The sequence below is a fragment of the Flavobacterium sp. GT3R68 genome (assembly GCF_007109225.1).
Classification (GTDB): domain Bacteria; phylum Bacteroidota; class Bacteroidia; order Flavobacteriales; family Flavobacteriaceae; genus Flavobacterium.
Genome location: NZ_VJZK01000002.1, coordinates 402,550 through 460,220 on the forward strand (window position 1 = coordinate 402,550; position 57,671 = coordinate 460,220).

Consider the following 57,671-nt stretch of genomic DNA (forward strand, 5'->3'; position numbering starts at 1 on the left):
AAACTTTCTCCTGCAAATTTTAATTTTTTAGTAATCTGAACATCCGCATCACTTGGTTTCAGTGCCCCTGACGGATGATTGTGACACAAAATTACCGCTGTCGCTGTCATTTCCAAAGCCGTTTTAAAGACTAATCGTACATCGACTAAAGTTCCCGTGATTCCACCTTTGCTCAGTTGTGATTTTGAGATGACCTTATTGGAATTATTCAAATACACTATCCAAAATTCCTCATGCGATAGTTCGCCGATGATAGGCTGCATCATTTCAAAAATGGATTTGCTGGACGTTATTTTATCCAATTCTACCGCCTCTTCTCCCCTTCTCCTTCGCGCCAGTTCCATTGCTGAAACAATTGAAATGGCTTTGGCCGGACCAATCCCTTTGAAGCCAACCAACTGTTGGATTGATAATTTTCCGATGGCATTCAGATTGTTGTTGACACTCGCAAGAATCCGTTTGCTTAATTCCACCGCGCTTTCATTACGACTGCCGGAACCTATCAGAATGGCTATCAGTTCGGCGTCACTGAGCGATGCTTTTCCTTTGAGCATCAGTTTTTCTCTGGGCTTGTCATCCTCTGCCCAATACTTAATTGAAAATGAATTGTTTTCTTCCATGGCGTGTACTTAGATATATTTTCTGTCGTTATTAAATAAAAATCTAAAATAATGAAAGCATTTTACTTAACCTCGATTTTGCTGTTGTTTCTGAATTTTTCAAGCGACAGTACTTTCTATCAAAAATTATCGAATGCCGCAATAACAATTACTAAGGACCATGTGATTTATGATCCCAGTTATGTTGCCATGAAATATCCAAACGGCGATGTTCCAAAAGACAGAGGAGTTTGTACTGATGTAATTATACGCTCCTATCGGAAATTAGGCATTGACCTGCAGAAGGAAGTTCACGAAGACATGAAAGGACACTTTGCCCAGTATCCGAATATGAAAAAATGGGGATTAAGGAAAACGGACACCAATATTGATCATCGGCGAGTACCAAACCTGGAAGTATTTTTTAGCAGAAAAGGAAAAAAATTAATCGTAACAACTAATCCTGACGATTATAAAACCGGCGAAATGGTGACCTGGATGATCACTATCAAATTGCCTCACATTGGAATTATCACACATAAAAAATCACCGGACGGGAAACGACCGATGATTGTTCATAATGTGGGAGGCGGACAAGTTCTGGAAGATTGCTTGTTCGCTTATAAAATTGTTGGGCATTATAAATATGGAGAAAAAATACCTAATTAAGAATTAGCTTTTTTACCTCATCAAAATTCAATCCGCCATAATTTCCGGAACTCATCAAGAGTAAAGCAGAATTATCCAAATCGCGGTTAAACAGATAATCCTTGAAATCTTTTGGATTCGTATAAATAATCAAATCGTCACGCTTGAAAGATTGCGAAATCTGTTCATAAGTCACTTCCTCTAATTGCTTGATTTTTACGGCATCGGGCGAATAGAAAACCACGGCAACATCGGCAAATTCGAGAGCTCCTTCATATTCCTTTAAGAATTCGGCATTCAGGCTACTGTAAGTGTGCAACTCCAGACACGCAACTAAAGTCCTCGTCGGATATTGTTCTTTTACGGCTTTGGTGGTGGCCGCTACTTTACTTGGTGAATGCGCAAAATCTTTGTAAGCCACTTTTGTTTTGCTTTCGGCTATTTTTTCTAATCTTTTCGAAGCACCTTTAAAACTGGCGATTGCTTCATAGAAATCGGCTTCATCCACGCCCATGTTCTGGCAAATCCATTTGGCTCCGGCGAGATTATTCAGGTTATGCGCTCCAAAGACCTCAATTGGCATATCCCCTTCCGGAGTTTCCAATAAGGTTATCCCGTTATCAACCGAATATTTTGGTGTATGGTAGGCTAATTTTCGGATTGGATTCGTAGCCGCTTCCGCCACTCGTTTTACTTCCGGATCTTCTTCATTATAAACAAGGATTCCTCCGTTGGTAATCATTTGGATAAAAATCTCAAATTGATCCACATAATTCTCATAAGTTGGAAACACGTTAATATGATCCCAGGCAATTCCGGAAATCAAAGCGATGTTGGGTTGGTATAAATGGAATTTAGGACGTCGGTCCATCGGTGATGACAGATACTCATCTCCTTCCAGGACAATAAAATCATTTTCTTCCGTCAGATGTACCATCGTGTCGAAACCTTCGAGCTGTGCTCCCACCATATAATCAACTTGAATGTTGTGGAAATGCATCACATGAAGAATCATCGAAGTGATGGTGGTCTTTCCATGAGAACCGCCAATTACGACGCGTGTTTTATTTTTGGATTGTTCGTATAAAAATTCAGGGTAAGAATATATTTTCAGGCCCAATTCCTGTGCTTTCAACAGCTCGGGATTATCCGCTTTGGCATGCATACCAAGAATAATCGCTTGAAGATCTGATGTGATTTTTTCAGGAAACCAACCAAGTTCCTGAGGCATCAGGCCTTTCTTTTCCAATCGGGATTTGGATGGTTCAAAAATAGCGTCGTCACTTCCGGAAACTTGATATCCTTTATTGTGTAATGCCAAGGCTAAATTGTGCATGGCGCTTCCGCCGATGGCTATAAAATGGGTACGCATTTTTATGATTTTTTCTTTTGATACAAATCTAATATTTGTTTTGCTTTTTCGGGCGAATTCATTTTGTTTTTATACAAGTCGGCCAACTTTTGATAGGTTACTTTGGACTGCCCAATTTCAATGGCTTTTAGGTAATGCTTTTCTGCGTCTTTATATCGTTTATGATATTCAGATATGTATCCTCTGGTGAGATAGCCGTCTACGGGAGAAATCTTCATCAATTCATCCGAATATTTCTGTGCTTTTACTTCACTTCCGCCTACGATTCCAGGTAATTCCGTGTAAACAATTACTAGAGCCCAGCGTGCATCAACATGTTTGGGATCTAATTTTACAGCGGTTTCAAAAGCGGTTTTGATATCATCGACCATGCTTAAAGCTTTGAGTTTGTTTCCGCTTCTCGCTTTCATACCTAATGATTTACCGTACTTGAATTGATAATTCGCTTTTTTGGGGAATTGGTTCTTCAATTTCTTAAAATAGGCAATAGCCTCATCCCATTGTTTGTTATGGATTGCAATATCTCCTAAATATTCAATAGTCTGGGTATGGTTTGGATTTTCCTGTAAATAGATTTCCAATTGAGGTTTAGCCAACACATATTTTCCCTGATCGAAAAGCTTTTTGATCGCTTCGAAATCGGATTGGGACCAAAGATGAAATGGTGCCAAAAGCAAAACGTACAAGAGGAGTTTCACCTTCATTTACCAAAAATAAAGAAATGAAAGCAATAATGCTCTATTTTAAACAAAAAAACCGCTCCTTTCGGAACGGTTTCAGTTTTTAATACGTTGTGAATTACTTCACCAATGTCATTTCATCAACGATATGTTTAGCGCCTGAGAAGTTCTCAATCACCCATAACACATAACGAATATCCACATTGATTGTTCTTTGTAATTTAGAATCAAAGATTACGTCACCAGCCATAGCTTCAATGTTTCCGTCGAATGCCAAACCGATTAGTTCTCCTTTTCCGTTCAATACCGGTGAACCAGAGTTGCCACCAGTAATATCGTTATCAGTAAGGAAATTTACGTGCATTGAACCATCTTTGTCTATAAAACGACCATAGTCTTTTCCTTTGTTCATATCAATCAAACGAACCGGTAAATCAAATTCCTCATCTCCCTTTTTATATTTCTTAACCATACCGTCCATAGTCGTATAGTTATTCACTTTTGCATCATTACGCTTATCTGCAGGCAGCGAACGAACTTTACCATACGTTAAACGCAACGTTGAATTAGCATCCGGGTATTTAATAGTTCCGATTTTTGATTCGCGCAATCCTTCCACCAACAAACGGAATGAAGATCCGTAATCATTCTGTGCTTTTGCAATTTCATCCGATTTTGAACCCAAATGTGTAATCATGTCGTTAGACAATTGTACCAATGGGTCATTGGTAATCATCGTTTCACTTGGCAATTCCAAAAATGCTTTGAATCTCTCCGGAGAAGTTAAAATACTTAAATCGAAAGCAGCGTTTACAAATTTAGTGTAATCGTAATTGTTTTCTTTTCCAATTTTTTCAACCATTGGAGCAATTGCATATCCTTTTGATTTGGTAGCATACAAGTTCAATTCGGCAGCCATAATATCTTTCTCAGCAGCAATATGAACCTCTTTGAAGAATTCGTCAGCCGTCTCAACTAATTTTGGATACATTTCTTTACGCTTCGCAACATCTGCTTTGGCGTAATTTTCCAATTGTTTCCCTAAAGTTCTTCCGATAGTTCCATAAGAAGAAGCTCTGAACAATAACTGAAGGTAGTTGTCATGACGCGCTTTTTCGTTGGTCAAGGAGTAGAATTTATTGATATTGGCAATTACATTACCATATTTCGCTTTATTTTCTTTTTTGTTGGCCCATTTGTTGAATTTGGTTTCCTGAACAGCTTTTGATTTTGCGGTACCAAATTTAGTCAATGCATCAATCATTCCCTGACGGTTTTTCCAGTAATTGGCAACACCTGCATATTTAGAAGCATAGACAAGGTTCAGTGCTTCACTTTTATCCATGTATACTTTCATTTTGTCCATTCCTACTTTTGAACCTTCAACGAAAGCGGGATATGCAAATTTCACGTTTTGCTCAATTCCACCTGCTGGCATCCAACGGTTAGTTCTTCCAGGATATCCTAAAATCATTGCAAAATCACCTTCTTTTACTCCGCTTAAATTAACCGGTAAGTAATGTTTTGGTTTTAAAGGAACGTTATTCTGAGAATAATCAGATGGATTTCCGTTAGCATCTGCATAGATACGGAACATAGAAAAATCCGCTGTGTGACGTGGCCATTCCCAGTTGTCAGTATCTCCACCGAATTTACCCAGACTTTCGGGAGGCGTACCTACCAAACGAACGTCTTTGTAATCCTGGTAAACAAAATAGTAATATTCATTTCCCTGGAAGAAAGGACGCACTGATACGGTATATTTTCCACCTTCGTTGTTTTCCTTTTCGATTAACGCAATTTCTTGGTTAACCGCCTTTTCTCTTTCTGCTTCCGTCATTTTATCATTTACTTTTGATAAAATACGTTTAGAGACATCATCCATACGAACAAAGAAACGAACATATAAACTTGAAGGTTTCATTTCAGCCTTTCTGTTTTCTGCCCAATACCCGTCTTTCAGATAATTTTTTTCTGCAGAAGACAATTCAGCGATAGCGTCATATCCACAGTGGTGGTTTGTTAAAACCAATCCGTCTTTTGAAATTACTTCGGCAGTACAACCACCATTAAACTGAACAATTGCATCTTTCAAAGAGTGATGATTGATACTGTAAATTTCTTCGGCTGTCAGTTGCAAGCCCATTTTTTGCATATCGCGGTGATTCAAACGCTCGATGAACATTAAAAACCACATTCCTTCGTCGGCTTTTACGCTTGTTGGAATAAGCATAATACCCACGATTAGGGACAAAAGTAATTTTTTCATAATTTGATACTGTTTTTAGTGCTGCGAATATACTTTTTTTTGTAGTTGGCTGAAAATTATAGGTTGTAAATATTTAACCTTAAGAAAATTTTAACTTTCAGGAATAAAAAAACCTTTCAAAAGAAAGGTTTTTATAAAAGATATAATCTTTATTATTCGATTATGATTTTCTTAGTTGTAACAGTATTGTCTGCTTTTACAGTAACAAAATAGATTCCTGCGGCAGTCTCATTTAAATTAAATTTTTCGCTTAAATTACTGTTATTTGTAAATTCATTTTCAAAAACTATTCTACCAGTTTGATCGCAAACTTTAACGGAATAATTACTTACTAAATCAGCAAATTGGATTGTAAAGCTTCCCTTATTCGGGTTTGGATAAATAGCGAATTTACTTAATGATGCCGTATTAGTACTAAGTAAAGTATTAGGTTTGAATTCAGCTATTATGGAATTGATATAAGCAAGAGCTCTTGTGGCTTGTCCTTGTGTAAACATATACATGCACGGATCATCCACATAGTCCATATAATTCATGGTTAATGATTTTAATGAAGCACAAGCATTTACCGAGCCTGCTGCTGGGCAACCATACGATTCATTAGTAACCCTTGGAGTATCGCAAATCTTGTCGCCTTGTGTTGTACAGCTGGTGCCCGCTGGACTGCAACTACCTCCAAATGTATGATCTAAGTTAAAAAAGTGCCCTAATTCATGCGTTACTGTTCTTCCTAAATTGAACGGTGCTTGTGGCTGATATCCAGTACAGCCGCTGCCTGTCCCAAAGCAAAACGTGTTCATTACAACAGTTTGACCTGCTGCTGGGGAACCTGCCAGTGGAGAATATCCTAAAATAGACGCACCTTCATCCCTAACAACGAAATTCATGTAACCTGCCCAGGTTGCGTCAGAATCAGCTCCACCTAAAAAGTCAGTTCCAAAAGTAACAGCCTTGTCACCATTTACCAATCCTGTTCCCGCCGGATGATTTTGAGTAGCAATAACGAATTGTACATTAAGGTTGCCTGTATTTACACCCGGATAAAACGCGCTGGCAGCCGGCCAGTTAGAAATGTCTGTATTTGAAGCATTATAATCCGCGTTAATCACGTCTATCTGGGTTTGTGCTAAAGCTCTGAAACAATCTTTAATCGTTACGCTACTAGCATTGGAAACTGAAGGAAAATGTACTGCAACGGGTATCGTAATTGTAGCTTGTGGACTTCTTTCAGTTGTTGCTTGCTGATTTAGCAATTTTTGGTACTCAATTTCAAATTTTGACTGGCGTTCCAAATATTGCTGTCTCGCAATAGGATCCGACATAATTTGCTGCATTTTGGCATCTTTACCGCAAGTTCTGTGTTGTGCAAAAACAGAAACGCTTAGAAGCGAAAACAAAATAAGTAAATTCAATTTCATTGTATACATTAGTTGGTTAAGTTGGGCAAATATATTACAATCATTCACTCATGCAATAATTTTATAACAAATTGTGCTGAATTAGTGATATTTATTTTTTTGAAGTGCCCTGAAAATAGTGTCGAAGACCAAAATACAAAAAGCCAATTCCATAAATGTGAATTGATTGGTCAATTAGATTTCGTATTTGCAGCAATTATACTAGTCCAAAATGGAAATTTTTTCTTAAATTTAATCTTCAACTAAACAAACAATAATTATGGGATTATTTTCATTTATCAAAGGGGTGGGAGCTAAAATATTCGAAAAAAAAGAAACCGAAGCACCTGAAGAAGAAAAAGCACAATTAAAAGCGAGTGCTCTGTTAAGTTATGTTCAAGGACTTGGATTACCATTTAAGACAATTAAGATTGCATTAAGGGGCGACGATGTGGTTTTGACGGGTGAGGTGGAAAACCAGGCGAATTCTGAAAAAATTGTTTTGGCTGTTGGGAATGTTGAAGGCGTCGCTACTGTCGACAACCTAATGACCGTTAAAACATCCTCGCCGGAATCTAAATATCATACGGTTGAATCTGGTGATTGGCTTTCTAAAATCGCTGAAAAATATTATGGAGACGCAAAAAAATTCGATTTCATTTTTGAAGCCAACAGACCGATGCTTTCGGACCCTGATAAAATTTACCCCGGTCAGGTTTTGAGAATACCAACATTAGTGTAAGTACTAAATAAAAAAGGTTTCAATTTGATTGAAACCTTTTTTATTAGTACTGTCTAAATTTTACTCTTCAGTATTCAGCATTTGCCATAATTTGTCTTTCAATTCCTGCAATCCCTGTTGGGCTACCGACGAAATAAACATGTAGGGAATGTCTTTAAACGAAACATCCAGTTCTGCTTTCAGTTCTGCTTTTAAAGCATCGTCTAACATATCACATTTTGAAATCACGACAATACGCTCTTTATCCAACATCTCCGGGTTGTATTTGGTCAATTCGTTTACCAAAATATCATACTCCCCTTTTATATCCGGTGTATCCACTGGAACCAAAAACAAAAGCGTAGAATTTCGTTCAATATGGCGCAGGAAATAATGCCCCAATCCTTTTCCTTCTGCAGCGCCTTCAATAATTCCAGGAATATCGGCAATCACAAACGATTGAAAATCCCTGTAAGCAACAATTCCCAAATTTGGTTTTAAGGTTGTAAAAGGGTAATCGGCAATTTTTGGTTTTGCTGACGTCAGCACGGATAACAATGTCGATTTTCCTGCATTTGGAAAACCTACTAATCCAACATCTGCCAATACTTTCAGCTCCAAAATCATATCGATTTCTTCCGATGGCAATCCAGGCTGTGAATATCTTGGCGTCTGATTGGTCGAACTTCTAAAATGCCAATTTCCTAATCCTCCTTTTCCACCACGGGCAACAATACGTTTTTCGCCGTGCTCTGTAATTTCAAAAAGGATTTCATTGGTTTCTTTATCGCGGACAACAGTTCCTAAAGGCACTTCAATATATTTATCATCTCCGTCTGCGCCGGTACTTCTGTCGCCACCACCATCACCACCATGTCCTGCTTTAACGTGTTTGGCAAATTTTAAGTGGAACAACGTCCACAATCCTTTATTTCCAACAAGATAAACGTGACCACCACGGCCTCCGTCTCCACCATCCGGTCCTCCTTTTTCTATAAATTTTTCTCTATGCAAGTGCGTAGATCCTTTTCCGCCTTTACCCGACGAAACATATATTTTTACGTAATCTACAAAATTCCCTTCAGTCATTTTTTTAAGTATTCAGTTTTCAGATGTCGTTTAATTAAAATCGAATCTGTCTGCTATATTATTTTTGCAATGCCTTTACCATAACCTTATCAATCTTTACACCATCCATATCAATCACTTCGAGCTCAAATTTCTGCCAGATTAATTTTTCTCCCTGTCTTGGAATATGGGAGAGCTCGGTCATTATCAGTCCGCTAACCGTAGTTACTTCATAATCGTTGATCAATTCATCCAATTCGAAATACGTTAAAAAATCGTGCAGCGAATAGTGCCCGTCAACCAGCCATGTTCCGTCCTCCCTTTCCACCAGATGAAAATCATCTTTATAAAAATCAGAAGCATCTCCAACCAAGGCTTCAAGAATATCATTTAATGTGATAATCCCCTGAAAAACGCCATATTCATCGGATACAAAAGCATAATGAATTCCACTGTTTTTGAAGTTTTCCAAAGCTTTGTAAGCCGTAGTCTGTTCCATGATAAAAGGAGCTTCCGTAATGATATTCGCCAAATCGAAATTATCGTCATCAATATGAGAAAAAATACTTTTGAGATTCACGACACCAACAATGTTGTCATAATTGTCACTGTACACGGGATAAACCGAATGCAGTTCTTTAGACATAAATTCCTTTACCTGTACTTTATTGGCATGCAGCGGTAAAAAAACCACTGATTTCCGGTGCGTCATCAATGAATTGACTTTCCGGTCTCCAATATGGAACACACGCTCCACAATATCCTGTTCAATTTCCTGTACTTCGCCACCTTCAGTTCCTTCCTTGATAATGGCCTTGATTTCTTCTTCGGTAACTTTACCATCGGCCGAAGGTTTGATCATTAATACCTTTAGTAAAAATTCTGTAGAGATGGTCAGCAACCAAATAAATGGCGCCGTAATGATCGAAATGACTTTCATCGGTATTGCAACCGCTTTAGCGATGGCTTCGGGATGATTCAATCCAATTCGTTTCGGTAATAATTCACCTAAAACCAAAGAGAAAAAAGTCAGTGTTACTACGACAATACCCACGGCAATCGAGTTCGCAAAAGGTCTTAAGCTCGCGAATCCTTCAATAAACAATTGAACATCAGTAGTGATTTTGTTCCCACTAAAGATACCGGTTAGAATTCCAATTAACGTGATTCCGATTTGAACCGTAGATAAAAATTTGTTCGGAGAATTGGCTAATTCCAATGCAGCCTGCGAACTTTTATTGCCTTTTTTGGCGGCATTTTCCAAACGGTTTTTGCGAGCCGAAATCAACGCGATTTCCGACATGGAAAACACACCGTTAAGGATAATTAGAAAAAATATTATTGCTATCTCCATATATGTTTAGAAAACGTGGCTCTTTAAAGATTTGCGATTACTCCGCTTAAGCGCTCGGTAATTTCAGATATAGACCCAATTCCGTTTACCGGAAAAAATTTATTTTGTTTATGGTAATACTCTATTAAAGGAGCTGTTTTTTCATTGTATTCCTGGTAACGGTTTCTGATTTTCTCGACATCCTGATCGTCTGCCCTACCGCTGGTTTTTCCTCTTTCGAGCAATCGTTGTACCAGAACCTCATCATCAGCTTCCAAAGCAATTGTAGCGGTAACTTCCCAGTCTTTTGAAGCTAAAAAAGCATCCAGAGCATCAGCCTGTGCCAGCGTTCTTGGAAAACCATCAAATAAAAAACCATTTGTATCGGTATGTCTTTCCACCTCATCCTGAAGCATTTTTATTGTTACTTCATCCGGTACCAAATCCCCGCGGTTGATGTAACTTTTTGCCTCAATCCCTAGTGGCGTTTCATTCTTAATATTGTAACGGAAAATGTCGCCCGTTGAAATGTGTGTTAAATTATATTTTTCTTTCAAAAATTCTGCCTGAGTCCCTTTTCCGGCGCCCGGCTTTCCAAATAATACAATGTTAATCATGATGAGTGTTGCGTAGTTAAATTTTATTTTAGCTGATATACTTCCGGCAGGTTTCTCCCTAATCCGTCATAATCCAATCCGAAACCTACAATGAATTTGTTCGGTATGCGAATACCAATATAATCAATTTTGATGTCTTTTTTATAAGCTTCCGGTTTAAAAAACAGCGTAGCTATTTTGAAATGTTTCACATTCTGCCTTTTGAAAAGGTCTTTCAATTCTGCCAAAGTGTTCCCGGTATCCACAATATCTTCAATTACCACTACCGATCTCCCGGTTAAATCTTCATTCAATCCAATCAGTTGTTTTACCTGATCCGTGGAAGAAGTACCTTCATAGGAAGCCAATTTGATAAAACTCACTTCGCAGGGCGATTTGTAATGCTTCATAAAATCAGAAACCACCATAAATGAACCATTCAAAACACCAATAAAAATGGGAGTTTCATCGGCAAAGTCGGCTTCCACCTGACTGGCCATTGTGGCAAGTGCAAAATCTATTTCTTTCGCAGAAATAAACGGAACAAATTGTTTATCGTGAAGTTGTATCACCTTTTTTCGGTTTTAAAATAATTCGCAAAGATACTGAATTAGTATTCAGTTGTTAATGTTCTGTCCGCAGATTTTAATTATTTTTGACTCGAGCCCAACGGGGCGAACAGTACGGAGTAAAACTATGGAAAATCAGTTTTATAAAAGAATCGACTCCAGCAATGCCAGTACCAACTGCAGAAACGGATTACGGGATTTTGTGCTTCACAATCCGGAATATCTGTCTGAATTGTGCACGATTGCCTTAAATACGAATTACAAAAACCATTATAAAGGAGTGTAGATTCTGGAAATTATTGCCGAAACGAAAACTGAACTTCTTTCTGATTTTAAAAATATTATATGTGACGAATTTTCAACTATTAAAAATGAATCAGCTATCAGAGGTATGTCGCGCGTTGCTTTTTTCCTGGGAACGGCAACAGAAATAAAACTCACTGAAACCCAGCAAGAAAAAATTATCGAAATCTGCCTGGATTGGCTCATCCGGGACGAACGGGTCGCACCAAAAGTATACGCCATGAAAACCCTTGGCCATTTTGCTCAAAAAAACCCGTGGATAAATGAAGAATTACGCAACATTATTAATAAGGATTACGCCGGTCAATCCGCCGGATACAAAGCGTCTGCGAGGGAAGTTTTAAAGAAACTGAAATAGCGTTTTCCTATTCAACCATTATAAAGTATCTTTGCTGATAACAAACAACTACACAATGAATTATTTTTCTTCCGATTTTAAATTGGGAATTTTAGGTGGCGGACAACTTGGTAAAATGCTGCTATTTGACACCCGAAAATTTGACATTCAGACTTATATTCTCGATCCCAGTGACGAGGCGCCCTGCAAAATAGCCTGTAATCATTTCTTCAAAGGCGATTTAATGGATTTCGAAACGGTGTATAATTTTGGCAAAAAAGTTGATGTACTGACTTTCGAAATCGAATTGGTCAATCTTGAAGCATTAGAGAAATTAGAAAAAGAAGGTTTAAAAGTTTATCCTTCGCCAAAAACCCTGAAACTCATTCAGAATAAAGGCATACAGAAAGATTTTTATACCAAAAACAAAATTCCAACTGCAGATTACAAACGCTTCCCGGATTTAAAAAGTTTAATCGTTGACATTCTTGAGTTCAAGACACCACTTCCTTTTGTATGGAAATGTTCGGAATTTGGATATGATGGAAATGGCGTTAAAGTTATCCGACAAATGTCTGATCTGGACAATTTAGCCAATGTGGAATGCATTGCAGAGCATATGGTTCCGTTCAAAAATGAATTGGCCGTGATTGTTGCCCGAAATGCCTCTGGAGAAATCAAAACCTATCCGGTGGTCGAAATGGAATTTCATCCTGAAGCTAATCAAGTAGAATATGTCATTTGTCCGGCAAGGATTGATGAAAAAGTTGCTGAGAAAGCACGAGCCATCGCATTGGATGTTTCGGAAAAATTCAATCATGTCGGATTGTTGGCTGTCGAAATGTTTCAGACTACCGAGGACGAAATCCTTGTGAATGAGGTTGCCCCACGCCCACACAATTCGGGTCATTATTCTATTGAAGCAAGTTATACTTCGCAATTCGAACAGCATTTGCGTGCGGTTTTAAATTTACCGCTTGGAAACACTGACAGTAAAGTTGCAGGAATTATGGTAAATTTGGTTGGTGAAGAAGGATTCTCCGGAGATGTAATCTATGAAAACATTGAGAAAATTTTAGAATGGAATGGAGTGACTCCACATATCTACGGAAAGAAACAAACACGTCCTTTCCGAAAAATGGGCCATGTTACCATAGTGAACCAGGATCTTCAGGAAGCACGAAAAATTGCTGAGAAAGTAAAAAACACAATTCGGGTAATTAGTTAATTCCCTTAAATTTAAACAAATACAAAATGAGCAAAGTAGCCATCATAATGGGAAGTATTTCTGACATGCCAGTCATGCAGGATGCTATCGATATATTAAAAGAATTCGGTATTGCCACAGAAGTGGATATTGTTTCTGCTCATCGTACCCCCGAAAAATTATTTGATTTCAGCAAAAATGCCCATCATCGCGGTATTTCTGTGATTATTGCCGGAGCAGGTGGCGCAGCCCATTTACCAGGCATGGTTGCCTCTATGTCACCATTGCCTGTAATTGGGGTACCTGTTAAATCCAGTAATTCTATTGACGGTTGGGACAGCATTTTGTCAATTTTGCAAATGCCCGGTGGTGTTCCAGTTGCGACAGTAGCGCTTAATGGCGCGAAAAATGCCGGAATTCTGGCAGCACAAATTATCGGTAGCCACAATGATGCTATTTTAGATAAAATTGTAATTTATAAAGAAGGATTGAAAGACGCAGTAAATAAGTCTTCCGAGAATTTAACTAAGTAAAAAAAGCTCCAATAGGAGCTTTTTTGAAGTGTAATGACTGAGCTCGGGGAAACTCAGCCTTTCCAATTATTTATGGATTATAAATTGTTTTTGATTTGGGACAAAAAGAGCTTATAAAATCCTGTAAACTAACTAATTACCTTCACATCTTCATCGACAAAAGTATACAAAAAATCGATTAAGTGTAGTATTTTTTAAAATTTAACATTAATTTTAGAATAAAGTGACAAAAAATTAGTAAAAACCCTACAATTAAAAAACTGGCTTATAGACGACTTCCAACTTATAACATCTTAAAATATATATAACATGAATGTATTATACCAACCATTTGATACTAAACTGGATACCGCACTATTTTCTAAAATAAAAAACGAAGATTACCTGCCTGCTTTTCAACACGCCATTCAATTAGCAAAAGCAGAAGTAGATGCCATCGTTAAAAATACCGATGCCTCTACTTTTGAAAATACAATTGAAGCTTTAGCCTTTAGCGGGTCACTATTAGATCGTGTTTCCAATATTTTTTTTAATCTAAATTCGGCAGAGACCAATGATGAAATCCAAAAGATAGCTCAGGAAGTTTCGCCTTTATTATCTGAATTTGGAAATGACGTTCGCCTGAATCCGGAATTGTTTGCCAAAGTAAAAGCAGTTTATGATCAGCGGGGAAACCTGAATTTAGATCCGGAACAAGCCACACTTTTAGACCGCAAATACAAAAGCTTTTCAAGAAACGGAGCCAATTTACCCGAAGAGAAGAAAAAACAATTGCGGGAAGTTGATAAAGAACTGTCAAAATTAAGCCTGCAATTTGGCGAAAATGTTTTGGCAGAAACCCACGCCTTTCAAATGCACATTACGGATCTCAACGAATTATCGGGATTACCAGATGGTACTTTGGAAGAAGCCCGCTCTCTGGCTAAAAGCCAGGACAAGGAAGGTTGGATTTTCACATTGGACAATCCAAGTTATATTCCTTTTGTTACCTATGCTGATAATCGCGAGCTGCGCAAAAAAATGGCTATCGCTTCCGGAGCAAGAGGATTTCAAAACGATGAATTTGACAATCAGGAAATCGTTCTTAAAATTGCCAACTTGCGTTTTGACAGAGCCCAAATTCTGGGGTACGCCACACACGCACATTTTGTCCTTGAGGAACGTATGGCGGAAAGCCCTGAGACAGTAAAAAGCTTCACCACGGATTTATTAGCAAAAGCCAAACCTGCTGCCGAAAGGGAATTTAAGCAATTAACCGCTTTTGCCAAAGAACTCGACGGCATCGACCAACTCCAAAAATGGGATGGCGCCTATTATTCTGAAAAATTAAAAAAACAATTATTTGATCTGGATGATGAAAAACTGAAACCGTACTTCCAATTGGAGAAAGTGCTGGAAGGCGCTTTTACAGTTTCTGAAAAATTATTCGGACTCACATTCCACGAAATTTTTGATATTGACAAATACCATGAGGATGTCAAAACCTATGAAGTTAAAGACGAAACAGGCGAATTGGTCGCTGTTTTCTATGCTGATTTCTTTCCCCGCAAAGGAAAACGAAATGGAGCCTGGATGACTTCGTTCAAATCGCAGTCGGTGGAAAATAACAAAAACGAAAGACCTCATATTTCAATTGTCTGTAATTTCACCAAACCGACCGAAACCAAACCTTCCCTGTTGACATTCAATGAAGTGACAACATTGTTCCATGAATTTGGTCATGCTTTGCACGGAATGCTGGCAGACACTACCTACCCAAGTTTGTCGGGAACAAGTGTGTATTGGGATTTTGTTGAATTGCCAAGTCAGATTTTGGAAAATTGGTGCTATGAGCCGGAAGCATTGGCATTATTTGCACACCACTATCAAACCGGAAAAACGATTCCGATGGAATTGGTCACTAAAATAAAAGAAAGTGCCAGTTTTCAGGAAGGAATGGCAACGATGCGCCAATTGAGTTTTGGATTGCTGGATATGGGTTGGCATGCTCAGGATCCATCAAATATTAAGGATGTAAAAACATTTGAAACAGAACAATTCGCCGCTACGCAATTGTATCCTGATGTCAAAGAAAATGCGATGAGCACCGCATTTTCGCATATTTTTCAGGGAGGTTATTCTTCTGGCTATTACAGTTACAAATGGGCGGAGGTATTAGATGCCGATGCTTTTGAATACTTTCAGGAAGAGGGTATCTTCAACAAAGAAGTAGCTACAAAATTCAAGGAAAATGTACTTTCTAAAGGAGGTACGGAGCATCCGATGATTTTATACAAACGCTTTAGAGGTCATGAACCAAAATCGGACGCCTTATTGAAAAGAGCTGGATTATTATAAGTAAAAAAAAAAGCACTTCAAAGATATTTTTGAAGTGCTTTTTTTTGAATATTTAATTTTAAACTATTTATAAGGCTCACAGATTTCGTTCCGCATAAATCCTGCCTGATGTTCCATTATTTCCAATGTAACATAGGGCTGTCCGTAATTACTAAGAAACAAATGTGCATGTTTTTGTACAAAGTCGGTAAAAACCCTACCGGCAACATGCGCGGTAAAAGCTGTTTTGTCTTTATATATTTCAAAAAAAACAACTTCTCCTTGTGCTGGTGTAGGCAGATTTGGCTCTGAAAAATCAGGGGTGTGTACCATATAAACCCAAGTATCCGGCTCTTCTTCGTGAACTTTTAAAGCCAAGTATTTAATGGCTTCTAATGCTTCTTTCTCTTTGCTTGGTATGATGGTCCATTTTGAGATAAGTGTGTACATATTTTGGATTTTAGTAAATAATAGTTGGCTATGGAACTGAGTAATGAAACATAAAAAAATTAGGATTGTCTGCAAAAACAATCCCAACCTTCCTAATCTCAATTTATATTTGATTTTATTTCAGCAAATCAATAATGGCTGCCTGTTTTGGAAAAGCCCCTTTTAATGCCTCAATTTGCTCTATAGAAGGAGTAAAAGAATCTCTTTTGTCCCATGCCGGTGCCAAGCTGCAACTCGAAAGCGCATAACCCGGACCTAATAATTCTGCTCCAAACCAGTGGCTGTGTGGTGCAATTGCCTGTAGGACTTGTCCCTGATCTAAATCACTTCCTAAAGTGACTGTGGAGTAAACGCCTTCGTCTGAAAAAATGTGCAATTTAATGGCACTTCCCTGATGAAAAAACCACTGTTCATCTTGGTTAAGCGCATGCATTTTCAAAACTTCTCCTGCTTTAAGCAAGAAATAATTCATCGAAAAGGCTTTTCTGTCGCCATCAAAACGTTCCGGCAATGCTTCTTTCAGAATCGTTAAATCACTTTCCGGCCCTGGTGCCAAATAACCTCCAATTCCTGTCGGAATCATTTTCAATTTCTCAATAAGCTCATCTGCTTCCTGATTGGCATCGGGAAATCTTTTAGAAAAACAAACCGTGATTCCAATGATTTTAGTTCCGCCTTTTTCACGCAAAAGTCCTTTTTGGGTTACAATTTCCAAATCTGCCATTTGGCCGTCGGAAGTCGGAACCTGAATCGTTTCGTGAAAATTGAGCAACGGTATACCGCTTGCCATTACCTGTTTGTCGTGTGCTACATGAGCTGCACGACTATCTCTGGTCCCGATAATATCTTCTTGCTTCTGTCCAACCAGTGTGGCAAAATTTTCGTTTACCCACAAAAAAACGGAATCGTGATTTTTAATACAAAAATAAACACCGTCCGTTTTATCCAATACATCTCCAACGGTCATTGGAGGGACAGTATCCAGCGGAATATTGTTTATATCAATTAGCTCATTATTTATTGTAAGATTTTGCATAGTCGAATTAATTTGAAGCGATTAAGGTATCGGAATAGGCTTGCGTTTTTGACTCCGTTTCGTTTAGGAAATTATCAGCTAAATCCTGAGCCAATGCCACCATCGTCATCGTCGGGTTCCATGAACCGCTCGCTGGCCAAAGCGCACCTCCGGTAACATACACATTTTCCACACCATTTGGTCGATAATCCAAACCAACAACACCTTCGTCATTTTTACCGATATAAAGACTTGATCCCTCGTGAACCAATCCGCCCACTCTTCGCTGTGCTATTGCCGGATGTTCGGCCGACCAAACACCCTCATTAGGGTTGCCATGCCAGTATTCTACTCTACTGCTTCCCTGAGGAGATAACGCATTTTCTAACATCTGGAATGTTCCCTCATCCATAGTATCCCAAGTCTGAAGATCGGTTTCACTGGCCAGCGCCTGAAGTGTAACATTGGTAGTCGGATCAAGTTGTCCGTTAAGACGTAAATTGTTCTCTGAATTTCTGAAATCCATTTCACCAAGAACGGCACAAACAAAAACTAAGTAATCCTCAGAGCTGGTTAATTGCGCTATCGAAGCTGTAGCTACAACATCCGGCATATATCGAGCCGCTTTTTGTGCATTTTTCATTGGATTTTTGTCCGACAATACCGAAAGTTGCACATGATATTGCATACCACTTTGGGCGTTGACCCCCGCCATATAAATTGCTGCCAATTCCAATTCGTCTAATTGATCCGCAAAATCATAATCCTTGCGAGGAATACGGGCTACAACAGAAGTAATAAAATGTGCGGTGAAACGCTCTCCCGCTTTTTTAACTTGTGGAAAAGAATTCATTATTAAAGTAGCTGGCGGAAGTGTTCCCATGGCCAAAATAACCTTAGCGTCCCCAACATTTACAACTCCTCTCGAAGTATCTAATGCCGTCGCTACACCGTCTTGCTGATGAATACGGTTTACAATACAATTGCCTGCCATCTTTAGTGGACTTCCTAAACCTTTTGCATATAAATCTGACTGTTTAATAGAGAGATCTAACATTACGGAAGGTGTAGAGAATTTAGCAAAATCCAAACCTTCCTGCGTACCTGCACCTGCAGCTAAAGGAGCTGCCATACTTCGTGTAGCCGAGGAAACTTTATTTAAATTTGCCGCCAGCATTTCCTGAAGCGCATGTTGCATGACGCTATACACCGGACGTTGTTTGGCCACATGGCTCAATAGCTCAGAACTCAAATCATTATCAATTTGGTCAGCAGGAACCACATTTAGCAGTTTTTCAGCCGATTCGAAATGTGCTCTGGCCGCATCGATAACCTCCTGGGGCCAATATTGCATTTCCTCCTGAGTTGGTCTTGGACACCAGGCACTCCACATAATACTGCGTCCTCCAAAAAAGGGAACCATCCCATGTTGAAACTGGATATTTCCAGCGGGCTGCGTAGCCGTTTTACTCGAAAGAGTCCATGGAAATGTTTCCGAAAGACCACCTAAGGTGTGTTGATACGGGATTGCTAAATTCTGAAAATGTTCCGGCAGGAAAAAAGGCCCCCGCTCTAAAATCAGTATTTTAGACTTTGGTTTTTCAGCTAAAATTCTTTCAGCGAAAGCGAGCGAACAAAATCCACTACCAATAATAATGTAGTCAAAATGTTCCTGCTCACGAGCAATTTTCCAATCGGTTTCTGATAAAAAAAAGATGTGATCCATTACCTTCTGGGGCGTTGGATCTTGCGGTCCTGGGGTTGGAAACCCGTTAGAGAAATTCGGACTTGATGAGAATGTGGTCATAAATATAAAATTTTGAGTGATAAAATTATAAAATTTTAACACGTAAATTACTATTTATTTATAAATTAACATTCTTTTTACTACAAATTGTTTTAAACTTAATGTAATATTTCTTAGAATTGTGATTTATAAAGCTTTAAGCGAACAGCCACACCAAGGCCAGCCACGCGATCGGAATACTTTCTACCCAAAAGGAAGTATAATATTTCGAGCGGTCAGGGTAGGCGAAAATTGTAAACAAACCAGTAATCATAATTAAAACCAGATTAATCCACAGTTGATTAGCATTAAAATCACTTTTCAGGAATTCCACAAAATAAAAGGGAATCAATAAAAACAATCCCAAAAGCTTGGTTTTCCTTACCCCTATTTTTTGGGGAATTGTTTCCAGCGAAGGGGCATCTTTTTTTAAATCTATAATCTCAAAAATCAGGATTAAGATAATAACCAACAGAAACCGTTGTGCAAACTTTAAAAAGACATCCGTCGCAATCGCTGTGTTCGAATTAATCAAGGGCAATAAAATAGTAATTCCGGCCCAGCAAAAAGCCACGATGTAAATCTTGACGCCGCTCCAATTACGAATATTAGCTTTATTGGGGAAGAAAGGAATCGCATACAATAAGGTAAAGGCGAAGAAAACGACAGCGACGATTTGGGTTCGAAATTCCAACTTAAAAAAGCAAAAAACTGTTGCTGCCAAACACAGCAAACTGAAGATAAAAATTACTTTCAAGTGCTTCCGCACGGGTTTTTTATTTCTGAACAGACTCTCATATTTCACAAAGTTATAGCCAAGGACGGTTCCGAAAAAAGCAAATCTCGCCATAACCTCATCTAACTGATTATGAAACATGTGATTAGTCATCAAAACCAATGACAGCACTGCAAGAGCAACGTGAATACTGCTGTTTATATAAAAATCAAACAATTGCCGAATAATCCTCATACTACAAAATTAATCAAACTGCTAACAAGAAGTGGATTTAATTGAAATATCACAAAAAATAGCTGCTAAAAAAAGGTTTAAATAGGTAATAAATATTTAATTTTACGCTCTTTAAAAACACAACCTACTTACTTCGATGAGAACAGATGCTTTTGCTTTAAGACACATAGGACCTAGAGAAAATGACCTTCAACATATGTTGAAAACGATTGGTGTTACCGATATGGACCGCCTGATTTATGAAACCCTTCCGGACGATATTCGTTTAAAGGCACCTTTAAATCTGGATCCTGCGATGACGGAATATGAATATCTGAATCACATTCAGCAATTAGGAAACAAAAACAAAGTATTTCAATCGTATATCGGTTTAGGATATCATCCAGCTATTGTTCCTGCGGTAATCCAAAGAAACATCTTTGAAAATCCGGGATGGTATACCGCCTATACACCTTATCAGGCAGAAATTGCTCAGGGGCGTCTCGAAGCGATCCTGAATTTCCAAACCATGGTCATCGAATTAACCGGGATGGAAATTGCCAACGCTTCCTTATTGGACGAAGCTACTGCTGCTGCTGAAGCTATGGCGTTATTATTCGATGTACGTTCTCGCGATCATAAGAAAAGCAATATCAATAAATTCTTTGTTTCAGAAGAAATATTACCGCAGACATTATCGGTTTTGCAAACGCGTTCTACACCCATCGGAGTGGAATTGGTAGTCGGCAATCATGAAACTTTTGATTTTTCAACGGAATTTTTCGGGGCCATGCTTCAATACCCGGGAAAATACGGACAAGTAAATGATTATGCCGGTTTTATCGCTCAGGCAAAAGCAAACGAAATAAAAGTAGCAGTGGGAGCCGATATTTTAAGTTTGGCAAAATTAACTTCTCCCGGAGAAATGGGCGCTGATGTTGTATTTGGAACCACGCAACGCTTCGGGATTCCGTTGGGTTATGGTGGGCCACATGCGGCTTATTTCGCTACAAAAGAAGAATTCAAAAGAAGCATGCCGGGAAGAATTATCGGTATAACCATAGATACCAATGGAAACCGTGCTTTGCGTATGGCTTTGCAGACCAGAGAGCAACACATCAAGCGTGATAAAGCGACTTCAAACATCTGTACGGCACAAGTTTTATTGTCGGTTATGGCTGGAATGTATGCTGTATATCACGGACCAAAAGGATTGCAATATATAGCTGATAAGGTTCATGCTTCGGCAGTAACCACCACAGAAGCATTGAATAAATTAGGCGTTTATCAAACCAATACAGCTTTCTTCGACACCATTGTTGTTAAAGCGGACGCTGCGAAAGTTCGTGCTATTGCAGAGAAAAACGAAGTGAATTTCTACTATATCGATGCGGATACGATTGCTATCGCATTTAATGAAACAACGAGCCTTGCCAACATCAATAATATCGTTTCCATTTTTGCGGAAGCAACTGGGGCAGCCTTTACTCCAATAGAAATTCTTTTACCTTCAGGCAGAATTCCGGAAGGATTAGAAAGAACAAGTACTTTCCTGCAACACGACGTATTCAACAAATACCATTCTGAAACGGCTTTGATGCGTTACATGAAAATGTTGGAACGCAAAGATTTAGCATTGAACCATTCAATGATTTCTTTGGGATCTTGTACGATGAAACTGAATGCTGCCGCAGAAATGTTACCATTAAGCATGGCCAACTGGAATAACATCCATCCGTTTGCTCCGTTGGAACAAGCACAGGGATACCAGGAAATGTTGAAAAAACTGGAACAACAGCTGAATGTAATAACTGGTTTTGCCGGTACTACTTTACAGCCTAATTCCGGTGCACAAGGAGAATATGCCGGATTAATGGTTATTCGCGCATACCACCAATCGAGAGGTGATCATCATCGAAATATCGCTTTAATTCCTTCCTCTGCTCATGGAACGAATCCTGCTTCTGCAGCAATGGCGGGAATGAAAGTAATCGTAACCAAAACATTGGAAAACGGTAATATCGATGTGGATGATTTACGCGAAAAAGCAATACAATACAAAGACAACTTATCATGTCTGATGGTAACATATCCATCAACTCATGGTGTATATGAAGCTTCTATTATTGAAGTGACCAATATGATTCACGAAAATGGCGGACAGGTTTATATGGACGGAGCCAATATGAATGCCCAAGTAGGACTGACCAATCCGGCTACCATCGGAGCTGACGTTTGTCACCTAAATTTGCACAAGACTTTCGCTATTCCACACGGTGGCGGCGGACCTGGTGTTGGACCAATTTGTGTAGCAAAACACTTAGTGCCATTTTTACCAACCAACCCGGTAATTCCGACGGGAGGAGAAACTGCTATTACCGCTATTTCTGCTGCCCCATGGGGCTCTGCTTTGGTTTGTCTGATTTCTTATGGCTACATCACGATGTTGGGTGCCGAAGGATTGACAAATTCTACTAAAAACGCGATTTTGAATGCCAATTATATCAAAGAAAGGTTAAGCGGACATTACGACACCTTATATTCAGGGGAAATGGGCCGGGCCGCTCACGAAATGATTTTGGAATGCCGTCCTTTCAAACAAAAAGGAATTGAAGTGACCGATATCGCCAAACGTTTGATGGATTACGGCTTCCACGCTCCTACTGTATCTTTCCCGGTTGCAGGGACTTTGATGGTTGAACCAACCGAAAGTGAAAACCTGGAAGAATTGGATCGTTTTTGTGATGCGATGATTTCAATCCGAAAAGAAATTGAAGCAAGTTCTGCCGATAATGCGAATAATGTCTTGAAAAACTCTCCGCATACTTTAGCAATGCTGACTACCGAGGAGTGGGATTTTCCTTATACAAGAGAGCAGGCCGCTTTCCCATTAGAATACATAGCAGAAAACAAATTCTGGCCAACTGTAAGAAGAGCTGATGATGCTTACGGGGACAGGAACTTAATGTGTTCTTGTGCTCCAATTGAAGCTTACATCGAATAAGTGATGCAGAAAACCATTTTAACCGCATTATTCTCATTGAGCTTTTTATTTACATTGGCCCAAGAGAAAACTTTTTCCTATATCCCAAAGAATAAAGATTCTATTTTCAGTTATGTTACGAAAGTAAATGAAATTAAAAAATCAAAGTTTGACGGGAAATATAAAAAGGAAATCAAGGAAATAATAACGGAACGTAATACTGATTTTATAAAAACCATTAAAGACAGTAATTATATTTTCGATTCCAAGATTTCCGGCTACTTAAATAAAATATTAGGGGAAATCTATAAATCTAACCCAGATTTAAAAACTGCGGACAACTACTTTTTTATAAGTAAATCTCCTATTCCCAACGCTGCATCGTACGGCAATGGAATATTCACAGTTAATTTAGGCTTGTTTAACCTGGTCCAAAGTGACGACGAGTTGGCTTCCATATTAAGTCATGAAATAGCACACCAAACTCTAGAACACGTTGACAAGTCAATGCTGTCTTACATAGAAAAAATTAACTCAAAGGAAACTAAAAAGAAAATAAAGGAGGTAACCAAAAAAGAGTTTGGCAAAAGACAGGCCGTATCTGATTTAATCAAAGACCTGAACTATAATTTTTTAAGACGTACCAGAAAGGCAGAATCCCAGGCAGATTCATTAGGACTGGTTATTTTTAGTAAAACTAAATATAAAAAAAGCGCAAGTTTAGATGCGCTTAAACGTTTAGATTTTGTTAATGACATGATTTTTAACGAACCGGTAAACTTAAAAAATCACTTTGATTTTAGCGAGTATCCTTTTAAGGAAGCATGGCTAGCGAAAGATCAAAATCTTTTTGACATAAAAGAAAGTGCCAATGATTATGCAATGGATAAAGATTCCGTTAAAACCCACCCTGACATTCCTATCAGGCTTGAACTGCTCAAAAAGTTCGTCAACGAGGACAACTCAACAGCGCAACCATCTTCTGAAATACAAGCAATAAAAAAAATTGCCGCTGACAATAGTATTGAAATTTTTATGACGGAATCGAGAATAGATTGGGCATTATATCAAACCTTATTAATGTACAACCAAAAGCAATTGGATGAAAAAATTTATTGTAATAACGTCAGCCAAATATTAAAAAAAACATACGAATTTAAGAATAAGCACCTATTTGGCAAATATGTAGGTCTTATAAATGGGTTTTCAGACGAAAAAAATTTGGATGAGGTAAAACAATTTCTTCATAATATTGAACTTAAATCCATAAAAAAAATAGGGCTACAATTTTGCATGAAATATCAAACTGTCATGCAAAATGATCCTGATTTTATCAAAACCACAGAATTTTTCACTAAACTTAACCAATAAACAAACTCTTATGACAAACAAAATCCTATTAGCATTCCTTACATTTTTAACGTTGAATTGCTATGCACAAAGTAAAAAAATAAATGATGTAAACACTTTCATTCTTAGAAATACAGGTGCAATTCTTGATAAAAATAAAGATGTCGATGGCTACTACTTTTATTATGTAGTTGACAAACTTAAAAAAGGAGATCGGGAATTCGCGATACAAATCCTGGATAAGAATTTAGTTGAAGTAGCCAAAAAATCATACGTCGACAATAAATATACTTTCTTGATGAAAAGTAGTTTTAATAATCAGAATATGATGTTTGCTATGGCAAACTTTAAAACAAAAGAAATCAACTTGCTATCTTTTGACAAGCAGGCCAATCAGAAAGAAGTAATTAATATTCCTTTAGAAAACAAGGAAATCAAATATCTTCAACTAATGCAACAATCCGGGGACTTCAATGTTTTATTCCCGGTGGAGAACAAAGGCTTCCTGTTCAATAAATTAGAAGACAACAAAAAAATTGGTTATTCGTTAAAATACTATCCTACTGATGGCGGAAAAGCTTGGGAATACAATTCTCCAAGTGATTCAAAAGAAATATTCGCAATCAATCCGATCGAAGTTAATGAAAAAGTTGTAGTAGCTCTGGAATCGTCCAAATCAAGCCTGCTCTCAAGAAAATTCATGTTAAAAACTAAAGTGATCGATGTGAACACGGGTCTTTTATTATATGAGAAAGAATACAGTAAAAACAGTAAACCACGATTAATAAATAATGCTTTCCTTGATAAAGACAACAATGTTGTTTTAATGGGAGAATATTTTAAAGAAGGTGACAACATCTATAGCGATAAGAGTTTAGGATTATTTACTGAAGTAATAGATATTACCGGAAAAACAATAAAAGAAAATTTTACAAGCTGGCTAGTGGATGTTGCTAAAATTGCTAAAACAAAAGGTAACTATATTGAAGACAAAGGGTATATCTATTTTCATAATATTGCAAGAACAAATAATAATGAATACTACGCAATTGGTGAGTTTTACAAAAGAACTGCTAGTGCAAGTGGTATCGCAATGACAGTTTTAGGCGGAGGTCGCAGTGGCTCTACTGTTACGCAACTTACAATTACCAATTCAGTAGTTTTTAAATTCGATTCTAATTTCAAACTTACAGGGATTCAGGAATTTGAAAAAGGAAAATCAAGAGCACCAAGTTTGTCTGACTTTGGAAGCCCACAATTAAACGCACATGCCTTAAAATCATACGGTGCTTTTGATTATGAATACACCCAATTAGACAAAGCTAATGACCGATTTTATGCTTGTTTCATTGATTACGAAAGATTAAAAGGTGAAAAAAATAAAAATGCTTTTAAAACTATCATTTATGATGAAGGTAAATTATCAGAAGATAAAATTTACTTAGCCAGCGAGAATAAAGAATTCAGAGTTATGCCAGCCAAAGTTGGAAATATATTATTACTTGAATACGATAAAAAAGCAAAAGAAATAAACTTACATATGGAAAAGCTAAACATTAATTAATCTGTTTAATTTTTTTATAAACTGAACGTCCTGAGCAATCGGGACGTTTTTTTTTAAGTTTAAATACCCGTTATTATTTTTAGTTCAAATAGAATTTTATAAATTAGCAAGCATAACCTTGCTGCCCACACAATGAACATAAAAATAACCGGTTCCGGAAGCTATATTCCGGAGATAAAAATAAGCAATACCCATTTTAGCGAACATCGCTTTATGAATGAAGACGGAAGTTTGTTTGGGTATCAGAATGAAGTAGTTATTGGGAAATTTAAAAGCATTACCGGCATAGAGGAAAGAAGATATGCCGAGCCGCATATCATGACTTCCGACATGGCTTATTTTGCAGCCAAGAAAGCCATTGAGAATTCGGGGGTAGATCCCGAAACTATAGATTACATCATCCTGGCCCATAATTTCGGTGACCTGAAACAGAACGCCATTCAATCGGACGCCGTTCCTTGTCTGGCATCTCGTGTCAAGCATAATTTACGCATTCAAAACCCAAAATGTGTGGCCTTTGACATCCTTTTTGGCTGTCCCGGGTGGATTGAAGGCATGCTTCAGGCCTACGCTTTCATCAAAGCGGGCATGGCTAAAAAATGTCTGGTAATTGGAGCCGAAACCCTATCCCGTGTAGTCGATGCACACGATCGGGATTCGATGATTTATTCCGATGGTGCCGGAGCAACGGTAGTCGAAAGCACAACCGACGACGGTGGAATTATTACTCACGAAAGCGCTTCCTACACCTATAATGAGAAAGATTATCTGTTCTTCGGAAGTTCGTATAACAAGGAACTGGACCCGGATGTGCGCTATATCAAAATGCATGGGCGGAAAATCTATGAGTTTGCACTGAACCAAGTCCCAAACGCGATGAAAAGCTGTCTCGAAAAAAGTGGTTTTGGCATAAACGACGTTAAAAAAATACTGATTCATCAGGCAAACGAAAAAATGGACGAAGCCATCATTCACCGTTTCTACAAATTATACGACAAACCCGTTCCCAAAGGCATCATGCCAATGAGTATCACGCATCTCGGAAACAGCAGCGTCGCCACAATACCGACACTTTATGATTTGCTGACGAGTGGAAAAATAGAAAATCAGGAACTACATAAAGGAGATGTCATTATCTTTGCTTCCGTTGGCGCCGGTATGAATATCAATGCCTTCGTTTACAAATATTAATTTTTGCTAGGAGCTAATCCTGCTATCCATTGCAAATGAAATTCACTGAACACCAAAATAAAATATTAACTTGGTGAAGTAATCTTTTTGTTTTTAAAGAAAAACAAAAAGGATTTCCATTGTTATCAGGGCTAAAAAAACATCATGTACGAAAAAACATTTCCGAATAAACGATTCAAACACACATTAGATTTTCTAAAAAAACATATTTCCACTTCCGAAACTGTATTAGATTTAGGAGTCGAAAATCCCTTTTCCAAAATCATGAAAGAAGAAGGATTCTCGGTTACCAGCACCACCGGAGAAGATTTGGACGAAGACCGAAGCGTTTTCCAAAAACAAAATCCTGACGTGGTGACCGCTTTCGAAATTTTCGAACACTTATTGAACCCGTATACCGTTCTCAAAGAAATAAAATCCGATAAATTATTCATCTCCATTCCGATGCGTTTGTGGTTTTCACCGGCATACCGAAGTAAAACGGATATGTGGGACCGTCATTACCATGAATTCGAAGACTGGCAGTTGGATTGGTTATTGGAAAAAACAGGATGGAAAATCATCGACAGACAGAAATGGACCAATCCGGTAAAAAAACTGGGGATTCGTCCATTGCTGAGACAATTCACCAACAGGTATTACATCGTTTACGCCGAAAAAGTCAAATAATGGACTACTATATTGTCATTCCCGCACACAACGAAGAATCATTCATCGCTTTGACGCTGCAATCTTTAATTTCACAAACCGTCCTGCCAAAAAAAGTGGTGGTGGTTAATGACAATTCCACCGATGGAACTGCAGGAATTGTAGAAACTTTCGCCAAAGAAAATCATTTTATCACTCTGGTAAATTCATCTTCTGAAGCAGTTCATCTTCCCGGAAGTAAAGTCATTCAGGCTTTTCACAAGGGTTTGCAAACTTTAGATGACCAGTATGATATTATGGTAAAATTGGACGCAGATTTGATTCTGCCTGACAATTATTTTGAAACCATTATTGACCATTTTAAATCCGACGATACTATTGGAATGGCCGGAGGTTTTGCATTTATAAATAAAAACGGGGAATGGATTCTGGAAAACCTCACCGACAAAGATCACATTCGCGGTGCTTTTAAAGCATACCGAAAAAAATGTTTTGAGCAAATCGGCGGACTAAAACCAGCCATGGGTTGGGATACCGTAGATGAACTGTTGGCTAAATTCTACCATTGGAAAGTAGTTACAGATGCTTCTTTAAAAGTGAAACACCTGAAACCCACCGGTGCCAATTACAACAAAACCGCCCGATACAAACAAGGGGAAGCTTTTTACACATTGGGCTACGGTTTCTTGATTACTGCCATTGCTTCGGCAAAGCTGGCCATGATGAAAAAGAAACCGTTGTTATTCTTAGATTATATCCATGGTTTCTGGAAAGCAAAATCAGCCAAAAAACCTCTGTTGGTTACTCGGGAACAGGCTGAATTTATCAGAGGTTATCGCTTGAAGAAGATGAAGGAAAAACTGATGGACTAAACGCTGATTTACTACTATTTAAAAAAACTGCAGAGCACAAATTGTTAACTGCAAACTAATCCTTATTTTAGCACCTATTTTCAAGCCTATGATGCTCATTCGTTATATAACCCAGATCGGAAGATACTTTTTGATGTGGAGAGAGATTTTCAAAAAACCTACCAAATGGTCGGTTATGAGAACCCTTATCTTTAAGGAAATCGATGATTTGATTATCGGCTCTTTAGGAATTGTTGCCTTTATATCTTTCTTCGTTGGTGGGGTTGTGGCGATTCAGACAGCGTTAAACCTTACGAATCCATTAATTCCAAAATACCTTATTGGTTTTGCGACCAGACAATCGATCATCTTAGAATTTGCCCCAACCTTTATTTCCATTATTATGGCAGGTAAAATGGGATCATTTATCACCTCGAGTATTGGAACGATGCGTGTAACCGAACAAATTGATGCCTTGGAGGTTATGGGAGTGAATTCACTGAATTATTTGGTTTTTCCAAAACTAATTGCGTTGCTTCTCTATCCTTTTGTGATCGGAATTGCAATGTTCCTGGGTATTTTCGGTGGATTTATCGCCAGTGTTTACGGTGGTTTTGGCAACAGCAGCGACTTTATTAACGGATTGCAGATGGACTTTTTGCCATTTCACATTGCATACGCTTTTATAAAAACATTTATTTTTGCCTTACTTCTCGCGACAATTCCTTCTTTTCATGGTTACTACATGAAAGGTGGTGCACTTGAAGTAGGTAAAGCCAGTACGATTGCTTTCGTATGGACATCGGTGACCATTATTTTGATGAATTATATCCTAACCCAATTACTTTTAACCTAATGATAGAAGTAAAAAATGTCGAAAAATCGTTCGGAGATGGCAAAGTCTTAAAGGGGATTTCCACTGTTTTTGAAACCGGAAAAACCAATTTAATTATTGGCCAGAGTGGTTCCGGAAAAACAGTTTTACTGAAAAGCCTTTTGGGAATCCATACTCCAGAAATTGGGACCATTTCCTTTGACGGCAGGATTTATTCTGATCTGACCCGGGATGAAAAAAGGGAATTACGTACGGAAATTGGTATGGTCTTTCAGGGAAGTGCACTGTTTGATTCCATGACCGTGGCCGAAAATGTTGGTTTTCCATTAAAAATGTTCACCAAAAATACCAAATCTGAAACCCAGGAAAGAGTTGATTTTGTATTAAAAAGAGTCAATCTTACAGACGCACATAATAAATTCCCAGCGGAGATTTCCGGCGGAATGCAAAAACGGGTGGCGATTGCCCGGGCCATTGTAAATAATCCGAAATATTTATTCTGTGATGAACCCAACTCGGGACTGGATCCTAATACAGCAATTGTAATCGATAATCTGATCAAGGAAATCACTGAAGAATACAACATCACAACAGTAATTAATACCCACGATATGAACTCGGTAATGGAAATTGGCGAGAAAATTGTATTTCTTAAAAACGGACTAAAAGAGTGGGAAGGCTCAAAAGAAGAAATCTTCCGAACCGATAACGAGGCCGTAGTGGATTTTGTCTATTCCTCGAATCTGTTTAAAAAAGTGCGGGAAGCCTATTTGAAAGGATAGAAAATAAAAAAGCGAAAATTAAATTTCGCTTTTTTATTTTTATAAATCGTTGGCAAGTGCAGTAATTCGTTTAATATCCTGTTCCTTATCCTTGGGATAAATAAGTAAAATATCGCCTTTGTCTACAATAATGAAATTATCAAGTCCATCGATAACCACCAGTTTTTTACCTTCTGCCCGGATGATATTATTCGATGCATTTTCTAAAATCACAGTGGCATTTACAACCGCATTATTATAATTGTCCTTCGGCAATTTATCATGCAAAGAGCCCCAGGTGCCCAAATCATTCCAATCAAAGGTGGCCGGCAGTACAAAAACATTTTCGGCTTTCTCCATTACCGCATAATCAATGGAAATATTTTCAGCTTCCGTATAATTGGTATTAATAAAATCAATTTCGTTCCCGGTGTTATAACTTTCGAAACCTTTCATGAACAAGTTTTGCATGGCTGGTTGAAATTTTTCAAAAGCTTCAATAATTGCCTGCACACTCCAGATAAAAATACCGCCGTTCCAGAGGAAATTTCCGCTTTCAACGAACCCTTTAGCGGTCACGTAATCTGGCTTTTCCCTAAACTGAATCACCCTTTTTATCGGGCTCTCATAAGATTTATCAAATTCAATATAACCATACCCCGTGTTCGGGAAAGTGGGCTGAATTCCTAAAGTCATCAATGCATTATTCTGATTGCAAAAACCAAAACATTGTTCCAGATTGGCAATAAAAGCACTTTCATCCTCAATCCAGTGATCGCTTGGAGCCACCACCATCAACGCATCCGGATTCTGTTTTTTAATTTTCAATGAAGCATATAAAATACAAGGCGCAGTGTTCCTCATGGCCGGTTCCAATAGTACTTGTTCCTGCTTCACCATCGGCAACTGCTCCAAAACCAGATTATTGTATTTCTCATTGGTTAGGATTAAAATGTTTTCTATTGGAATTAATTTGGACAGCCTATCAAATGTTTTTTGGATTAAGGTTTCCCCGGAACCCAGCATATCGTGGAACTGTTTTGGAAAATCAGTGGTGCTGACCGGCCAGAATCGGGAACCGACTCCACCAGCCATTAATATTGCATAATAATTTTTATTCATAGTCATAATCATTCTAATTAGGTAACAGCTCCACCTCTGCATTGGGGTTAAACAAATACGTACGAGCCGAACTTACTTCGAGGCATTCGTATCTTTTTACACGTAAAGCGCCTTTTTTGAAAATCTTTCCGTTGTGGATTCTGAATACGCTTCCATAAGGGATTTCAAAGATATAGTTTTTATCATTTTGCTGATCAAACTGTTTCAATGCCAAAGACAAGGTCGCATCGGTATCACTGCTTGCTGAAGGATTTCTGAAATGTCTGGCTAATAGGGGCAGCAAATGGTTTGGGAAAATTTCCGGTCGTATAAAAGGAACCATTAATCTTTGGAAAGTATATTTCCATTCCGTACCATGGGGCTTGATGTTTCGTCCATATTTTTCGAAAGCAACCAAGTGCGCTATTTCATGGATCAGCGTCATCATAAACTTGTATTTATTCAGATTGGCGTTGACCGTAATTTCATGTTTTCCATTCAATCCTTTTCGGTAATCGCCGTGCCGCGTCACTCTCTCATTGACGATTTTCAGATGTACCCCATTTAAAACAATCAATTCAAAAACGGGTTTTACAGCATGTTCCGGTATATACTTTGCTAATGTGTCGCTCATAAATCAATAATCATTATGGTGTCGAAGAAGAAACCTCCAATACTTTCCCATTGTAATATTTATTCCCTGTCAACGTAAAATCATAAATATAATCTGCCATTTCTTTTGCCGAAAGAGGCGCCTGATATCCCGGGAAAGCTTCTGCAAGCATTTCGGTCTGTACCGAACCCAGTGCCAAAACATTGAATGCAATCCCTTGTTCCTTATATTCTTCCGCCAATAATTCCGACAGGGTTATTACGGCCCCTTTACTGGAACTGTACGCCGAAAGTCCGGAAAATTTCATGCTTCCCTGTATTCCTCCCATACTGCTGATGGTAATCACATGGCCGCCTCTATCCATAAATGGAAGACAAACTTGCGTCAAACCGGCCACGGCAAATACATTGACTTTATATATCGATAAAAAATTATCAATTGAAGTTTCCGAAAAAGGTTTCAATAATAACGCACCGGCATTGTGAACCACCGCATCGACTTTTTTCCACGTATCAGAAAGAAAAGTGCCAACTTGAATTAAATCTTGTTCCTGTGCCAGATCTACCGACAAACACGTAATGTTTTGATGATCGATCAAGGCTTGCGGGGTTTTACGGGAAAGGGCCAGAACCTGATATCCGGCATTGGCAAATTGCAAAGCCAATTCGTACCCAATTCCCCTACTCGTTCCTGTTATAACAATGTTCTTCATATCCAATTTTATTGCCCGTAAAGATATGGAAACCAAATTAAAAACGGATTACTTTTTGGTTACGGAAGGCTTACGGTATTTCCTGAAAAAGCTATAGGTCTGAAAAAGTGCCAAGCCAATAAAAACCATTGGAATGATGTGAGACATCAGATATTTAGATAAGCTATCTGTTTTTTCGGTTACCAGATTTAAAAAGAGAACAAGCAAAAGCATTCCGAAGAAAGTACCCAATAAAGTTCCGATGACGTACAGCCATTTGACTTTCCCTTCAGCTGTGATATATTTTGCATTAATCAGATACAGATTCCATCCTGTCCAGAATGGAATTTGGATGAAATTCAGGCCACTGAAAATAATCCCGATTATATAGGGTGAATAATCAATATACGTTTTCAAATCGTTCTGTTGACTGACTTCCATTTTGGATTGGGAGTAAAAAGTATAGGCCAACAGCAGCATAAAAAATATCGAAAAAATTTCAATGGCTTTAATCAACTTCTTTTTATGGGCTAATTTATCGGCAAAAATAAGGGTGAAATAAATCACAGAAGCCTCTACCGTGACAACACCAAAAAGATACAGAACCAAACTGTTCATTCCCGACTTGCTGTATACTTCATATCCGATAATATTGAGATAACCCAACGGAATCGAACCTATAAAGCTTACCAGAAAACCAACAATAATGTTTTTTAGTGCTTTCATAGATTAGAAATTGACGATTTTCCGACTTTGTTCCAAATGCATTCGGTATTGCTCCATTCCGGCTTTATGCGATAAAAAAGGGGCGCCATTCTTATAGTTTTCAATACTGATGGCATACATATACCGGATATGCCGGATCAATTCTTTCCACGCAAAGAAAAGCGAATGCTTCGGATCATAGATATGGGTAGGCTCACTTCCTGCGCCGTTTAGCTCCACAATGGCAAAGTTCTCGCCGCTTTCCAATTCTTCCAGACTGTTGTACATGATATCCAATCTTCCAAAATAAAACCCTGGAATGGCCAGACACATTTCGTTCACCATATCCGTCAGCTTTGGAGTAACCCAAGAACTGCCATCAATAAACTTGGCCCCGCGCGCATGATTGCCGTACGGAACCAGATTACGGATTTCTCCATCGGGAACGACCTCCTGCAAACGGTTGCCATATTCTCTTTTGAGTGATTTCAACTGTAACTCGAAACGTGGATTTTGCCTGATGAGTTGTTCTACAGTAGCAATACCATCACCGATAACTGATAGAAATTCCTTGGCCACGATTCCGGTAATTTCACCTGATTGCTGATGTGGAAAACGCACATAAAATATACCTACCTCCTTGGCAAACGGAATTAAATCCTGTATCAGGTAATCAAAATCCGCTTTAGTATGATAGTGTTGTAATTCTTCCAAATTAGCAATCTTCTTTACCGCCGAACCCCGCAATCCGATATCCGGTTTGGCTATAAACGGATATTGAATATTGGCATTTGAAACTTTTGAAACAACCTCTTCGAAAGAAGTTCCGGTTTTAATCAGATCGGTTTTTGGGTAATATTTTTGCGGTATCAGATCATAAATCTCTTTTTTGGATTCCATCATAAATCCGCCATTTTTAATAGTTGGATTGGAAGCATTAAAAAAGAAAATTGATTTTGATTTTATGGCATAATAGGCCCACACAAAATAAATTGGAATATACACTATCTGGAAAGGCCAATATTCCCAGTGGGTCAACTTATGAAAAAATAGTCTGATTCGCCTGTTCGTTATCACCCGGGTCAATTTTACATATTAAACGATGGAAAACGAGGTCGTAAATTCTTTATGTGACATCAAATCACAATGCAATATAGTTACATTATCGGATATAATTACCGACTGGGTAATACTCAGGGTTTTGAGTATGTTGTTGCGATTGATGACTAAGCCGTTTTCTGAATTCTCATCTTCGGTATACCGATGAAAATTAAGCATCTCCTCGGCAGTGATTCCTGGTTTTGTTTCCAAAAAACTGTAAAACCATTTTTCTCTTGTTTCCCGTACTTCCTGAGGATAGAGCGTTGCAGAGGACCACACGTAATTTTCGGACGTGTCCAGTGGCATAGTTTCTTTCTCCAAACCATTCCAGCGCAATTGATACAATTCCCTATTCTGAAATAAAACCAAAGTAAAGGGTTCAATATTATCCAAGTCAATTTGGTGCCAAGCTTCTATTGGAGAATCACTACTGATCAAATCCAAAACAATTAGCCCACGGCTTTTCCGATACGGCGGATTCATCATATGCTTTTCAGAAGCACCGTTGAGAAGTACCAGTACTGTCCCATTCTCATCCGCAGCATACCACGTTCCTCCCGCTTTTGGATCTTTCGGAAAGATGATGTTCTTGTTGTTTACAATATATTTTCTGGGTTCAATAGCTGGCCGGATAACTTGCTCGTCGCGATTGGATGTGAGCATAATTTTATCATTCGAGCGAACGAAACTTACTGTGCACATTGGCTTCTGTATTCTATAGTAGAACGGGCAACGCCAAAATTAGCATCAATCGAAATAGAAGGGCATTGTAAGATGGCCACTTTGATTAAGGCCTGATGGTGAATACAGTGCTCGAGATTGTAGAGTAATTCCCTAAAATAATTGCTTTCTATTCTGATTTCTTCCCCATCAATAATTTGCTGAAGAGTAATGGTTTTATTTTCCTTGATTAAATTGTTTTTAACTTGCTCAATAGACTGGATAGCAAAATCGGTATCGGTCTGAATCAGTATGTTCCGTGCTCTTTTGTCATAATTTACAACAGCTGAATCGTACTGATTTTCAAGACACTGAAACATTTCAATGATATGTCGGGTATGTTCACCAATACTGGACTGACTCAATTCGACAATCGGATTGGAGTATTCTGCATTTTGAAGTTGATTCAGTAAATCGATCAATTCGTTCAAACTGTTTTTTATGGAAGGAATCAGCATATTATATTTTAAATTTTATCAAATCCGGGATTTTAGCTTTATTCATGAAAACCAATTTCGAACAGCAAAGAAAAGTTATTATTGCCAAAATAAAAAGTGTTCCTCCATCATTTTTGACTTCTATCCCGAGTACAAATATATGCGAAAAAATGGCACCAAGCATCACCCCCATTCCAAGCAAAGCACCTAAAAGTGTTGTTCGTGGAATCAGGATAAGAATGGCGGCGATCAGTTCGGCAATTCCGGAACCAATCCTTCCGTAGGGATCCATTCCCAGTGTTGAAAATATATACACCGATTCCTCGCTGCCGCTGAATTTAAAAAACAGCGTCTGTAAAAGAATGATGGCAGCCGTCAGACGCAATATCCAGATAAAAATAACTGATTTCATAATGGCTTAATTTGATATTTTCTTCCACGATGCATCCGCTTTTTTCTTCAAAACAACTTCGTTCTTATTCCAGGTTTTCATTGTATTGTTGAAAAAAGCATTATAAAAAAGATATAGTTTTCCATCCACAATCTTGAAAGTTTCTGGATTGATCTCCACTTTTTCTCCGGAATCGCCCATTGCATAAGCGCACCATCCGCCGTATTGCGGTTCGTAGCTGGTTGGACTTTTCAGAAACAATTCTTTATTTGCCGCCGCTGAAAAATAATATACTACACCTTCATAAGCAGCACTAAAGTCCTTTTTCCCTTTCACCGCTTTCCCCTGTTTGAAATACGCAATAGGATCATATCCCTGGATAGCCACTTTCTTGTCGAGATTAAAATGCGTGATTCTTTTGTTTCCATTTTGCGCGGATGCCATTATGGATAAAAATGCAATAAGTAAAAAAATAAGCTTTTTCATGCTATTTAAATTTTGAAATTTGAAGTTTCTTCACGCCTTATAGTTGTAAATTTATGGAAATAAAAAAAACCAACCTCAAAATAATGAGATTGGTTTATATTTTAGTCATTAATCTGTTAATTAAGAAACCAGACTTCTTGAAATTACGATACGTTGGATTTCTGAAGTTCCTTCATATATCTGGGTGATTTTAGCATCACGCATCATACGTTCCACGTGGTATTCGGCCACATATCCGTTTCCGCCGTGAATCTGAACAGCTTCAATAGTGGTATCCATTGCGGTTTGCGAAGCAAATAATTTGGCCATCGCCCCGGATTGAGAAATATCCTCACCTGCATCTTTTTCACAGGCTGCTTTAAGACATAACAGTCTTGCAGCGCTTATTTGTGTTGCCATATCGGCTAATTTGAAGGCAATTGCCTGGTGTTTAAAAATTTCTTTACCGAAAGCTTTACGTTCTTGTGCATATTTTAAAGCCAGTTCATAAGCTCCGGTTGCAATACCTAATGCCTGCGAAGCAATTCCGATACGGCCTCCGTTCAATACCGACATAGCAAAATTGAATCCGAAACCTTCGGCACCGATACGGTTTTCCTTAGGCACTTTTACATCAGTGAACATTAAAGAGTGTGTATCCGAACCACGAATCCCCATTTTCTTTTCTTTTAATCCGATATCAAATCCGGCCCATCCTTTTTCAACGATAAAAGCATTGATTCCTTTATGACCTTTTTCAATATCTGTTTGCGCAATTACGATATAAGTTGACGCTGAATTTCCGTTGGTAATCCAGTTTTTAGTTCCATTCATCAAATAATGGTCCCCTTTATCTATTGCGGTTGTTTTTTGTGAAGTTGCATCCGAACCCGCTTCAGGCTCTGACAAACAAAAAGCTCCAATAACATCTCCTTTTGCAAGAGGTACCAAATATTTCATTTTTTGCTCCTCATTACAATATTTTTCCAAACCTGCACATACCAATGAGTTGTTTACCGACATCACTACCGCTGCCGAGGCATCCACTTTTGCGATTTCGGTCATAGCCAAGACATAAGCCACGCTATCTAATCCGGACCCACCATATTTTGGATCAACCATCATCCCTAAAAACCCCAGTTCAGCCATTTTTTTAACCTGCTCCGTTGGAAATTTCGAATGCTCGTCTCTTTCAATTACACCAGGCAATAATTCAGTTTGAGCAAAATCTCTAGCTGCCTGCTGTATCATCAAGTGTTCTTCGGTAAGTTTAAAATCCATAATATAAGGTGGTACTAATTGAATTAATTTTAAAAATGTGGACAAATATACTTTTAAATTGTCAAATTTTCAATACGATTTCTTAATTTTAGCGTATGATAAAAGAAAGCTACAACGTAATCGGTGTGATGTCCGGGACTTCACTCGATGGAGTGGATATAGCACATATTCATTTAGGGATTAAAGAGCAAAAATGGAGTTTTGAATTATTAGAATGTGAAACAATTGCCTATGCCCCCGAATGGACCGCAAAGCTCAAAACGGCAGTAGATTTACCTGCTCCGGAATTGGACAAGCTTAATTCCGATTATACCTTGTTATTAGGAGAGATGATTGCTGATTTTATAAAAAAGCACAGCATCGAATATATTGATGCCGTCTGTTCACATGGACACACGGTATTACACCAGCCGCAAAATGGCGTGACGCTCCAGATTGGTAATTTACCAGAAATAGCTACCATTGTCAATCATACAGTGGTGTGTGACTTCAGGATTCAGGATGTTCAGATGGGTGGACAAGGTGCCCCTTTAGTCCCTATTGGGGACCGCCTTTTGTTTTCCGCGTATGATTATTGCATCAATTTAGGTGGATTTTCAAACATATCCTTTGAAGAAAATCAAAAAAGAATTGCCTACGATATTTGTCCGGTTAATACCGTTTTGAATCACTATGCTAATATAACTGGCGTTCAATACGACGACAAAGGACAGCTTGCCCGCAATGGAAAAAAAGAAAGCAGTTTGTTGAGCAAACTAAACCAGCTGGAATATTACTATAAACCCTATCCAAAATCGTTGGGAATTGAATTTGTAAATGACACTGTTCTTCCTTTAATGGATAGTTTCCAAATTCCACCTCAAGACAAACTAATGACATTTATAGAGCATATTGCATTCCAGATTGATTTGGCGCTACCCAATGCCAAGAAGAGCATTCTGATAACCGGAGGAGGTGCCTACAATACTTTACTGATGGAACGCATTTTATTCCATGTGCCTGAAATGCGCGTGGTCATTCCGGAAAAAAAATTACTCGAATTTAAAGAAGCCTTAATTTTTGGCTTGCTTGGCGTTTTGAAATTACGCGATGAAATCAATGTTTTAGCCAGTGTTACAGGAGCAAAAGAGGACCATAGTTCCGGAAAAATATTTCAGCCGAAATAACCAAAAAAATACAAAATTGGCAACGAGATGTTTTTTATATTTGCGCAACTAAAAACTAACACTACTGATGAAAGATCTACTTAAAAAATTCGAAAATAAAGAACCTGAAATCGTTTTCAACTGGAAAGATGCAGAAACTGAAGCGGAAGGATGGACAGTAATCAATTCTCTTCGAGGTGGCGCTGCTGGCGGTGGAACCCGAATGAGAAAAGGTCTTGACATGAATGAAGTGCTATCTTTGGCCAAAACTATGGAAGTAAAATTCTCTGTGTCGGGACCCGCTATTGGTGGTGCGAAGTCGGGAATTAACTTTGACCCAAATGACCCAAGAAAAAAAGGTGTTTTGCAACGTTGGTATAAGGCTGTTTCCCCATTATTGAAAAGCTATTATGGAACCGGTGGGGATTTGAACGTCGATGAAATCCATGAAGTGATTCCGATGACGGAAGAATGTGGTGTTTGGCATCCGCAAGAAGGTGTTTTCAACGGACATTTCAAACCAACCGAAGCAGATAAAATCAACAGAATTGGCCAATTGCGTCAAGGGGTAGTAAAAGTGATTGAAAATCCTACTTTCTCTCCGGATGTCAGTAAAAAATATACAATTGCAGATATGATTACCGGTTATGGCGTTGCTGAGGCGGTACGTCATTATTACGATATTTATGGTGGTTCTGTAAAAGGGAAAAAAGCCATCGTTCAGGGATTCGGAAATGTAGGTTCTGCTGCTGCTTTTTATCTGGCAGATATGGGAGCAAAGGTAGTTGGAATCATTGATAGAGATGGTGGATTGATTAAAGAGGAAGGATTTACTTTTGAAGAAATCAGAACTTTGTTCCTGAACAAAGACGGAAATAAATTGGTAGCTGACAATATGATTCCTTTTGAGGAAATCAACCAGAAAATCTGGTCTATCGGTGCTGAAATTTTCACGCCATGTGCCGCTTCAAGATTAGTGGCGCAAAGCCAGGTAGACAGTATGATTGCTGCCGGTTTGGAAGTGATCTCTTGTGGTGCCAACGTTCCTTTTGCCGATAAGGAAATTTTCTTCGGATCCATCATGGAGCAGGTGGACCAAAAAATCAGCTTAATTCCGGATTTCATTTCAAACTGTGGAATGGCACGTGTTTTTGCATACTTTATGGAGAAAAAGGTTCAGATGACAGACGAGGCTATCTTTCAGGATACTTCAGAAATTATTAAAAATGCTATTGTTAAAGCCCATGCTTTGAATGGTTCCAAAACCAATATCAGCGCAACAGCTTTTGAAATTGCGTTGAAACAATTGGTATAATTGAATGTTATTTAATGCGTGTTGGATTTCTGACACGCATAAATGCAATTTAAATGGCATGATATTCGTTATAGACAAAGAATTACTTTATTATAATATCTGAATTATGAGTGTATTAGCAACAGAACAGGAAAAAAAATCCCTTACCATCACTACAATTATATTTGTATTGCTTTTTCTATTGTTTTTTTATCTCAAGTTCAGCAATCAGGTCGAATTAAGCCAACTTGAAGGCGGCGGGGGTGGCGGTGAAATCGCCGTAAATTTTGGAAACAGCGAGTTCGGTTCCGGAGATAATTACCAATCCAAGGAAGTGGTAACAGTGGCACCAAAACAATCCGTTCGGGCCCCATCGGACGAAAAAGAAATCATTGTTTCCGAAAATGATGATGCACCTGTTATAGCAGAAGTTAAAAAACCTGCCGTAAAACCAGTAAAGACCGAAGTGGTAAAACCGGCTGTAAAACCAACTCCAAAACCATCCAAATCAACATCTGATGCCTTGTCCAATTTATTGAACGGTTCCAGTAAAGAAGGTGACGGTAATGATAAGGTAGGTGGTAACAAAGGAAAGGCCAACGGAGACCCGAATGCAACCGGCTATAATGGTGGTGGTGGTTCAGGAACCGGAAGCGGTGGCGGCAATGGTTCCGGTCAAGGTTTGGGAACAGGAAGCGGCTATGGGAACGGTTCCGGCAGCGGAACAGGTAATGGCAACGGAAATTACCAATTAGGAAACAGAAAAGCACTTAACAAGCCAAACCCGAACTATCTTTGTAATGAAGAAGGTGTTGTTGTTGTTCAAATTTCTGTGGATAAATCCGGACGAGTAATCAATGCCAATCCGGGAGTCAGAGGGACTACGAATGCCGCAAAATGTTTATTGGATCAAGCGAAAATTGCCGCGATGAGTACCAGATGGCAGGCGGATGATAATGCACCTGAAAAACAGGTTGGTAAAATTATTTATAACTTCAAACTTACCCAGTAGGTAATATCATTCAATTTTTTTGATGTCAAAAATGAACTATCAGGACACTGTGAATTGGATGTTCAACCAACTTCCAATGTACCAGCAGCAGGGCGCTTCAGCTTATAAAAAAGATTTAACCAACACCCTGTTATTAACCGAATATCTACATCATCCCGAAAAAAACATAAAGTGTATACATGTTGCCGGCACTAACGGCAAAGGTTCCACGTCACATTTGTTAGCCGCTGTACTGCAGGAAGCAGGTTATAAAACGGGACTATACACTTCCCCACATTTAAAAGATTTCAGAGAACGAATTAAAATTGACGGAAAAGAAATTCCCGAGGATTTTGTATGCGAATTTATATCAAGTCACAAATCATTCTTTGAATCGCACGATATGAGCTTTTTCGAAATGACCGTGGGTCTGGCATTTGATTATTTTACAAAGGAAAAAGTAGATATCGCCATTATTGAAGTAGGTATGGGAGGTCGCTTGGATTCTACCAACGTCATCACCCCACTGTTATCTATCATTACTAATATAGGTTTAGATCATACGCAGTTTTTAGGGACTACGTTAAAAGCCATTGCGGCAGAAAAGGCAGGCATTATCAAGTCTTCCATTCCTGTAGTTATTGGCGAATATACCAACGAGACCCAGGAGGTGTTTTTAACAAAAGCTAACGCAAATAATTCTCCAATTTATTTTGCTTCCGATTTAATACAGGAAACTTATCCTTCTTCTTTATTGGGAGATTATCAGCTATACAATAAAAAAACGGTCCTCCAAAGCATCCGTGTTTTACAATCGCAATACGGATTTCAAATTACCGAAGAGCATATTAAAGCCGGTTTTTTGAATGTGATAAAGAATACCGGTCTTCAGGGAAGATGGCAACAACTATACGAATTTCCGACTGTAATTTGCGACACGGCACATAACAAAGAAGGTTTGGAAATCGTAATGAGACAGGTTCAGAAAGCAACTTTTGATCAATTGCATATCGTATTGGGAGTGGTCAATGACAAAGACCTGAATGAAATACTGCCCCTATTCCCGAAAAATGCCATTTATTATTTCTGCAAACCCAATATCCCGCGTGGATTGGATGCAACACTTTTAGCCGAGAAAGCAAAAGAATTGGGTTTGACGGGAAAAGTATACCGTTCAATTCCAGAAGCTTATCAGGAAACTTTAAGACGGGCGACCAAATCCGACTTTATTTATATCGGCGGGAGTACTTTCGTTGTTGCAGAAATTTTATGATTTTTACAATCATTTGTTTGCAATTATGAAAAAGAGGCTTATATTTGCACACGCAATAAGGGAAACACTGGTTCTAGATTGCAAAATAGGGCGATTAGCTCAGCTGGTTCAGAGCACCTCGTTTACACCGAGGGGGTCGGGGGTTCGAACCCCTCATCGCCCACAAAAAACTCCTCAAGAAATTGAGGAGTTTTTTTATGCATTTTTCTTAAGGTTTTCGCCCACGCACATCGAATCATGTTTATTTCATGTTTCGGATTTTAAGGAGGTTTGCCGAATTTAAAATTTGATGGTGTAACTATATTTTCTTCTTTAGACAACGACCTCTTGGCTCATCACCCTCATGAAGCACAATTTCGGAATGTAGGAAATGTGCGGCTTCTGCTGAATCTTTCACTTTGGAAGCACTGCGTTCTAACATTTCTGATTCAAACTCAGTTAATACACATTCCCTGACTCCAGCATTTTTCCATTGAGATAAAGACCGACATCCTCTTGAGATCCCGCGAGCTAATAGGAGCGCATCCAACAGAGCTTGATTCGCACCTTGTCCCTTGAATGGACTCATGGGGTGAGCCGCATCTCCAATAAGAGTCACTTGCCCCCCTTTCGCCAACAATTCTGACTGGAGTAATTCTCGGTCATACACAGGATAGCCAGAAATCTGCGCTTCCGCGGTCGCCGCTAAAATCTGAGGAATGGGATCGTGCCACTGAGTTCTAAGACATGCTTCCTCCTTGAGTGCTTGAGGTCCTTTAGAACTTAACGCCTTAGCCTCTTTTTCGGGCATTGGAAAACTAAGTTGCCACATCACCGAGTCCGACGTATATGGCATCATGTAGATCCGCTCATTGCCGTTGGCGGTTTGAAATACAGTGGCCGAGTCAAGTAAAGAACTATTAAGATCTTCTAGAATCTTTAAAGGACAAATACCCAATATCACAATACAACCTAGGTAACGCAAAGGAGTAATATCTTCACCAATCAGCAGCCTCCGCACCGAACTCCGAATACCATCAGATCCAACCACAAGATCCGCCTTGGAGCTCTTCATCTTCCCTTCCACTTCAAAGCTCAGATCAACACCTCCACTTTCACATTGCTTAAAATCTACTAACCGGTGTCCCCACTGTACAACATGATGTCCCCCGAGTTGGTTAAGAAGAGCTAAGCGCAAAGATTGCCGTGCGATATGCACATTTGAACGTTTCGCAGACGTTTTCGCATCGAACTGCATCCACTTTCTGATTCCCCATTCACCGATCACTTTTCCTTCTATAGTATGAACTACATGTCTTGTTGAAATCACCCCTTCGTCTAACGAAAAAATACCCAATCCTGCGATCGCTTTACTAGCTTGCTGCAAGGTGAGTCCGTAGCCCTGAGATCGCGCATCAAACTCATTATCGCGTTCATATATGGTAAAAGGAATTCCGCGGTGCAAACAAGCCACAGCTAGAGCCATGCCACCTATGCCGCCGCCAATAATAGCAACTTGTGGATAGTTTTCCTTATCTGCTATAGTAGAGCTGGCAGAATGAACCAACCCGGATCCGCTACAGTTCGAGCATGAGTATAGGTGACCCTTAGGACGAACTGGAGTTGTCCCTTCGTCTTTTGTTTTTTCAAATTGAGCGAATGCTGTCTGGTAACGGCGGCGCACTTTCTTGCTGAGCCCTCGACTTTTTTTGCCACGTCCCTGACATTCATGACAAATAGTCCAGCTTGTATCTCTATCTTTCACTTTTTTTAAATTAACAAAAAAACGCCCTTAAAAAGCAGCGTTTTTTTTATTTTATAACAATTCCAAAGTTCTTTCCAATGCCATACCTCTGGAGCCTTTTATCAGAATCATTTTGTTTTCGAATTTTGTTCTTTTAAAAGCTTCCGAAAAAGCTTCAAAAGTATCATAAAAATGTAAATTGCTTTTTACTATTTTATTGTTGTAAAAATCCTTCCCAATGAAATAACAGGTGGTCTGTTCCTCATCCGAAAGCAGCTCTACAATATTCTTATGTTCGGACAAACTTTCCGCACCCAACTCAAACATATCACCCAATATGGCGATTTTATTTTGTTTTTCCAATTGGACAAAATTTTCAATCGCAACTGCCATACTGCTTGGATTAGCATTATAGGCATCCAGTATGATTTCGTTGCTGTCTTTACGTAATAACTGTGAGCGATTGTTATCCGGCACAAAGCTTTCAATTGCCATCTTAATAGCACTGTCAGCCACGCCGAAATATTTTCCGATAGTAATAGCAGCATTGATGTTGTTGGCGTTATACAAACCTATCAGATGTGAAACGATTTGGATGTCCGAGTAGACAACATCGACAAATGGATTCGCAGTTACGGATGCGATGTTTACATTCGCATCTTTATTGACACCAAATGAAAATGTTTTCATATTGGTTGTTTTGCTCGACTGAATAGGGTCTTCGAGATTGACAAATACCAATTTATCATTTTTAGCGAGATAGGTATACATTTCACTTTTGGCTTTAATCACACCTTCAACGCCACCAAAACCTTCTAAATGCGCTTTCCCGAAATTCGTGATATAGCCATAATCCGGTTGGGCAATATCACAAAGAAATTCAATTTCCTTTTGATGGTTGGCACCCATTTCCACTATTCCGATTTCAGTGTCAGCGTCGAAAGACAACAAGGTCAAAGGCACGCCAATATGGTTGTTTAAATTGCCAACAGTGGCTTTCGTTTTATATTTTTTAGACAAGACAACCTGAATCAATTCCTTCGTAGTTGTTTTACCATTACTCCCGGTAAGGGCAATGACAGGAAGTTTCAAGTAATTGCGGTGAAATCTTGCCAGTTCCTGCAATGTGGTCAAGCTATCATTGACCAGAATTGTACGCTCATCGATAAAATAATCAGCATTGTCAATAATAACGTACGAAGCTCCTTTCTTTAAAGCTTCATCTGCAAAAGTATTTGCGTCGAAACGTTCTCCTTTAATGGCAATAAAAAAAGAGTTGGTTTCAATTTTTCGGGTATCAATCGAAACGGATGCGCAATTCAAAAACAGATTATGAATGTTTTGGATATCCATATATAGATAAAATTAAATTTTGGAAATACGTTATACCCATGAGGATCATCTTTATTGTTGATTCATGGCTATTTCATATGAAACAATTTTAAAAAACAAAAGCCCTAATGAAAGGGCTTTTGTGTATACTATTGATTAGAAATTAATTTCTAGGTCTTTTCTTTTTGTCCGCTTTAGGTCCTACTCTTGACATTGCACATCTAAATCCGATATAGTCAGTAGCCATGTCCTGAGGAAAATATCTTCTTTGTGCAGGATCTAACCAGTAAGCTCTGTCTCTCCAAGAACCGCCTTTATAAACTCGTACGTCATCATTTACCAGAGTTGTCCTTTTGTTCGACTTATCAAATTTTCTGGTCATGTTACCTAAACTATCTGTAGTAACATTATGTTTGGGAGAATCATACATTCTTTTACCATCTGGCAATTTATCACCTTCCTCAGAACTTCCGAAATCAAAAAATCTGGTAGACTGTTTATCACCGTCTCGGTAATTTCTTTCATCACTTTTATCAAAGTTCTGTCTCAAATAAGTTTCTTTTTCGTCAACTGGAACTTGAGCAATTTGACCTGGTACATTTCTAGCGACAATTTTACCGTTTGATAAGGTATCGTACGCTATGTTTTCAGTTGTTACCAGTTCCACTTTACCGTCATCACCAATTTTATTTTTAGTATAAACGTTACCTCTAAAGTAGTTAAAATCACTTGCTTCATCATCTACCATAGGTCTGTAAACATCCGCAACCCATTCTGCCACGTTACCTGCCATGTCGTATAATCCGAAATCATTTGGAGGATATGATTTTGATGCATTTGTAATATCCGCACCGTCATCAGACCAACCTGCGATCCCACCGTAATCTCCTTTTCCTTGTTTAAAGTTAGCCAATTGGTCACCTTTGACTTGTCTTTTTCCAGAACGTGTATAACTTCCAGACCAAGGATATTTCTTTTGTCCTTTATAGATATTGTATTCTCTTTGACCTACATCCGCTGCAGCTGCATATTCCCATTCCGCTTCTGTTGGAAGTCTGTATTCAGGAAGTATAAGACCTGAAGATCTTTGAGCATAAACATTTTTGGCTTCTTTAGTTGTAGCCGCTTCGCCTTTTCCTCCAGCAACTTTTTGTGGTTTAGACAAAGAACCTCTGCGTCCTTTTAGAACGATTTTTTCGTCACCTCCAAAAGTTTTACTAGGAGCATTCAAATAAGTTTCAGTATCAAAAGAACTTTCTGCTTTTACATCTAATACTTTAGCGTCTTTTTTAAGATATCCTTCTTTTTCAAGCGTGCTTTCATTCACACGATTAGTTCTCCATTTGCTGAATTCAACTGCTTGAATCCAATTTACGCCAACGACAGGATAATTAGCATACGCAGGATGTCTCAAATAGTTGTTGGTCATCGTTTCATTATAACCCAATCTATTTCTCCACACCAATGTATCAGGCAATGCGCCTTCATAAATATTTTTATAATTTTCTTCTTCAGGAGGGAAAACTGTTTTTAACCAGCTTAAATATTCCATATACATTTTATTGGTCACCTCAGTCTCATCCATATAGAATGACTGAACGTGTTGCTGGCTTGGAGTATTATTCCAATCGTGCATCACGTCATCCTGAACTTTACCCATGGTAAATGTACCACCTTCTACCATAACCAACCCAGGAGCAGTAGCCTGCTTCTTAAATTTGTCATTAAACTGAAAACCGCCCTTCTTATCGTTGATTTTCCAACCTGTAGCAGTTGACGCTCCTTTTGTGCTTGACTTTTTACCACAACTAGTAAATCCTAATATTATCACTAACGATAGTAATAATTTAATAGCCATAATTTTGTTTACTTTCATACTTTGGTAGGTAATAAATTTCGAGGCGCAATATAATAATTAATATTAAATTGCAACATCTTTTTTTAATTTAAAATATTTTATATCATTTCTGATATTATGCTTAATTACAACGCAAAAATAATATAATTATTACACACAAATTGCATTAAATAAATTATTTTTACTTCTGGTAATAATTCTCCCATTATTGCGTTATCTATTGAAATGAAAAAAATATTACTCACTCTATTGACTTTGTTATCCTTTGTTGGTTTTGCCCAGCAAAAAGGCGAAGTGGTCCTTGAATGGACCGAAAAATCACCAATCTCCTTTGGAACCTATTCCAAGACCGTTCCTCAATTTCAATCGGGCAATTTCCTTTTTGATTCCAGTAAAAAGGAACTGTTTTTTGTATCAAACCTTCGACAGACCTCGACAGTGGATGAAAATTCATTGCAAATTTCAAATATCGTTTATGAATCCATTACAGCGGCTCAATTAGGAGATTTGGATGTTCGATTGCTACCGGCTACTATTCGTGCAACATTAAAAAACGTCATTGCACGTGATCAGAAATTTGCATTCCTCTCTCTGTCGCCGATTATTAAAGAAGCAAATGGTTTCAAAAAAATAAAATCATTCAGCTATTCCTTTAATAATGGCACATCCAGAATAGCTGCATTTCCAAATAACATCGCTACTATTTCTAGTTCTGTTTTGGCATCAGGTGATTGGTATCGTTTTTATGTTGAAAAGTCTGGTGTTTATAAAATATCAAAAGGCTTTTTACGACAATTGGGACTCAAGACAGATGGTGACCCGCGAAAAATCAAAATATTTGGCAATGGCGGGAGAATGCTCCCTTTATTAAACAATACCTTCTACCCTTTCGACCTGGCCGAGAATGCAATTCAGTTTATAGGAGAAAATGATGGCGTTTTTAATGATGAGGATTATATTCTTTTTTATGCCGAAGGAGTAGAAAATTGGAATGACGACAGCAAAACCCACAACAATCTGTATGCTTCAAAATCTTATTATTATGTAACCACTCAAGCCAATGATGGGAAAAGAATACAGGAATTACAGCAACCTGCAGGTACGGGCACGGTAATTACTACTTTTGATGACTACCAATTTCACGAGGTGGATTTGGTCAATTTTGTCCGAACGGGCAGAACTTGGCTTGGAGAGCAATTTAATATTGATGACGAGCAGGAATTTAAGTTTGATTTTCCAAACATCGTTCCTTCATCTGCCATGACTTTAATAATAAATACTGCTGCTGCGGCATTTACCGGAACATCGTTCACGATAGAAGCGAATAACCAGCCTGCAGGAACTATCAACCTTTCTTCTTTGGTTGCCGATTCGGGAATAGAACTGTATCAACCTACAATACCTACAACATTAACGATTCCCGCCGCTGAAAAGGTGGCTATAAAATTGACCTATAATAATAATGGTGTCCCCTCATCAAAAGGATTTTTGGATTACATCATCCTTAAAGCCATAAGAAATCTGCAAGGATACGGGAAGCAATTCCGCTTTCAATATGATGATGCGAGCTCTTTAACGGGAATTGGCGAATACCAGTTCAGCAATGCAGCAACCATTCAACAGGTATGGGATATCACCGATATCTACGATGTCACCAAAATGGAAAACAATGGCCAAAGTTCCTTTTCCATGAAAGCCGATTTAGGGGAAGTACGGAAATACATTGCTGTAGATGCTGCGGATTATTATACACCTTTAAAAGAGTCCCAACCAAAAGTAGTTAATCAGGATTTGAAAGGCACCATTTTCAAGAATGCCTCGGGACAATTTCAAGATATCGATTATATTATAGTCACACCTGCTTTTTTGAACAATCAAGCTGAAAAATTAGCCAATTTCCATCGCGTTTATTCTCAGCTAAATGTTAAAGTGGTCAATCTTGAAGCTATTTATCAGGAATTTTCATCCGGAAAACAAGACATTGGAGGGATCCGTAATTTCATAAAATATGTTTTTGAGAATGCTTCGGCCGGGGATAAACGAATAAAATATCTGAACCTTTTTGGCGATGCGTCATTTGATTATAAAAACCGCACGCCAAACAACACCAATACGGTTCCTATTTATCATGCTCTAAACAGTACTACCGCAGGAGAATCATCTTTTGCCACTGATGATTTTTTTACTTTAATGGATGCTGATGAAGGCAGAATCGATTATCAGAATCAATCCGGAAATACTATACATGACTTTGGAGGCTATGATATTGCGGTAGGCCGGATGATTGTAAGTTCTACGCAGCAGGCAGAAGAAATGGTCAATAAGGTCATCGAATATCATGATTTAAAATCGTATGGCAATTGGAGAAACAATTGTGTTTTCATTTCGGATGATTCCGATGTGGGACATAGTGATGGCGATTTGCAGCAAAGACAAAACCAATTGGCCGACCGACTTTCTCTTGAAAAGCCTTTTATTAATGTCAAAAAAATAATCCTTGACTCCTATGTCCAGGAAACTTCTTCAGGCGGAAACCGATACCCAAAAGCAAGGGAGGAAATATTTAATGCTTTCGAAAAAGGAGCATTGGTTTTCAATTACCTGGGTCATGGGGGTGAAGACGGTCTATCAGATGAAAGGATTTGGGAAAAGTCGGATGGTCAGAATCTAAGCAACCGATTCAAGTACCCATTATTCATTACCATTACTTGTGATTTTTCGAGATTTGACAATCCATACCGTCCGACAGCTGGCGAATATACTTTTTGGAATCCGAAAGGCGGTGCTATTTCTATGATCACGACCATTAGGTCTATTCAAAAAGGAGCCGCTGAAAGTTTCAATGATTTATTAACGCAAAATATTTTTGCTTACGGTTCAAATAACTATCCTTCGATGGCCGAAGCACTCCGATTGTCTAAAAACATCAGTCCAAGTTTTTCTTCCAATGTCGTATTCTATTTGGGAGATCCCGCGGTGATGCTTTCGATACCGAAACCTAAAATTCGTCTGACTAAGGTCAATGATATGCCGGTAACGGGACCTATCGACGATTTTCAATCGTTAGCCTACGTGAAACTTTCAGGCGAAATTACAGACGAATTCAATACGCCACTCACCAATTATACAGGAGAATTATCTGTTAACATATTTGACAAAAACATTACAAAAACCACTTTCAATAATGATGGCACAAGTAACATCATGAATTTTAGTGTATTAGGAGAAACTGTTTTCAGAGGAAATGCATCGGTGGCCAATGGTCAGTTTGAATTTGGATTTGTAGTCCCTAGAGATATCAGGATTCCGGTAGGAAACGGAAGAATCAGTTTCTATGCAAAAACAGATCAAACCCTACTGGACAAGACCGGTTACGACACGACAATAAAAATTGGCGGAATTAATCCAAATGCAATTGCTGATAATATTGGCCCCCGAGTAAAATTATTCATGAACGACCAGACGTTTATTTCGGGCGGCATTACTAATGAATCACCTATATTCCTGGCTTATCTGGAAGACGAAAACGGGATTAATACAGCAAGTGGAATTGGGCATGACATTGTAGCCATTTTAGATGGAAACGAAAGCAATCCGTACATATTAAATGATTATTACGAAACAGAGTTGGACAATTATAAGAAAGGAAAATTACAATTCCCATTGAGAAACTTAGCCGCAGGATTGCACACTATTACTTTTAAAGCCTGGGATGTATACAATAACCCAATTTCAGCAGACATTCAGTTTCTTGTTGTCGGCGATGATACCATAACCTTAACAAATGTTCTGAATTACCCCAACCCTTTTGTGAATTACACGCAATTCTGGTTTACACACAACAGGCCATTTGAACCCCTCGAGGTACAGGTGCAGGTAATGACGATTACCGGTAAGGTAGTCTGGTCCAAAAACCAAATCATTACCACGGATGGATTTCTGTCCAGGGAAATTACATGGGATGGAAAAGACGATTTTGGCGATAAAATCGGAAAAGGTGTTTATGTGTATAAATTGACGGTAAAATCAACATTGACGAATAAAAAGACCGAAAAGTTTGAAAAACTTGTAATACTTTAATAAAATACTATATTTGTTTAATCAATTTTAAAAATCAGAATGAAAAGATTATCGCTATTAGTTATATGCTTCTTTGTCACGCAACTATCAAGAGCACAAGAGGATAGAGTCATTACAACCGGTGTTCCTTTTTTATTGGTTGCCGCTGATGCTCGTGCTGCCGGTATGGGTGACCAAGGTGTTGCGACCGCTGCCGATGCGTTTTCCCAGCAGTGGAACCCAGCTAAATATGCTTTTTCGTTAGACAAGCAAGGATTTACTGTCAGTTATACTCCTTATCTGACTGCATTAGTAAATGACATTTCCCTAGGACAGGTTACCTATTTTAATAAAATTAACGAACGAAGCGCTTTTGCCGGTAGTATCCGTTATTTTAGTTTGGGTGAAATTGAATTAAGACAGAATTTTGACGATATCCCACAGGTGGTAAAACCAAGCGAATTCGCTTTGGATGGCTCCTATTCATTAAAGCTGAGCGATCATTTATCCATGGCAGTTGCCGGAAGATTCTTAAGCTCCAATCTAAAAATTCAGGATGGCACTAATGATACCAGAGCTGCCAAATCATTTGCATTTGATGTAGCCGCATTTTATCAATCCGAAGAAGTTGCCTATAGTGATTTCAATGGTAAATGGAGACTGGGTTTTAACCTTCAGAATTTAGGTCCGAAAATCAGCTATGACTCCAGTGAATCATCTGAAGTAAATGCCAACTTCCTTCCTGCTCAAATGAAATTCGGAGCGGGATTTGATTTTGTATTTGACGAATACAATAAAGTAACAGCAAGCGTCGAAATAAACAAACTTCTAGTCCCAACGCCTCAAGATCCTGATTTGAATGGTGACGGTACTATTACCAACGATGAAAGAGCAGAAAACAATGCCAACTATCGTAAAATAGGATGGGTTTCAGGAATATTTAAATCTTTTGGTGATGCTCCTGATGGCTTTGGCGAAGAATTGAAAGAATTCACATACTCTGCCGGAGCAGAATATTTATATCAGGATTCGTTTGCAATGCGTTTAGGATATTTCCACGAAAGTCCTGAAAAAGGAGCCCGACAGTTTTTCTCTTTGGGTGCCGGGTTTAAATACAATGTGGTAAAAGTAGATGTCTCCTATTTGTTCTCTGCTTCTAAAGTCCAAAACCCATTAGAAAACACACTCCGTTTTTCTCTTACCTTTAATTTTGGTGATAAATACGAAGAATATTAGTAAAATCAAATTATCAATAAACAATCCAAATTTCTTAATGTGAAATTTGGATTTTTTTTCCCTAATAAAGAATGAAAGATATAAGTATTACTACAAAATTTACCGCGTTTGATTCGGTAGCCGACCTGTCTGATGATATCAAATCATTGATGCTGGAAGCGATTGCCATCAGAAAAAAGGCCTATGCCCCCTATTCCAAATTTCGCGTAGGCGCTGCCTTACTCCTGGATAACGGAAAAGTGGTATTGGGCTCCAATCAGGAAAACGCTGCGTACCCTTCTGGACTATGCGCTGAAAGAGTTGCTATTTTTCAAGCCGGGGCAGTATATCCGGAAGCAAAAATCATTTGTATGGCAATCACTGCTGCTTCTGATACCAATACAACAGCAGCGCCGATACCACCATGTGGTGCTTGCAGACAAAGCATTGCAGAATATGAGTTTAAGCAGGAATCTCCAATTGAAATTTATTTTACAGGTGAAATTGGTGCGGTTTATAAATCAGACTCATTGAAAAATTTACTGCCTTTTATGTTTGATAAAAACTTCTTATAAATAAAATAAAAATCCCGCATTAATTTTACTCCTTAGTTGGAATGTGCTATTTTTGCTCTTCGCAAATTTGTGTGAAGAACCTATTTTAAAATAGTGGGCAATTGATAACACAGAAACACTTTAGCAAGAAAAACAGATGAAAGAAATTACAAAAGAGGTATATTTAAAGTGGTATGAAGACATGCTGCTTTGGAGAAAGTTTGAAGATAAATTAGCAGCACTATATATACAACAAAAAGTAAGAGGATTTCTTCACCTATACAATGGTCAGGAAGCAGTATTAGCGGGTGCTTTACACGCTATGGATTTGACTAAGGACAAAATGATTACCGCTTATAGAAATCACGTTCAGCCAATTGGAATGGGAGTTGACCCAAAAGCGGTTATGGCCGAACTCTTAGGAAAAGTAACCGGAACTTCTAAAGGAATGGGGGGGTCTATGCATATTTTCTCAAAAGAGAAAGGATTCTTCGGAGGACACGGCATCGTGGGGGCGCAAATCCCTGTTGGAGCCGGTATTGCTTTTGCCGACAAATATTTTGAAACTGGCGGAGTTACACTTACCTATTTTGGTGATGGTGCAGCACGTCAGGGATCTTTACATGAAGCTTTCAATATGGCAATGTTATGGAAATTACCTGTAGTTTTTATTGTGGAAAACAACGGATATGCTATGGGAACTTCCGTAGAAAGAACAGCCAATCACACGGATATCTGGAAATTAGGCTTAGGATATGAAATGCCCTGCGGGCCGGTTGACGGAATGAATCCTGTAAAAGTTGCCGAAGCGATGCATGAAGCAATGGACCGCGCACGACGTGGAGACGGACCAACATTCCTGGAAATGAAAACATACCGTTACAGAGGACATTCTATGTCTGATGCACAATTATACCGCTCCAAGGAAGAAGTAGAAGAATACAAGAAAATTGACCCAATTACTCAAGTTCTGGATGTGATTATGGATCAGAAATATGCTACTGAAGAAGAAATTGAAGCAATTGATGAAAGAGTTAAAGGCTTAGTCGAAGAATGCGTGAAATTCGCCGAAGAGTCCCCATACCCTGAAATACAGCAATTGTACGATGTAGTGTACGATCAAGAGAACTATCCTTTTTTACCTCATAAACTATAATCAATTATGGCAACAGTTATTAAAATGCCCCGCCTTAGCGACACGATGACGGAAGGAACCGTAGCTACATGGCTAAAAAAAGTTGGTGATAAGATAAAGGAAGGAGATATTCTTGCAGAAATTGAAACAGACAAAGCAACGATGGAATTTGAATCTTTCGATTCCGGAACGCTTTTACATATCGGAATCCCAGAAGGCGAAACTGCTCCTGTAGATTCTTTATTGGCTATCATTGGAGAAGAAGGGGAAGATATATCCGCTTTATTAAACGGAAAAACGGATGCTCCTCCAACCGAAGAAGCTGCCGCGCCAAAATCAGAAACTGCTGCGCCGACAGAAGAAACTAAAAATGAAACTTCAGCTGCTCCTGCCGAATTGCCAACTGGTGTTATTGTCGTAACCATGCCTCGTTTAAGCGACACCATGACTGACGGAACAGTAGCCACCTGGATAAAGAAAGAGGGCGACAAAGTATCCGAAGGGGATATTCTGGCCGAAATCGAAACTGATAAAGCAACAATGGAATTCGAATCTTTCAACGCCGGAACATTATTGTTCATTGGTGTTCAGGAAGGGCAAACAGTTCCGGTAGATAGTCTTTTGGCTATTATTGGACCTGAAGGAACCGATATTTCCGGTATTGCAGAAAATTACAAAAAAGGAGGCAGCACTGCCGCACCTGCTTCGGCATCGGCCAAAAAAGAAGAAGCGCCTGCTCCAAAACAAGCAGAAACAGCAACCCCGATTGCAGATGGACAACGTATTTTCGTTTCTCCATTGGCAAGAAAAATAGCAGATGAGAAAGGTATTAATTTATTACAGGTAAAAGGTTCTGGAGAGAACGGCCGCATTGTAAAAAATGACGTCGAAAACTTCACTTCACAACCAGCTTCAACTCAGCAAGCTGTACCTTCTCAGGAAAGTGCCTCAGCAGTAAAACCATTTGTTCCTGCAGGAGAAACTTTTTCAGAAGAAATCAAGAATTCTCAAATGCGAAAGATTATTGCCAAACGATTGGCGGAATCTATTTTCACAGCACCGCATTTCTACCTGACAATAGAAGTAGCAATGGACGAAGCTATGAAATCAAGAGGTGTTATCAACACCATTCCAGACACGAAAGTTTCTTTTAATGACATGGTTATCAAAGCCTGTGCAATGGCTTTGAAAAAGCATCCAAAAGTAAACTCCCAATGGAAAGAAGACGCTATCATCATCAATCACCATGTTAATATTGGTGTAGCTGTTGCCGTTGAAGATGGATTAGTTGTTCCGGTGCTACGATTTGCCGATCAATTAAGCTTGTCCCAAATTGGTGGTAACGTAAAAGATTTAGCCGGAAAAGCAAGAAACAAAAAATTACAGCCAGCAGAAATGGAAGGCAGTACATTTACTGTTTCCAATCTAGGAATGTTTGGAATCACGGAATTCACTTCTATTATCAACCAACCGAATTCCGCAATCGTTTCAGTGGGTGCCATTGTTGAAAAACCGGTGGTTAAAAATGGGCAGATTGTAATTGGTAACACCATGATGCTTTCACTGGGATGCGATCATCGAACTGTTGATGGCGCAACCGGAGCTCAATTTTTACAGACATTAAAACAATTTATAGAAAATCCGGTGACTATGCTGGCATAATCTATTTTTTGAAATACCAATCCCGTTTTGAGCAATCAGAACGGGTTTTTTTATTTATTCTTAGCTTCTATCCAACGGGACATGTATTTTGTACTTTGCACTGTGTGGTGTTGAAGCATAGCCCCCATAAAATTATCCAACCGATGTTGTTTCAGATTCTTTACTGAAGATAAGATATACTGTATCAGATCATTCTGATACAACGATTTTAAATATTTTTCCTCCATAATCCGGATTCCGTTTTTTTGGGATTTTTGCCATAGTACTTTATCCTTATACAATTGTGTAGCGGCATCAGCAAAAATTTGATGATCGTCAGTAATGAATCCATTCCATGGTAAATTACCATGCATCGATTCGGCTCCGATCAATGTAGTGACACTCGGCGTACCACACTCCATAGCTTCCAATAATTTCCCTTTTAATCCGGCACCAAATCGCAAGGGCGCAAGAACCACACGAGCTTCGCGCACTACTGATTTAGCATCAGAGGCACGTCCCATAATATATAAACCCTCTTTCGGCTGATGCAATTGCAATACTTTTTGAGAAGGATATGCGCCATAAATCAGGAGGTTAACCTCAGGTAATTGCTTTCTGATAAGTGGCCAAATCGTTTCTTTCAAATATTGAACGGCATTCCAATTCGGCTCATGCAAAAAATTACCGATAAAAACAAAATCATCACGTTCTTCATATGGTGGCAACTTATCTACTAACTCAGTATTGACATCATCCAATAAAAAAGGGAGATAGTACAATAACGATTTGTCGATTTTAAATATATCCTGCAACAAATTCATTTCAAATTCAGAAATCATAAAAGAAATATCGCATCTCAAAATGCTTGCAATCTCTCTTTTGGCAACCTCTTCAGTGAGCAGGTCAGTAGTGTTGAAATCCCGATTTTCTTTCCATGCTTTTTGTCGGGCCAGGCGTAGACAGTGTAAATCTTCTGTATCCAATAAACGAAGCGCATGGGGACATTGTTCTGCAACACGCCAGCCAAATTGTTCTTCCATCATAAACCGGTCAAATAACACAATCGACGGATTCAATTCTTTGATGTAAGAGTCAAAACTGCTGCAGTTCAATACAATTGATTTTTTTACTACCCCCAGCATCGTAAGGTCCATCATATAGTCACTGTCCATGGCAGGACTTGCAAAAGTAACCTTCCACCCGCATTCCTGAAACAATTGAATCAACTGAACCATTCGGCTTCCAGCTGCAGAGGAATTGGGTTCAGGCCATACAAACCCCAGGATTAAAACGTGTGGCGCACTTTTCATTCAATATCAATTAGATTGCAAAATAAACCTATTTTGACTGTAATCCAATTCATTCCCGGAGAAATCAGACAGAAAATCACTATTTTTGTCGTTCGTAAAAAAACAAAAAAATGTTAGGATTAAAATTAGCCACAGACCCACGTTGGGTAAACATCGTTGAATCCAACATAGAAGAAATTCTGACCGACCATGCCTGGTGTGAGCAAAAAGCAGCTTCCAATGCGATATACATCATCATCAACAATTCAGAAAAAGAAGAATTGGTGACCGAAATGACCCGAATTGCGCTTGAAGAAATGGAG

General features: G+C 38.6%; 52 protein-coding genes and 1 tRNA gene (2 of these 53 only partly in view). 26 read left to right on the forward strand and 27 right to left on the reverse strand.

Annotated features, from left to right (window positions below; translation table 11 throughout):
• Nucleotides 1-620, reverse strand: partial view of a DNA repair protein RadC gene (radC, locus tag FNW07_RS06240; protein ID WP_126744846.1) — the 5' portion only. 76 nt of this gene lie to the left of the window's left edge; only the first 620 of its 696 coding nucleotides appear in the window; its start codon is at nt 618-620; its stop codon lies beyond the left edge, outside the window.
• Between the two features lie 51 nt (nt 621-671).
• On the opposite strand from radC, the gene FNW07_RS06245 reads away from it, so the two are divergent.
• The gene (locus FNW07_RS06245; RefSeq protein WP_126744847.1) at nt 672-1,268 is read left to right on the forward strand and encodes a DUF1287 domain-containing protein; all 597 of its coding nucleotides are present in this window, start codon (nt 672-674) and stop codon (nt 1,266-1,268) included.
• Here the strand turns inward: FNW07_RS06245 and murC are convergent.
• The 4 genes from murC to FNW07_RS06265 form a co-directional block, all read right to left on the reverse strand.
• Nucleotides 1,261-2,619, reverse strand: coding sequence for a UDP-N-acetylmuramate--L-alanine ligase (gene murC / locus FNW07_RS06250; protein WP_126744848.1), 1,359 nt, complete (start codon nt 2,617-2,619; stop codon nt 1,261-1,263). The genes FNW07_RS06245 and murC overlap by 8 nt on opposite strands.
• A 2-nt stretch (nt 2,620-2,621) precedes the next feature.
• Complete coding sequence (locus tag FNW07_RS06255; RefSeq protein ID WP_370511492.1) at nt 2,622-3,323, reverse strand: tetratricopeptide repeat protein; 702 nt, start codon at nt 3,321-3,323, stop codon at nt 2,622-2,624.
• 94 nt (nt 3,324-3,417) lie between these two features.
• Nucleotides 3,418-5,568 carry a S46 family peptidase gene (locus FNW07_RS06260; RefSeq protein WP_126744849.1) on the reverse strand — a complete coding sequence of 717 codons (2,151 nt, stop codon included), beginning with the start codon at nt 5,566-5,568 and terminating at the stop codon, nt 3,418-3,420.
• 152 nt (nt 5,569-5,720) lie between these two features.
• Nucleotides 5,721-6,986: a zinc-dependent metalloprotease gene (locus tag FNW07_RS06265; RefSeq protein WP_158626875.1), complete on the reverse strand. Its 1,266-nt coding sequence runs from the start codon at nt 6,984-6,986 to the stop codon at nt 5,721-5,723.
• A 259-nt stretch (nt 6,987-7,245) separates the two neighbouring features.
• Between FNW07_RS06265 and lysM the strand changes: the two genes are divergently transcribed.
• Nucleotides 7,246-7,707, forward strand: a complete 462-nt coding sequence (gene lysM / locus FNW07_RS06270) for a peptidoglycan-binding protein LysM (RefSeq protein ID WP_126744851.1) — start codon at nt 7,246-7,248, stop codon at nt 7,705-7,707.
• A gap of 60 nt (nt 7,708-7,767) precedes the next feature.
• Here lysM and obgE read toward each other — a convergent pair whose 3' ends face one another.
• Genes obgE through hpt form a run of 4 tightly spaced genes read right to left on the reverse strand, consistent with a single transcriptional unit; the run spans nt 7,768 to nt 11,255 of the window.
• Nucleotides 7,768-8,775 (reverse strand): GTPase ObgE, encoded by a 1,008-nt coding sequence (gene obgE, locus FNW07_RS06275; protein ID WP_126744852.1) that lies wholly within the window; start codon nt 8,773-8,775, stop codon nt 7,768-7,770.
• Nucleotides 8,776-8,833: 58 nt separating this feature from the next.
• On the reverse strand, nt 8,834-10,108 hold the full coding sequence (locus FNW07_RS06280) for a hemolysin family protein (RefSeq protein WP_126744853.1): 1,275 nt from the start codon (nt 10,106-10,108) through the stop codon (nt 8,834-8,836).
• Between the two features lie 23 nt (nt 10,109-10,131).
• Nucleotides 10,132-10,704, reverse strand: a complete 573-nt coding sequence (locus FNW07_RS06285) for an adenylate kinase (RefSeq protein WP_126744854.1) — start codon at nt 10,702-10,704, stop codon at nt 10,132-10,134.
• Between the two features lie 23 nt (nt 10,705-10,727).
• Nucleotides 10,728-11,255 carry a hypoxanthine phosphoribosyltransferase gene (hpt, locus tag FNW07_RS06290; RefSeq protein ID WP_126744855.1) on the reverse strand — a complete coding sequence of 176 codons (528 nt, stop codon included), beginning with the start codon at nt 11,253-11,255 and terminating at the stop codon, nt 10,728-10,730.
• A 124-nt stretch (nt 11,256-11,379) separates the two neighbouring features.
• On the opposite strand from hpt, the gene FNW07_RS13765 reads away from it, so the two are divergent.
• From FNW07_RS13765 to FNW07_RS06310, 5 genes are all read left to right on the forward strand, one after another.
• Nucleotides 11,380-11,538: a hypothetical protein gene (locus FNW07_RS13765; protein ID WP_158626876.1), complete on the forward strand. Its 159-nt coding sequence runs from the start codon at nt 11,380-11,382 to the stop codon at nt 11,536-11,538.
• Nucleotides 11,539-11,643: 105 nt separating this feature from the next.
• On the forward strand, nt 11,644-11,913 hold the full coding sequence (locus tag FNW07_RS06295; RefSeq protein ID WP_126744856.1) for a hypothetical protein: 270 nt from the start codon (nt 11,644-11,646) through the stop codon (nt 11,911-11,913).
• A 55-nt stretch (nt 11,914-11,968) separates the two neighbouring features.
• Nucleotides 11,969-13,120: a 5-(carboxyamino)imidazole ribonucleotide synthase gene (locus FNW07_RS06300; RefSeq protein ID WP_126744857.1), complete on the forward strand. Its 1,152-nt coding sequence runs from the start codon at nt 11,969-11,971 to the stop codon at nt 13,118-13,120.
• A gap of 26 nt (nt 13,121-13,146) precedes the next feature.
• Nucleotides 13,147-13,632, forward strand: a complete 486-nt coding sequence (gene purE / locus FNW07_RS06305; RefSeq protein WP_126744858.1) for a 5-(carboxyamino)imidazole ribonucleotide mutase — start codon at nt 13,147-13,149, stop codon at nt 13,630-13,632.
• Between the two features lie 309 nt (nt 13,633-13,941).
• Nucleotides 13,942-15,969, forward strand: coding sequence for a M3 family metallopeptidase (locus tag FNW07_RS06310; protein ID WP_126744859.1), 2,028 nt, complete (start codon nt 13,942-13,944; stop codon nt 15,967-15,969).
• A 63-nt stretch (nt 15,970-16,032) separates the two neighbouring features.
• On the opposite strand, the gene FNW07_RS06315 is transcribed toward FNW07_RS06310, so the two are convergent.
• The 4 genes from FNW07_RS06315 to FNW07_RS13870 form a co-directional block, all read right to left on the reverse strand.
• The gene (locus tag FNW07_RS06315) at nt 16,033-16,398 is read right to left on the reverse strand and encodes a putative quinol monooxygenase (protein WP_126744860.1); all 366 of its coding nucleotides are present in this window, start codon (nt 16,396-16,398) and stop codon (nt 16,033-16,035) included.
• Between the two features lie 115 nt (nt 16,399-16,513).
• Nucleotides 16,514-17,434 (reverse strand): cupin domain-containing protein, encoded by a 921-nt coding sequence (locus FNW07_RS06320; protein ID WP_126744861.1) that lies wholly within the window; start codon nt 17,432-17,434, stop codon nt 16,514-16,516.
• A gap of 7 nt (nt 17,435-17,441) precedes the next feature.
• Nucleotides 17,442-19,220 carry a GMC oxidoreductase gene (locus FNW07_RS06325; protein ID WP_126744862.1) on the reverse strand — a complete coding sequence of 593 codons (1,779 nt, stop codon included), beginning with the start codon at nt 19,218-19,220 and terminating at the stop codon, nt 17,442-17,444.
• Between the two features lie 136 nt (nt 19,221-19,356).
• Nucleotides 19,357-20,169: a hypothetical protein gene (locus tag FNW07_RS13870; protein ID WP_221931745.1), complete on the reverse strand. Its 813-nt coding sequence runs from the start codon at nt 20,167-20,169 to the stop codon at nt 19,357-19,359.
• 136 nt (nt 20,170-20,305) lie between these two features.
• On the opposite strand from FNW07_RS13870, the gene gcvP reads away from it, so the two are divergent.
• The 8 genes from gcvP (at nt 20,306) to FNW07_RS06370 (ending at nt 30,352) form a co-directional block, all read left to right on the forward strand.
• The gene (gene gcvP / locus FNW07_RS06335; protein ID WP_126744863.1) at nt 20,306-23,152 is read left to right on the forward strand and encodes an aminomethyl-transferring glycine dehydrogenase; all 2,847 of its coding nucleotides are present in this window, start codon (nt 20,306-20,308) and stop codon (nt 23,150-23,152) included.
• Between the two features lie 3 nt (nt 23,153-23,155).
• Complete coding sequence (locus FNW07_RS06340; RefSeq protein ID WP_126744864.1) at nt 23,156-24,502, forward strand: M48 family metallopeptidase; 1,347 nt, start codon at nt 23,156-23,158, stop codon at nt 24,500-24,502.
• A gap of 10 nt (nt 24,503-24,512) precedes the next feature.
• On the forward strand, nt 24,513-26,045 hold the full coding sequence (locus FNW07_RS06345; RefSeq protein WP_126744865.1) for a DUF6770 family protein: 1,533 nt from the start codon (nt 24,513-24,515) through the stop codon (nt 26,043-26,045).
• Between the two features lie 132 nt (nt 26,046-26,177).
• A complete protein-coding gene (locus FNW07_RS06350; protein WP_126744866.1) occupies nt 26,178-27,236 on the forward strand; it encodes a 3-oxoacyl-ACP synthase III family protein in 1,059 nt (352 codons plus the stop codon).
• Nucleotides 27,237-27,380: 144 nt separating this feature from the next.
• Complete coding sequence (locus FNW07_RS06355; protein WP_126744867.1) at nt 27,381-27,905, forward strand: methyltransferase domain-containing protein; 525 nt, start codon at nt 27,381-27,383, stop codon at nt 27,903-27,905.
• Nucleotides 27,905-28,756 (forward strand): glycosyltransferase family 2 protein, encoded by an 852-nt coding sequence (locus tag FNW07_RS06360; protein WP_126744868.1) that lies wholly within the window; start codon nt 27,905-27,907, stop codon nt 28,754-28,756. Before FNW07_RS06355 ends, FNW07_RS06360 begins: the two co-directional genes overlap by 1 nt.
• An 88-nt stretch (nt 28,757-28,844) precedes the next feature.
• Nucleotides 28,845-29,591 carry an ABC transporter permease gene (locus FNW07_RS06365; protein WP_126744869.1) on the forward strand — a complete coding sequence of 249 codons (747 nt, stop codon included), beginning with the start codon at nt 28,845-28,847 and terminating at the stop codon, nt 29,589-29,591.
• On the forward strand, nt 29,591-30,352 hold the full coding sequence (locus tag FNW07_RS06370) for an ABC transporter ATP-binding protein (RefSeq protein ID WP_126744870.1): 762 nt from the start codon (nt 29,591-29,593) through the stop codon (nt 30,350-30,352). The genes FNW07_RS06365 and FNW07_RS06370 overlap by 1 nt, the downstream gene beginning before the upstream one ends.
• Before the next feature lie 39 nt (nt 30,353-30,391).
• On the opposite strand, the gene FNW07_RS06375 is transcribed toward FNW07_RS06370, so the two are convergent.
• The 10 genes from FNW07_RS06375 to FNW07_RS06420 all read right to left on the reverse strand — a co-directional run bounded on the left by FNW07_RS06375 (nt 30,392) and on the right by FNW07_RS06420 (nt 37,836).
• Nucleotides 30,392-31,453, reverse strand: coding sequence for a mannose-1-phosphate guanylyltransferase (locus FNW07_RS06375; protein ID WP_126744885.1), 1,062 nt, complete (start codon nt 31,451-31,453; stop codon nt 30,392-30,394).
• A 13-nt stretch (nt 31,454-31,466) separates the two neighbouring features.
• The gene (locus FNW07_RS06380; protein ID WP_126744871.1) at nt 31,467-32,066 is read right to left on the reverse strand and encodes a SprT-like domain-containing protein; all 600 of its coding nucleotides are present in this window, start codon (nt 32,064-32,066) and stop codon (nt 31,467-31,469) included.
• Between the two features lie 13 nt (nt 32,067-32,079).
• Nucleotides 32,080-32,757: an SDR family oxidoreductase gene (locus FNW07_RS06385; protein WP_126744872.1), complete on the reverse strand. Its 678-nt coding sequence runs from the start codon at nt 32,755-32,757 to the stop codon at nt 32,080-32,082.
• A gap of 48 nt (nt 32,758-32,805) precedes the next feature.
• Nucleotides 32,806-33,462 carry a hypothetical protein gene (locus tag FNW07_RS06390; protein ID WP_126744873.1) on the reverse strand — a complete coding sequence of 219 codons (657 nt, stop codon included), beginning with the start codon at nt 33,460-33,462 and terminating at the stop codon, nt 32,806-32,808.
• A 3-nt stretch (nt 33,463-33,465) separates the two neighbouring features.
• The gene (locus tag FNW07_RS06395; protein WP_370511493.1) at nt 33,466-34,344 is read right to left on the reverse strand and encodes a D-alanine--D-alanine ligase; all 879 of its coding nucleotides are present in this window, start codon (nt 34,342-34,344) and stop codon (nt 33,466-33,468) included.
• 192 nt (nt 34,345-34,536) lie between these two features.
• Complete coding sequence (locus FNW07_RS06400) at nt 34,537-35,205, reverse strand: NRDE family protein (protein WP_255512732.1); 669 nt, start codon at nt 35,203-35,205, stop codon at nt 34,537-34,539.
• 26 nt (nt 35,206-35,231) lie between these two features.
• The gene (locus tag FNW07_RS06405; RefSeq protein ID WP_126744875.1) at nt 35,232-35,720 is read right to left on the reverse strand and encodes a DinB family protein; all 489 of its coding nucleotides are present in this window, start codon (nt 35,718-35,720) and stop codon (nt 35,232-35,234) included.
• Nucleotide 35,721: 1 nt separating this feature from the next.
• Nucleotides 35,722-36,111, reverse strand: coding sequence for a DoxX family protein (locus tag FNW07_RS06410; RefSeq protein WP_126744876.1), 390 nt, complete (start codon nt 36,109-36,111; stop codon nt 35,722-35,724).
• A 6-nt stretch (nt 36,112-36,117) separates the two neighbouring features.
• Nucleotides 36,118-36,576, reverse strand: a complete 459-nt coding sequence (locus FNW07_RS06415) for a YHS domain-containing (seleno)protein (RefSeq protein WP_126744877.1) — start codon at nt 36,574-36,576, stop codon at nt 36,118-36,120.
• A 120-nt stretch (nt 36,577-36,696) separates the two neighbouring features.
• A complete protein-coding gene (locus FNW07_RS06420) occupies nt 36,697-37,836 on the reverse strand; it encodes an acyl-CoA dehydrogenase (protein WP_126744878.1) in 1,140 nt (379 codons plus the stop codon).
• A 95-nt stretch (nt 37,837-37,931) separates the two neighbouring features.
• Here FNW07_RS06420 and FNW07_RS06425 point away from each other — a divergent pair, with 95 nt between their 5' ends.
• The 5 genes from FNW07_RS06425 to FNW07_RS06445 all read left to right on the forward strand — a co-directional run bounded on the left by FNW07_RS06425 (nt 37,932) and on the right by FNW07_RS06445 (nt 42,702).
• A complete protein-coding gene (locus tag FNW07_RS06425) occupies nt 37,932-39,002 on the forward strand; it encodes an anhydro-N-acetylmuramic acid kinase (protein ID WP_126744879.1) in 1,071 nt (356 codons plus the stop codon).
• Between the two features lie 67 nt (nt 39,003-39,069).
• A complete protein-coding gene (locus FNW07_RS06430) occupies nt 39,070-40,296 on the forward strand; it encodes a Glu/Leu/Phe/Val dehydrogenase dimerization domain-containing protein (protein WP_126744880.1) in 1,227 nt (408 codons plus the stop codon).
• 106 nt (nt 40,297-40,402) lie between these two features.
• Nucleotides 40,403-41,287, forward strand: a complete 885-nt coding sequence (locus FNW07_RS06435; RefSeq protein ID WP_126744881.1) for an energy transducer TonB — start codon at nt 40,403-40,405, stop codon at nt 41,285-41,287.
• Between the two features lie 31 nt (nt 41,288-41,318).
• Complete coding sequence (locus FNW07_RS06440; RefSeq protein ID WP_126744882.1) at nt 41,319-42,539, forward strand: folylpolyglutamate synthase/dihydrofolate synthase family protein; 1,221 nt, start codon at nt 41,319-41,321, stop codon at nt 42,537-42,539.
• Between the two features lie 88 nt (nt 42,540-42,627).
• A tRNA-Val gene (locus FNW07_RS06445) sits at nt 42,628-42,702 on the forward strand.
• 135 nt (nt 42,703-42,837) lie between these two features.
• Here the strand turns inward: FNW07_RS06445 and FNW07_RS06450 are convergent.
• From FNW07_RS06450 to gldJ, 3 genes are all read right to left on the reverse strand, one after another.
• Entirely contained in the window at nt 42,838-44,283 is a 1,446-nt protein-coding gene (locus FNW07_RS06450) for an NAD(P)/FAD-dependent oxidoreductase (RefSeq protein ID WP_126745207.1), read from the reverse strand.
• A gap of 51 nt (nt 44,284-44,334) precedes the next feature.
• On the reverse strand, nt 44,335-45,615 hold the full coding sequence (murF, locus tag FNW07_RS06455; RefSeq protein WP_126745208.1) for a UDP-N-acetylmuramoyl-tripeptide--D-alanyl-D-alanine ligase: 1,281 nt from the start codon (nt 45,613-45,615) through the stop codon (nt 44,335-44,337).
• A gap of 142 nt (nt 45,616-45,757) precedes the next feature.
• Nucleotides 45,758-47,470, reverse strand: coding sequence for a gliding motility lipoprotein GldJ (gene gldJ / locus FNW07_RS06460; protein ID WP_126745209.1), 1,713 nt, complete (start codon nt 47,468-47,470; stop codon nt 45,758-45,760).
• Between the two features lie 207 nt (nt 47,471-47,677).
• On the opposite strand from gldJ, the gene porU reads away from it, so the two are divergent.
• The 5 genes from porU (at nt 47,678) to FNW07_RS06485 (ending at nt 56,077) form a co-directional block, all read left to right on the forward strand.
• Nucleotides 47,678-51,532, forward strand: a complete 3,855-nt coding sequence (gene porU / locus FNW07_RS06465) for a type IX secretion system sortase PorU (protein WP_126745210.1) — start codon at nt 47,678-47,680, stop codon at nt 51,530-51,532.
• 39 nt (nt 51,533-51,571) lie between these two features.
• On the forward strand, nt 51,572-52,747 hold the full coding sequence (porV, locus tag FNW07_RS06470) for a type IX secretion system outer membrane channel protein PorV (protein ID WP_126745211.1): 1,176 nt from the start codon (nt 51,572-51,574) through the stop codon (nt 52,745-52,747).
• A 71-nt stretch (nt 52,748-52,818) separates the two neighbouring features.
• Nucleotides 52,819-53,301, forward strand: coding sequence for a cytidine deaminase (gene cdd, locus FNW07_RS06475; protein WP_126745212.1), 483 nt, complete (start codon nt 52,819-52,821; stop codon nt 53,299-53,301).
• A gap of 136 nt (nt 53,302-53,437) precedes the next feature.
• Nucleotides 53,438-54,436, forward strand: coding sequence for a pyruvate dehydrogenase (acetyl-transferring) E1 component subunit alpha (gene pdhA / locus FNW07_RS06480; protein WP_126745213.1), 999 nt, complete (start codon nt 53,438-53,440; stop codon nt 54,434-54,436).
• A gap of 6 nt (nt 54,437-54,442) precedes the next feature.
• Complete coding sequence (locus FNW07_RS06485) at nt 54,443-56,077, forward strand: pyruvate dehydrogenase complex dihydrolipoamide acetyltransferase (protein WP_126745214.1); 1,635 nt, start codon at nt 54,443-54,445, stop codon at nt 56,075-56,077.
• A 50-nt stretch (nt 56,078-56,127) separates the two neighbouring features.
• Here the strand turns inward: FNW07_RS06485 and FNW07_RS06490 are convergent, their stop codons facing one another.
• Nucleotides 56,128-57,369, reverse strand: coding sequence for a glycosyltransferase (locus FNW07_RS06490; RefSeq protein WP_126745215.1), 1,242 nt, complete (start codon nt 57,367-57,369; stop codon nt 56,128-56,130).
• Nucleotides 57,370-57,479: 110 nt separating this feature from the next.
• On the opposite strand from FNW07_RS06490, the gene FNW07_RS06495 reads away from it, so the two are divergent.
• Nucleotides 57,480-57,671, forward strand: the 5' portion of a protein-coding gene (locus FNW07_RS06495) for a tRNA-(ms[2]io[6]A)-hydroxylase (protein WP_126745216.1). It continues 390 nt past the right edge of the window; the window shows 192 of its 582 coding nt (coding positions 1-192); its start codon is at nt 57,480-57,482; its stop codon lies beyond the right edge, outside the window.

What these genes read in the sequence shown, in the direction of transcription:
- gcvP (WP_126744863.1), top strand. Translation starts at nt 20,306, where the DNA reads ATGAGAACAGATGCTTTTGCTTTAAGACACATAGGACCTAGAGAAAAT.
- FNW07_RS06325 (WP_126744862.1), bottom strand. Translation starts at nt 19,220, where the DNA reads ATGACCACATTCTCATCAAGTCCGAATTTCTCTAACGGGTTTCCAACC.
- FNW07_RS06285 (WP_126744854.1), bottom strand. Translation starts at nt 10,704, where the DNA reads ATGATTAACATTGTATTATTTGGAAAGCCGGGCGCCGGAAAAGGGACT.
- lysM (WP_126744851.1), top strand. Translation starts at nt 7,246, where the DNA reads ATGGGATTATTTTCATTTATCAAAGGGGTGGGAGCTAAAATATTCGAA.
- porV (WP_126745211.1), top strand. Translation starts at nt 51,572, where the DNA reads ATGAAAAGATTATCGCTATTAGTTATATGCTTCTTTGTCACGCAACTA.
- FNW07_RS06255 (WP_370511492.1), bottom strand. Translation starts at nt 3,323, where the DNA reads ATGAAGGTGAAACTCCTCTTGTACGTTTTGCTTTTGGCACCATTTCAT.
- cdd (WP_126745212.1), top strand. Translation starts at nt 52,819, where the DNA reads ATGAAAGATATAAGTATTACTACAAAATTTACCGCGTTTGATTCGGTA.
- pdhA (WP_126745213.1), top strand. Translation starts at nt 53,438, where the DNA reads ATGAAAGAAATTACAAAAGAGGTATATTTAAAGTGGTATGAAGACATG.
- FNW07_RS06340 (WP_126744864.1), top strand. Translation starts at nt 23,156, where the DNA reads ATGCAGAAAACCATTTTAACCGCATTATTCTCATTGAGCTTTTTATTT.
- FNW07_RS06355 (WP_126744867.1), top strand. Translation starts at nt 27,381, where the DNA reads ATGTACGAAAAAACATTTCCGAATAAACGATTCAAACACACATTAGAT.
- FNW07_RS06430 (WP_126744880.1), top strand. Translation starts at nt 39,070, where the DNA reads ATGAAAGATCTACTTAAAAAATTCGAAAATAAAGAACCTGAAATCGTT.
- FNW07_RS06350 (WP_126744866.1), top strand. Translation starts at nt 26,178, where the DNA reads ATGAACATAAAAATAACCGGTTCCGGAAGCTATATTCCGGAGATAAAA.
- FNW07_RS06265 (WP_158626875.1), bottom strand. Translation starts at nt 6,986, where the DNA reads ATGAAATTGAATTTACTTATTTTGTTTTCGCTTCTAAGCGTTTCTGTT.
- FNW07_RS06375 (WP_126744885.1), bottom strand. Translation starts at nt 31,453, where the DNA reads ATGAATAAAAATTATTATGCAATATTAATGGCTGGTGGAGTCGGTTCC.
- FNW07_RS06415 (WP_126744877.1), bottom strand. Translation starts at nt 36,576, where the DNA reads ATGAAAAAGCTTATTTTTTTACTTATTGCATTTTTATCCATAATGGCA.
- FNW07_RS06315 (WP_126744860.1), bottom strand. Translation starts at nt 16,398, where the DNA reads ATGTACACACTTATCTCAAAATGGACCATCATACCAAGCAAAGAGAAA.
- FNW07_RS06435 (WP_126744881.1), top strand. Translation starts at nt 40,403, where the DNA reads ATGAGTGTATTAGCAACAGAACAGGAAAAAAAATCCCTTACCATCACT.
- FNW07_RS06440 (WP_126744882.1), top strand. Translation starts at nt 41,319, where the DNA reads ATGAACTATCAGGACACTGTGAATTGGATGTTCAACCAACTTCCAATG.
- FNW07_RS13765 (WP_158626876.1), top strand. Translation starts at nt 11,380, where the DNA reads ATGGAAAATCAGTTTTATAAAAGAATCGACTCCAGCAATGCCAGTACC.
- FNW07_RS06410 (WP_126744876.1), bottom strand. Translation starts at nt 36,111, where the DNA reads ATGAAATCAGTTATTTTTATCTGGATATTGCGTCTGACGGCTGCCATC.
- FNW07_RS06310 (WP_126744859.1), top strand. Translation starts at nt 13,942, where the DNA reads ATGAATGTATTATACCAACCATTTGATACTAAACTGGATACCGCACTA.
- FNW07_RS06370 (WP_126744870.1), top strand. Translation starts at nt 29,591, where the DNA reads ATGATAGAAGTAAAAAATGTCGAAAAATCGTTCGGAGATGGCAAAGTC.
- FNW07_RS06365 (WP_126744869.1), top strand. Translation starts at nt 28,845, where the DNA reads ATGATGCTCATTCGTTATATAACCCAGATCGGAAGATACTTTTTGATG.
- FNW07_RS06385 (WP_126744872.1), bottom strand. Translation starts at nt 32,757, where the DNA reads ATGAAGAACATTGTTATAACAGGAACGAGTAGGGGAATTGGGTACGAA.
- FNW07_RS06295 (WP_126744856.1), top strand. Translation starts at nt 11,644, where the DNA reads ATGTCGCGCGTTGCTTTTTTCCTGGGAACGGCAACAGAAATAAAACTC.
- FNW07_RS06320 (WP_126744861.1), bottom strand. Translation starts at nt 17,434, where the DNA reads ATGCAAAATCTTACAATAAATAATGAGCTAATTGATATAAACAATATT.
- FNW07_RS06400 (WP_255512732.1), bottom strand. Translation starts at nt 35,205, where the DNA reads ATGCTCACATCCAATCGCGACGAGCAAGTTATCCGGCCAGCTATTGAA.
- FNW07_RS06345 (WP_126744865.1), top strand. Translation starts at nt 24,513, where the DNA reads ATGACAAACAAAATCCTATTAGCATTCCTTACATTTTTAACGTTGAAT.
- murF (WP_126745208.1), bottom strand. Translation starts at nt 45,615, where the DNA reads ATGGATATCCAAAACATTCATAATCTGTTTTTGAATTGCGCATCCGTT.
- FNW07_RS06490 (WP_126745215.1), bottom strand. Translation starts at nt 57,369, where the DNA reads ATGAAAAGTGCGCCACACGTTTTAATCCTGGGGTTTGTATGGCCTGAA.
- FNW07_RS06485 (WP_126745214.1), top strand. Translation starts at nt 54,443, where the DNA reads ATGGCAACAGTTATTAAAATGCCCCGCCTTAGCGACACGATGACGGAA.
- porU (WP_126745210.1), top strand. Translation starts at nt 47,678, where the DNA reads ATGAAAAAAATATTACTCACTCTATTGACTTTGTTATCCTTTGTTGGT.
- FNW07_RS06260 (WP_126744849.1), bottom strand. Translation starts at nt 5,568, where the DNA reads ATGAAAAAATTACTTTTGTCCCTAATCGTGGGTATTATGCTTATTCCA.
- FNW07_RS06300 (WP_126744857.1), top strand. Translation starts at nt 11,969, where the DNA reads ATGAATTATTTTTCTTCCGATTTTAAATTGGGAATTTTAGGTGGCGGA.
- FNW07_RS06395 (WP_370511493.1), bottom strand. Translation starts at nt 34,344, where the DNA reads ATGATGGAATCCAAAAAAGAGATTTATGATCTGATACCGCAAAAATAT.
- FNW07_RS06360 (WP_126744868.1), top strand. Translation starts at nt 27,905, where the DNA reads ATGGACTACTATATTGTCATTCCCGCACACAACGAAGAATCATTCATC.
- murC (WP_126744848.1), bottom strand. Translation starts at nt 2,619, where the DNA reads ATGCGTACCCATTTTATAGCCATCGGCGGAAGCGCCATGCACAATTTA.
- FNW07_RS06420 (WP_126744878.1), bottom strand. Translation starts at nt 37,836, where the DNA reads ATGGATTTTAAACTTACCGAAGAACACTTGATGATACAGCAGGCAGCT.
- FNW07_RS06425 (WP_126744879.1), top strand. Translation starts at nt 37,932, where the DNA reads ATGATAAAAGAAAGCTACAACGTAATCGGTGTGATGTCCGGGACTTCA.
- gldJ (WP_126745209.1), bottom strand. Translation starts at nt 47,470, where the DNA reads ATGAAAGTAAACAAAATTATGGCTATTAAATTATTACTATCGTTAGTG.
- FNW07_RS13870 (WP_221931745.1), bottom strand. Translation starts at nt 20,169, where the DNA reads ATGAGGATTATTCGGCAATTGTTTGATTTTTATATAAACAGCAGTATT.
- purE (WP_126744858.1), top strand. Translation starts at nt 13,147, where the DNA reads ATGAGCAAAGTAGCCATCATAATGGGAAGTATTTCTGACATGCCAGTC.
- obgE (WP_126744852.1), bottom strand. Translation starts at nt 8,775, where the DNA reads ATGACTGAAGGGAATTTTGTAGATTACGTAAAAATATATGTTTCGTCG.
- FNW07_RS06245 (WP_126744847.1), top strand. Translation starts at nt 672, where the DNA reads ATGAAAGCATTTTACTTAACCTCGATTTTGCTGTTGTTTCTGAATTTT.
- FNW07_RS06280 (WP_126744853.1), bottom strand. Translation starts at nt 10,108, where the DNA reads ATGGAGATAGCAATAATATTTTTTCTAATTATCCTTAACGGTGTGTTT.
- FNW07_RS06405 (WP_126744875.1), bottom strand. Translation starts at nt 35,720, where the DNA reads ATGCTGATTCCTTCCATAAAAAACAGTTTGAACGAATTGATCGATTTA.
- FNW07_RS06380 (WP_126744871.1), bottom strand. Translation starts at nt 32,066, where the DNA reads ATGAGCGACACATTAGCAAAGTATATACCGGAACATGCTGTAAAACCC.
- FNW07_RS06390 (WP_126744873.1), bottom strand. Translation starts at nt 33,462, where the DNA reads ATGAAAGCACTAAAAAACATTATTGTTGGTTTTCTGGTAAGCTTTATA.